Origin of the sequence: Ensifer sp. Root558 (assembly GCF_001427045.1) — a bacterium.
Classification (GTDB): domain Bacteria; phylum Pseudomonadota; class Alphaproteobacteria; order Rhizobiales; family Rhizobiaceae; genus Ensifer; species Ensifer adhaerens.
The window spans coordinates 1-56234 of the sequence record NZ_LMGC01000039.1; the positions used below are offsets into that span (position 1 = coordinate 1).

The window sequence follows — 56234 nt, forward strand, 5'->3', positions numbered from 1 at the left end:
GTTCCCATTCCGAACACGGCCGTGAAACGCCCCAGCGCCGATGGTACTTCGTCTTAAGACGCGGGAGAGTAGGTCGCTGCCAGGTCTGCAAAGCGCAAGATAAAATCCGGAAATCTTCTCGACACAAAACTCGGCCAAGCCGAAACGCAAGGGCCGCCACCAAGCGGCCTTTTTGCGTAGGTAAAATCGAAACACACAACGGGATTTTGCTTCGCAAAACCCGGACCGGAAAAAGCATAAACCGCCAAGCGGTTTACGCTACCGCGCCAAATCCCACAGGGATTTGCGCTGGACGCGGGGTGGAGCAGCCCGGTAGCTCGTCAGGCTCATAACCTGAAGGCCGCAGGTTCAAATCCTGCCCCCGCAACCAAATCAAAAAAAGCCCGCATGGAGGTAGCTCGTCAGGCTCATAACCTGAAGGCCGCAGGTTCAAATCCTGCCCCCGCAACCAAATCAAAAAAAGCCCGCATGGAGAAATCCAAGCGGGCTTTTTGACGTTTGAACGGCGCACACAGGGGCGACCCTCATCGGGTTGAGAGGGGCGGCGGCGGTGGCGGCGTCGTCGAGCCCGTACCCAGAGAGCGCTGGACCATGACGCTATCGGCCCAGCGCCCGTAACGATAGGCGACACCCGCGACATGCCATCACAATCTCCATGATCGCAGCCACGCCTGTTTCGTGGTCAACCCGTCCCTCAACGCACTCTCGCCCGACGCCTGCCGTCGTCGGCCCACGTGGCCTTCCACGGGACCGAGCCATCTGACTTCCGCCGCAATCTTCGCGCGGAAAGACGGAACCGAGTGATCCTTTTAGTTGCTACATTTCTTTATTTGCTTTTTCAAATAGCGGCCCCTCGTCATGCTGGCGCCTGGGGCTTGAACCCGAATTCAGCACGACAGAGTTTGATGAAGCACATCACCATTCCCACCGACGGTTTCCTGGACGGCAACCGGTTTCGCGTCGTCACCCTGCGGCTGGCACTGATCTACGCGGCGGCCGAATTCCTGATCAGCAGTCCCATCTGGCTCACGATCGGGAACAATCCGCTGAAACCCCTTCTCGGCAAGCTGGCGCTCGAAGCAGTCTTTGTCCTCGTCGCCATCCTCCTCGCGGGGCTTCTCAGCCGGATGCGGCGGCAGAGCTATGGCCGGCAAATCGCGGCGTGTCTGTTGCTGTCGCTGGTCAGCTCTCTCGGCATGTCGCTGCTGGACGCCTATCTCTGCAGCCTGATCATGCTGCCCGTGGTCGTGCCGTTCAACATCATGGATTACGCCTATGCGGTCTGCTATCGCATGTCGATCTTCTTCGGCTGGTCGTTTCTCTTCGTCGCGTTGCTCAATCACATGGACGTGCGCGACCGCGACCTGAAGCTGATCGCGTCGCGCGAAGAGGCGCTCGCGGCGCAAATGCGGGCGCTGCAGTACCAGATCAACCCGCATTTCCTTTTCAACACGCTTAATTCCATTACCGGCCTTGTCGAGGAGGGGGCCTCCGAGCGGGCCGAAAGGATGATCATGTCGCTTTCGGGCTTCCTGCGCTCGACGCTGCAGCTCGACCCCCTGCGTGAACTCAGGCTTGCCGACGAGATGGCGCTGCAGAAGGAATATCTCGAGATCGAAAAGGAGCGGTTTTCGGACCGGATGCGCGTTCGGATCGACATTCCCGGCGAACTCGAGGATGCGAAAGTTCCAAGTCTCATCCTGCAGCCTTTGGTCGAGAACGCGGTCAAGCACGGCGTCGGTCGTTCCAGCAGCACAGTCGAAATCCTGATCCGCGCGGCAAGGCGCAGGGACAGGCTCAATCTGATCGTCGAAAACGATGTTGCCGCAGCGACTGCGGCGGGGATGACGCACGGGCTCGGCATCGGCCTTGCCAATGTGGCCCATCGTGTCCAGACCCATTTCCCGGAGGGAGCTTCGCTGACAGCAGGCCCGATCGAGCCGCGCAAATTCCGAGCCTCGCTCGATATGCCCTTGATACTTGTTTGAGGCAAAGGAAGAGGCTGGCGGACGGGCCGGCGATGTTATTGTCTGACGCCGCCCGACTGGGCGGCGTTATCGTTCATGCCGATGGTAGCATCCCCGTCAATCGTCGACGACGGACCACTTGTCGTCCGGATCGAAGCGGTCGATGAAGGGTACGATTGCTTCCGTGCTCGGCCCGAGGTCGCGCTCGTAGACGATGCCCTGCTGGTTGACGACGAAGGTCTTCACGCCCGTCTCCGCATAGGTGACCGGCCAGGCGATCAGCGCAAAGCCGCCGATCATGTTGCCGTTGATCACATAGTCGTAGCGACCGCCGGCAATGTTGTCGCCCTGCGAGGTCAGGATACGGAAGCGGTAGCCGAAGTATCCTTCGCCAGCCTTTGCCTTTTCCAGGGCCGCTTCGCTGATCGAGTCTCCGACGGGGCTTTCGCCATCCCCCTGGTCGGCCGGCCAATAGAGACCGTCGGTCTGGCCGGGCGTGCTGATCAGCTTCTGGGCATATTCGAGCACGCCGTCGGAGTCGCGATCCTCAGAGGCGTATTCCTTCTGGGCATCGACATAGGCCTCGACCGTGTCGATCGCCTGCAACTCGTTCTCGCCGACGCGACGATTGACGATCTCTTCGAGCCCGACATAGGTATCGAAGGCCCATTTGCCGTCATCGCCCTTGGTGAGCGGGAAGGGCAAGGGCCAGAGCCGGTCGCCGATCTGCAGGATCTTTCGACCCTCCAGATCGCGAACGACGACATTGCGCGCTGCCCCTTCGCGGATAAGAGCGAACGTATCCTTCACCCCTTCGCTGTCTTTCAGCTTCTCCGCATTAAGCCCCAAAAGTTTTGCCAGGCCGTCGAAATCATCCGCGGCCAGCCTGGCCTTGAATTCGCCGATGGCTTTGTCCGGATCGTCGAAGACCGGCGGGTCTTCTGCGGCGGCATAGGCATCCAGCCCACCCACCATCTGGTCCGCCGGCGGCTGATCGGCCGACGGTTGGTCTCCCGCAGGCTGATCGCCGGCAGCTTGATCGCCAGCAGGTTTATCGGCAGGCGGTTTGTCCTGCGAATAGGCGGAGCCGATCGGCGTCGCTACCAGAACCAGCGCCATCGCTGATCCCAGGAGAAGGGAATTGAAGAGCTTTGTCATGGTCGTTCTCCTGTGATCCGATCAACGTCTGCGGCCGCCGCCGCCGCGTCCGCCACCGCCACGGTGCATCGGCGGCCGGCCGCCACCACGGCTCATCTGTGGCCGCCCACCGCCGCGATGACCACCGCCAAGGCTTTGCCCGCCGCGGCGTGAGGAAGCGACCTCACGCCGTCCGGAATTGACATTGCCAAGGCCCGATGGCTTCTTCGGCCGGTTCTGCGCCTTTGCCGCCATCTTCTTCTTGCCACCGCTGCGGTTGACCTGCGACGGCTTGTTGCCCGGGCGATTGATGCTCGGCTTTCCGTCCCCAGCGCGGGCCTTGGCGATCGCCTGACCGCCACCGCCGCCGCCGGGCCGAGCTGCCGGTCTCTGCTGCGCTTTCAGCCCGTCGAGCGTGCTCTTGCGCACATCCCTGATCTGGCCGCCGCCACCTCCGCCGGGCCGTGCGTTCGGCCGGTCGCGATTGATCTCGGCGGCGCGGTTGCGCAGGTTGTTGTTGCCGTTCGCCTTGATGTTGTTCTTGATGCTGTTTCGGTCGAAATGCTGAAGCTGGTCACGATTGAAGTTGATCTTGCTGCGATCGACATTCTTCCAGTCGACGTCGTTCCACTTCACCTTGCCGTTGATGTTGTTGAAGCAGTTGTTGCAGTCGATGTCCATGTCGCCGCCGTTCCAGCGGCCACCCCAGACGCCCCAATCGTCCCAGTCGACGATCGCGGCGAAGGCCGCACCCGTGACCGCACCGGCGAAGAAGGCCGCACCCGGATACCAGTAGGCGGGATAGGGCTCGTCATAGTAGCCGATCGGCGCCGGTGCATAGTTCGGCTCGTAGAGCATCTCCGGCGGATACTGCGGCACATAGATGGTTTCCGGATTGGCCGCCTGGATGACGACGTTGTCGCCTTCCTGGACCACCTTTACCTTGTCGTCGGTCTTGATGATGTTCTTCGCGACCGCCTCGTCACGCAGTTGCTGGATGGCCATCAGCACGTCTTTCTGCTGATTGGCGATCGCATCGCCGAAAGACTGCGTCCACTCGAGATCCTCGCTCATCATCTTGACGATCTGGGGGTAGTTCAGCAGCGATATGATGCTGCCGTCCCAGTCGTCTTTCGGCTTCATGTCGGGTTTCTTCTCGCGAGCCTCAAGAAACCGTTCTGCCTCGACGATCTGCAAAGGATAGAGCGCGGCGGCGGAAATGAGCGCCACCAACTCGTCCGGGTAAAGCGCGATGCGCGCCACCAGCACCTCGAGCTCATCGTCGCTGAGCGGCTCGGGTGCTGTCTGTTGTTCCTGAGCAGCCGGTGCGGCTGCTGTCTGCTGTGCAAGAACCGCCGTGACGGGTGTTGTTATCAAAACCGCGATTGCGCTGCCGAGCGCGATGATCGTCTTTTTGATCATCTATCCAGCCTCCCTCGTGTATTGGGCAATGGCACGGGCGCTTGGACTGGCGCGCGGGACAGCCCCCTGTCGACGCTTCTTGTTCTGCAATTTCAAGCTGATCGCGCAGCAGTCTCTGACCACAGCCGTCATCAGTCAATGGAATCTCTAGAGGAGGCCGGCGGATCGGGAAGCCCGGCAGGCGTATTCTACTGTATGTTACTGCCTCACGGTTGCCGTGGGCGTGCCATCCACGTGACGGTAGAGCTTGCAAGGTGCCGGCGAGCATAGAGCTGCGGGTGTCGGCTGTTTCGCGTCAGGGGGAAGGGGCTAGCATGGACGAGGATCCTTCCCGATCGAATGTGGTCCGCAACGGAACGAACGGGTCGCCTTCCATCGAGGCGAAGATCACGGATATCGCCCGGATCGGCATCGTCGGGCTTCTGGCCTACTGGTCTCTGACGCTGATCGCACCCTTCGCGATCATTCTGATATGGGCGGCAATCCTCGCGGTGGCGCTCTTTCCAGCCTATGCCCGGCTGGGACGCCTGCTCGGCTCGCGGCGCCTTGCCTCATTCCTGATCACGCTGATATGCCTCGCCGTCATCGTCGCCCCACTGACTGCGATCGCGGTCAGCTTTGCCGAAGGGTTGCAGGCGCTGCTTGCCAGGCTTGCCGACGGTTCTCTGAGCGTACCGGTCCCGCCGGAATATATCCGCACGTGGCCTGTCGTCGGCGAGCGCATACATGCGGTCTGGAGCATGGCGTCGGGCAATATCGAAGCACTGCTGAGCAAGATCGAACCGGCGCTGATGCAAGCCGGGACCAAGGTTCTCGGCAAGGTCGCGAGCGTCGGCGCCGAGGTCTTAAGTTTTGTGGTCTCGGTGTTGATCGCAGGTTTTCTCTTCGGTTCGGCGGAGCGGCTGGCGGAAATGGCACAGCGCTTTGCCGGCAGGATCGGCGGCCAGCGGGGCATCGGTTTCCTCAAGCTGGCGACGGCGACGATCCGCAACGTGGCGCGCGGCGTCATCGGCGTGGCGCTGCTACAGGCATTTCTGTGCGGACTGGTGCTCAGCCTGTTCGATGTTCCGGCACCTGGCGCGATTGCCTTCGTCGTGCTGATCCTCTGCATCATCCAGATCGGCCCCGCGCTGGTGTTGCTGCCCGTCATGATCTGGGCCTGGTTCACCATGGATTTCGGTCCGGCGCTGTTGCTGACGATTCTGTTGATCCCGCTGTTCGTCATCGACAATGTGATGAAGCCGATCCTGGTGGCACGCGGGCTGTCGACGCCGACGCTGGTGATCCTGCTCGGGGTGCTTGGCGGCACGCTGTCCTATGGCCTGATCGGTCTTTTTCTCGGGCCGATCGTTCTGAGTGTCGCGCATGATCTGCTGATGGTCTGGGCGCGCTCTGATGCGGCGCCAGAGAAGGCGGCTGCACCCGCCGTCCGTGACGGCGAGCTTGAACCCGGCAATATCTGATCAGCGTATCGCGCTGGTGGTACCTGCCTGCTGATACTCCGCTTCGGGCACAGCAACGCCGGCGGCGCGCAGGCCGTCGAACAGTCGGTGCTGATCCTCGGGACGGTGAAACTGAAGGGCAATCGCTTGTCCGAGGTCACCGAGGAATGCCGGCGCGTTGGTCTCGAACCACTTTCGCTCCTCACGCGCCTGGTCCGTCTTGCCGAGCTTTCCGAGAATCGCAAGCAGCAGGACCCGGTCGGCCGGGTTGGCGCCCGGATTGGCGAGGCGCGCCCACCGTTCGGCGGCGACATAGTCGCCGGCGAAATAGGCGCAGCTTGCCAACCCCCTTTCGAAAACGCCAGTCTGGCCGAGGTTGCGTTCGGTGGCGTCCGACAGCAGCTTGCAGCCCGCATCCCATTGGCCCGACTGCGCGAGCCGGAGGCCGTATGCGCCGGCAAGTTCGGTGTCGTTGGGATTGATGGCAAGCGCGCGGGCGCCGACGGCCAGGGCAGCATCGACTTCGCCGCGAGCGAAGAGGACGAGCATCTGTGCTTCGAGGGCGCGAACGTCGAAGGGGGCAAGATCGACGGCGTGCGCCGCCGCTTCGCCAGCCTGTTCCAGCAGCCCTGCTGAGGCCGAGGGATCGAGGCCATTGCTCAGCGCATCTATATAGCTCATCGACAGAAGCGCCCAAGCGGTGGCGTAGGTCGGGAATTGCCGGGTCGCGCGCTGCAGGCACTCCTCGGCGGAGCGACGGGATTGCGGATCGATGTCGCCGCGATGGTCGTAGTAGGTGAGGGAGCAGGCATAGGCCTGCCAGCCCTCGGGAACCGAACGCCTGAGTTCGGCTGCGCTTGCCTGGAAGATGGCGCCATAGGGTTCTGCCACCGCGCTCGAGACCGCGGCCGCCGTCCTTGCCTGCTGATCGATGACGTCGCCGGACTGCAGTCGTTCGTCGTAGGTGTTCGCCCAGACGACCGCCCCGTCGGATCGCTGGATGAGCCTCACGACCAGCCGCAGCCGCTCTGCCTCGAGCCTTACCCGTCCCTCAAGCGCATAGGTTTGATCGGCCGGTGTCCGTAACGGATCGCTGACCGTGACCGGTACGATCTCCTTGAATTTGGCGAGGTTGCTCACGACTTCGTCCGTCAGCCCCTGCGCCATCATCGCCGATTGCCGCGTCCCCGAGATGTCCTCGAAAGGCGTGACGATCACCTTCGGAATATTTGGCCGACTGGCCGCCGTACTGTTGTCACCGGAAAGAAGCAGCAAGCCGGCCGACAGACCGGCGAGGCCACAGACAAGCGCCGCAGCGCCAAGCAGGATGCGGCGGAGATGACGCCAGCCGACCGGCGCGGCTTCGGACGGTGGCATTCCGCTTTCTCTAACGGGTGCTGGCTGCTTTTCGGCTCGTCTTTCGAAGGTCGGCACATAGGCGCCCTTCGGCATCCGGATCACGATCGGGTCGCTGCGTCCGGCGACGAGGTAATAGCGTTCGAGTGCCCGACGAATGCGGCCCGCCTCGATCCGAACGGCGGGATCCGTTTGCGGGTCGAAGGAGGAATCCCGGCCGAAAACCTCGGTGGCAATGGAATAGGCCTTGATGCGGTCGCCGCGCCCGGCCAGCGTTTCCTCGATGACATAGGCCAGGAATTTACGGTCGCGGTCTGGAGCATCGAATTCGGCGCTCAGGCGAATGCGCTCAAGCTGTGCCAGAACCTCCACGCTGCTGGGCGGAGATATGGTCTGTTCGACGCCGACGTCCTGCTGGTCCCCGATGGCCATCACGCGCCTCCATGGGCACAATGTGAGATTGTATCCGGCGGCAGTGTAGTCTCCCGTATCCTACGCACCGGTTCGGTCGGAGCGCAACATTTATTCGCGTCGGGCTTCACGTTCCTTGCCGAGGTTGCGCGGGCGCGCGCTGACGATGCCGAAGACGCGGGGCGCGGCCGGGCGTTTCGCTTGCCGATGTCATTGATCAGCGCCGAACGGGAAGCGGCAGCGGCATTCCCGTTCGCCGATACCGGTTTGCCTTCTGTCGACCGCAAATCGTGGCAAATGAAGTCGACAAGGCTTCTAGTTACGGACGCCGTTTCGAAGCGGGAGACGTGGCTTGTCGGTGGGCGTGCGGAACATGTCCGCTGGCGCCGGGCGTCCGACGTGGAAACCCTGGACATGGTCGATCCGAAAGCGCCGCATCAGGGCCAGTTGCTCGTCGGTTTCCACGCCCTCGATCAGGATCTTGTGGCCGCGGTTGCGCACGAGCCCGATGATGTCCTGCAGCATCGCGCGGCCCTTCGGCGTGGCGCAATCGTGCAGGAACGACCGGTCGATCTTCACCGTGTCGAAATCGATCAGGCGCAGCCAGGAGAGGCCGGCGAAGCCGGTTCCAAAATCGTCCAGCCAGATGCGGATGCCAAGGGTCTCCAGGTCGCTGATGCAGCGCAGGATGCCCGAGTGCATCTCCATCTCCAGCCCTTCGGTGATTTCGAAGGCGAGCCGGCTTCCGGCAACCCCGGTTTCTCCCAGGATCGCCGCGACCGAGGTCGCAAAGCCCGGCGTCTTCAGCTGGATCGGCGAGACATTGACGCTGACCAAGGGAACGTGATTGTCGACAAGCAGTTCGCGGCACACGGTCTTTATCGCCCAGCGGCCGAGATCGAGAATGGCGCCGGTCCGCTCGGCGACCGGGATGAAGAGGCTTGGCGGAACCGAGGTGCCGTCCAGCATCGTCAGGCGCATCAGCGCCTCGACGGCATCGACCTCGCCAGTCGTCACGTTCGTGATCGGCTGGTAGACGAGGGATACCAGGTTCTGGTCGACGGCGATCTTCAGGAGGGCCGCGATGTTCTCGCTCTCGTCGCTGCTCTGCGGATCGTTCGGATCGAACAGCTTCGAGCAGTTTCGCCCGCTCGCCTTGGCGGCGTAAAGCGCGCGGTCGGCCTCGTGGATGATTTTCTCGAGCTTGGCGCCGGTGTGATTGCGGGTGAAGGCGGCGCCGACGCTGACGGTGACGATGGACACGCCGTCGCGTCGCTGCTCGTGGATCAGCCCCATGCTTTCAACCGTGCGGCAGATGACCTCCGCAAGCTCGGCCGCCTGCTCGCGCGTATCCAGGCGAGCAAGGACGATGAACTCCTCGCCGCCGTAGCGGCCGATCGAGCCGTGATAGTTCCTGATCGCTTCGCCGAGCGCATTGGCCACGAGAATGAGGCAGCGGTCGCCCTCCTGGTGGCCGTAGCAGTCGTTGTATTTCTTGAAGAAATCGACATCGATCAGCATGGCGGTGAAGTTCTTGCCGAGCTTCTGCCAATCGTTCCAGTAGTCGCGCAGCTGCTGATCGATGGCGCGGCGGTTGTCGAGACCGGTCAGCGGATCGGTGTTGGACAGCCGCAGAAGCGCCATTCCCCGCTCGGAAGCTTCGTTCTGCTGGATCTTCGCCTCGAAGGCGTTGAGGAAAACCTTGTAGCGTTCGCGGTTGAGCTTCCAGTTCACATAGGAGGTGAAGACGAAGCAGGAGACGTAGAACGTTCCGAAGGCGATCAGGTAGGCCGGATCGTGCTCGGAGAAGAACGACAGCGCGATGAAAAACGTCACCAGCACGATGCTGGAGGCGACCACCGAGAGGCGGAACCGTAAGCTGAAAAAGAGATTGGCGCCCATCATGAAGATGGCGCCGAAGATCATGTAGTAGGACATGCTGCTCGTATCGGCCGTCATCATCGCCGGAACGAGCCAGCCTATGTAGCCGAAGACGAGGGCTGCGGCGCAGGTGCCGTCGAGCCATTTGGTCTGGGCCTTCAGCCGAAACAGGATCTCGAAGGTCAGAAGCGAGCCGATGCCGACAAAGAGGCGCGAGACGATCGTGTAGAAGGCGACGTCGGGGACGAGCAGGATGTCCGGGATGAAGAAGAGCAGGTAGACGACGACGGCAACCCACAGCCCCTGCCGGGTCGAGGCGCGCCGGCCAGCCTCGCCCTCCATACGATAGAGGGTCTGAAGCTCAGCCAGGTGCGGCCTGTGCGGCTGCTTGTGTAGGTCGATGTCAACTACGTCGGCCAACGTGTGCTTCATGCACTGATCCATCGCGCTGCGTCACGGTCAACGGAAATCTGTCGTCGCTTTTCCATCAATGGACGTTGTTTCGGACACTCCCTGCGTGTTCGCCGCGGCCCATATGCAACAAGGGCGGGAAACGCTGCGAGGCATGATAGGAGGTGTCCATTAAGTTTTGTTAAATTAATGGGTCAGGGCATCTGCGAATCGGTATCACCCAAAGGGGTGAGCTCCGAGTATTTACCTTATTATATACAAAAACTTGCATTCCGAGCCGTAATGCGCGCATCTTCGCGACTATTGTTAACAAAGCTTTAACGGATGGTCTCGCGTGCGCCAATTTCAGACTGTTTTCGACGGTCAGAGCCTCATTACTCCCAAGGCAATGGCTGATGAGTTCGTTTCGCCCCGCGGCGAACGACATGACGAACAGCTCTCGACCGCCAAGGCCGAGCTCGCATTGATTCTCAGGGTCGCTCAGGAACAATTCATTCAAGGAACGGATGCGTCGAAAATTATCGACCGGCTCGCGGCCTCCCTCCACCAGACCCGTGCCAAATACCACCCGAGCGTGTGGCAGGAGCTAATCCCGATTGCCCAGGATCACCCGGTTTCGGAGTACTTCCTGCAGGATCCGTTCACCCGGTGGTCGTTCGACAAGCCCAGGGGATATTCGGGTGACGCGCAGTTGCTCGACTTCATCTACGGCCATGCGAGCGTTGCCGGCGAAATCGAGCAGGCGTCGCCGGTCGGGCGCGCCCTTTACGACTACACGAAGGACGCTTCGTCCTCGGTGGCGGTGCGCGAACGCCGCGATATCCTCACGCGCCACGTCGACGAGATCGCGGCGAGCCGGGGTTCCGAGGCGGAGATCCTGACGATTGCCGCGGGTCATCTGCGGGAAGCCAACCGCTCCAAAGCGCTCGAGGAACGCCGCATCAAGCGTTGGGTGGCGCTCGATCAGGATCCTCTCAGTGTCGGATCGATCAGCCGCGATTTCTACGGCACGGCGATCGAAGCGGTCGACGGTTCCGTTCGCAGCCTGCTCGGCCGCGACCAGAAGCTCGGCACGTTCGACTTCATCTATGCGGCCGGTCTCTACGACTATCTCGCCGACAAGGTGGCCATCAAGCTGACGCATCGCTGCCTGCAGATGCTGAAGCCGAACGGCGTCTTCCTTTTTGCCAACTTCGCCCAGGACATCGGTGTCGACGGTTACATGGAGACCTTCATGAACTGGGCCTTGCTGCTGCGTTCCGAAGTGGACATGTGGAACATCATCCACAAGAGTGCCGGGAAGTCTGCGATCGACGCGCGCGTCTTCTTCGGTGCCAACCGCAACATCGTCTACGGCGTCATCCAGAAGCATTCCTGAGATTGCTTCGACGAACTGCCTCGGCTTCAAGCCGAGGCGGGCCGGCAACAGGAGACCGCAGGGTGCCGAAGGGCCGCTGCGGTTTCGTATTTCTCACGCTCAGTCTTGCGTGCGCAGAAAGCGGCTCAACAGGCGGTGTAGCAGCACACCTTCCTCCTTCGGCTTGAAGCCGGGATCGACCGCGACCCTGCTGAAGATGCCGTCGATGATCGCGGCGATCCAGCGGGCAGCGCCCTCCGCGTCGAGGGTCCTGTCGATCTGGTTTCGGCTGGCGGCGTTGCGCAGGAGTGCCACGAGCGCCGACTGGAGTTCCGCGTCGTTCGTCGCCGCTAGCGTCCCGATGCGCTCGTCACGCATCGCTTCGGCGGCGATTTCGAGCGCGAGGCTCGAATAGGCAGGATCGCCCGCGAGTTCGAGAACGCTATCCATAAAGCCCAGCAAGGCGGCGAACAGATCCTCCTCTTCGCCCAGCTTTCGGAAAATCTCCGCCGTTTCTTGACGTTCCTCTTCCACGATCGCCGCGATGATGGTGTGCTTGGTCGGAAAATAATGGAAAAGATTTCCCGGGCTCATGCCTGCCTCGGCGCAGATCTCGGCCGTCGACGTGCCGTGAAAACCCTTGCGCGAAAAGCAGGCGATTGCCGCATCGAGAATCAGCCGACGCCTGGCCGCATGTTTTTCGGGGTCGATCTTGCGCATCGCCGGTTCTCCTTGCATGCCGTTCAATTATTAGATCAAGCACTCTGATTTCGGTGGGCAGACGATCGGTGTCAAGGCCGCCGGCCGTTTGCATGATCTCCGCCATCTTCCCGCAATGCTCGTGTGTGATCTGCCTTACAATTGTCGCGTTTGATGAATTCTATTGTTAGATTGAATGATCTAATAAATTATCGACGCCCTTTGCCCGACCCGGGATCCGGTATCGCAGGCGCATCACGCCGCCGGCCCCGCCAATGGAAAGCCAATGAAATGAGACGTACAATTGAGTTGAACGTCGCTCTTGCAGCGTTGCTTATGATTGCGGCGGCTGCTGGTCCGGCGCGCGCCTCGGGGGAGGCCGCCGCCTCCGTTCCCGCCCCGTCTGCCACCCGCACGGTAACGACGCTCGTTGCCGACAGCCGCCCACAGCAATGGACACGCTCCTTTGCCGGCATCTTCGTTGCCCGCGAGGAGATTGCCGTCGGCACAACCTTGACTGACCAGCGTATCGCCAGTGTCGAGGTCGAGATCGGCGATCGGGTAGCCGCGGGGCAGGTGCTCGCCCGGCTGGAAACCGACATGCTGGAGAACCTTCTGCGCGAGGCCAAGGGCCGCGTCGCGCGCGCCAGTGCAGCGATGGCGCGGGAGGAAGAGACGGTCACGCAGGAACAGCGAAAACTCGCGCGCGCCCGCCAGTTGAGCCACCTTCAGGCCGCGACCATTCTCGAGGAACGCGTCTCCGCGCTCGCCCTTGCCGAACAGGCTGTCGAGGTCGCGCGGGCCGATTACGACCAGGCGGAAGCGCTTGAGGCCGAGGCGCGCCGAAGGCTCGATCGTGCCGTGATCGTGGCACCTGCCGACGGGATCGTTTCGGAACGGCTGGCGCGCGCCGGTGCGCTTGCGGGCTCGGACCCGCTGCTCAAGCTCATTCGCGGTGGCGAAATCGAGTTTGCGGCCGACGTGCCGGAAACCGAACTGCCGTTGCTCGCGGTTGGCCAGACCGTGAAGGTCAAGCTTTCGGGCCGAGCCGACTGGCTCCAGGGGCATGTGCGGGTAATCAACCCGAAGATCGACCGCGAGACCCGCCTTGGCACCGCGCAAGTCACGCTGTCCACCGGGCGTCCGCCTTTCGCGGGCACGTTCGGCCGGGCGGAGATCGTGGTGGGCGAGCGCAAGGCGATCATGGTCGACGATTCCGCCCTGCTTTTCGGTGCGCCGGATGGCGCCGTCTCGGTCTTCGTCGTCGATGGGGGCCAGGTCGTGCGCAAGTCGGTCAAGCCGGGCATGCGCCAGGGCGGCAAGGTGGAGATTACCTCGGGCCTTTCGACCGGCGAACGGGTCGTCCTTAAATCCGGGGCGTCGCTGCGCGAAGGCGAAGCGGTCGCAACGAAAGACGTCCAGCCGATGCAGACGGGCGACCAGCAATGACGAGCAACATCTCCGCCTGGGCGATCCGCAAGCCGGTTCCGACGATCGTTCTCTTCGTCGTGCTGACGCTGATGGGGATCGCCTCGTTTCTGAGGCTGCCGGTCAACGCCAATCCGAGCGTATCCTTCCCGATCGTCACGGTGACGATCACGCAACCGAGCGCGCAGCCGGGCGAAATGGAAACGCAGGTGACGCGCCGCGTCGAAGGGGTCGCCTCCGGCCTTGTCGGGGTCAGTCACATCCGCTCGACCATTACCGACGGCGTCTCCACGACCACGGTCGAATTCAAGATCGGCACGGATCCGGACCGGGCGGCAAACGACGTGCGCGAGGCCGTGGCGCAGATCCGCGCCGACCTGCCGCAATCCATTCAGGAGCCGATCGTCTCGCGCCTCGACGTCGACGGCAGCGCCATCGTCTACTACGCCGTGCGGGCGCCCCACATGTCGGAAGTGGAGCTGTCCTGGTTCGTCGATGACACGATCACCAGCGAATTGCTGACGCTGCCCGGCGTGCAGAAGGTGCAGCGTCTCGGCGGCGTCAGCCGCGAAGTGCGCGTTTCGCTCGATCCCGAACGCTTGCTGGCACTTGGCGTGACGGCCGATCAGGTGAACACGGCGCTCAGGGAAATCAACATCAACATCCCGAGCGGTCGTGGCGAAATCGGCGGACGCGAACAGTCGATCCGCACCGTCGGCAGTGCCGGTTCGGTGGACGAGCTCCGACAGCTTTCGATCCCGCTTGCAGGCGGCCGCTGGCTGCAGCTCTCCGACATCGCGACGATCGAGGACACATCGTCCGAGCCGCGCAGCTTTGCCCATTTCGATGGCGAACCGATCGTGAGCTTCTCGGTTTCGCGCAGCAAGGGAGCGAGCGACACGGTCGTTGCCGAGCGCGTCATCGAGCGGCTGAAGGAGATCCAGGCGCGCACCCCCGGCGTCGAGATGACCGAGCTGATCTCTCTCGTCGAGTATACGCAGGAGAGCTACGATGCGGCCGTCACGGCTTTGATCGAAGGCGCACTTTTAACCATCGTCGTCGTCTTCGCCTTCCTGCGAAACTGGCGGGCGACGCTGATCTCGGCGCTTGCCATGCCGCTCTCCATCCTGCCGACCTTCGCGGTGATGGACCTGCTCGGCTTCACGCTCAACGGCATCAGCCTTCTGGCCCTGACGCTGGTCATCGGCATTCTTGTCGACGATGCGATCGTCGAAATCGAGAATATCGAGCGGCATGTCGACATGGGCAAGCGGCCGTTTATCGCGGCAATCGATGCGGCCGATGCGATCGGCCTTGCGATCGTCGCAACGACGCTGACGATCGTCGCCGTCTTTGCGCCGGTGAGCTTCATCGGTGGTGCGGTCGGGCAATATTTCAAGCAGTTCGGCCTGACCGTCGCGATCGCCGTTCTGTTCTCGTTGCTGGTGGCACGCCTGCTGACGCCGCTGATGGCGGCCTATCTGTTGCGGCCGAAACCTGGTCACGGCCATGCCGTCAAGCCGTCGCGCATCAGCGACGCCTATCGCAGCATGCTCGGCTGGACCCTCGATCACCGCAAGACCGCGCTTTCGATGGTCGCGCTGATCTTCGTCGGCTCGATCGCGCTTTTGAGCATGCTGCCGACGGGTTTCATGCCGACGAGCGACAGCAACGTCTCGCAGCTCAAGATCACGCTGCCGCCCGGCACGAGGCTCCAGGAAACCGCGCGCATTTCCGACGATCTGGTGGCCAAGCTCAAGGAACGCAAGGAAGTCGAGAACGTTCTGGCGACGACCGACAGTCTCAACGAGGTATCGCTGCGCATCAAGCTCAAGCCGCGCAAGGAGCGTGAACTCGACCGCAAGTCCTTCGAACTGTCGTTGCGGCCCCTGCTGGCGGAGACCCCCGACATCCAGGCAACCTTCTCCTCGACCGAAGGCGCGAAGGACCTCTCCATCTACCTGACGGGCGATGACCCGGAAACGTTGATGGCTTCGGTGCGGCGTCTGGAAAACGAGATGCGTGCACTCCCCGGGCTGATCAGCGTTCGGTCGACCGAGCCGCTGCTTTCGCCCGAGCTTCTGGTCAAGCCGCGCTTCGACGAGGCGGCAAGGCTCGGCGTGTCGGTGACCTCGATCGGCACCGTCGCCCGTATCGCGACGATGGGCGACAGCGAGAGCAACTCCGCGCGGTTCAACCTCGGTAACCGCCAGGTGCCGATCCGGGTGATGCTCGACCGGTCGGCCCGCGGCGATTTCGACACCTTGCGCAATCTGCGGGTGGGCACGAATGCGGGTGCCCTGGTGCCGTTGACGTCCGTCGCCAACGTCTCCTTCGGTGCCGAGGAAAGCAGCGTCGAGCGTCTCGATCGCAAGCGTCTGATCGCCGTCGAGGCAAACCTCAACGGCATGACACTCGGCACGGCCTTCGAGGCGATTTCGGCATTGCCGGCCATGAAGGAACTGCCCACGGGCGTGACGCAGGCCAACTATGGCGACGCGGAATACATGTCGGAGATGTTCCGCAACTTCGCCCTGGCGCTGCTTGCCGGCATCCTGATGGTCGTGGCGGTTCTGATCCTGCTGTTCAAGGATTTCCTGCAGCCGGTGACCATCCTCGTTGCCCTGCCGTTGTCGATCGGCGGCGCGGCGCTGGCTTTGATCCTGTTCGGTGCGGCACTCGACCTTTCGTCGATGATCGGGATCCTGATGCTGATGGGGATCGTCTGCAAGAACTCGATCCTGCTGGTCGACTATGCGATCGAGTGCCGCAACGAAGGTGCCGACCGGCGCACGGCGCTGCTGACGGCGGGCGTCACCCGCGCGCGGCCGATCATCATGACGACGATCGCCATGGTGGCGGGCATGGTCCCGGCAGTCATCGGCGTCGGCGCCGGTGCCGCCTTCCGCGCGCCGATGGCGGTTGCGGTGATCGGCGGCCTGATCACGTCGACGATGCTGAGCCTTGTCTTCGTGCCGGTGATGTTCACCGTGATGGACGACATCAACACGAAGATGGGCCGCTGGCTGAAGCGCTTCTCCTCCGTGACGGACGAGGACCACGCGGCGGATGCGGCCCGGATCGGCAAGGAGGGCGCACCCGGCGCGGCCGGATAGCGTCCGCCCTGTTCCCGGCATGATCATTGTCGAAGCGCGCTGCATGGGTGTCCGTGCAGCGCGCTTCGCGCATTCGGGCCAAGGCGTATGTCTGCGTTCTAATCGAAATAGTTGACGAGGCGCGTCTCGCCGACGGCATGGACGCGGCAGTCGACATCGAAGATCGCCTGCAACCGCGACGGCACGATCATGTCTTGCGGCGGTCCCTCGAAGGCGAGGCGGCCGCCCTGCATGGCGACGATGCGGTCGGAATAGGCGGAGGCGAAGTTGATGTCGTGCAGCACGACGACCACCGTCTTGGCGAAATCGTCGGCCAGCCGGCGCAGGAGCTTCATCGTCTCGACCGCATGCTTGATGTCGAGATTGTTGAGCGGCTCGTCGAACAGCATGTAGTCGGTGTCCTGGCACAGCACCATGGCGATGAAGGCGCGTTGGCGCTGGCCGCCGGAGAGTTCGTCGAGAAAGCGGTTCTGGTAGGGTTCGAGCCCAAGATAGGCGATCGATCGGTCGATATGCTCCGCATCGGCCGCCGTCACCCGTCCCTTGGAATAGGGATAGCGGCCGAAGGCGACAAGGTCGCGCACGCTCAGGCGCGCGCTGATATGGTTGTCCTGGCGCATGATCGACAGCCGCCGGGCAAGCACGTCGCCGGCGGCGCGGCTGACGTCGAGGCCGTCGACCAGCACCTTGCCCGTATCCATCGGCATCAGCCGGCTGACGATCGACAAAAGCGTCGACTTGCCGGCGCCATTTGGGCCGATGATCGAGGTCAGGCCGCCTGCGGGTAGCGTCAGCGACACCCGGTCGACGACCGCGGTGCCGCCATAGGATTTCGTTACCTCTTGGATCTCGATCATCGCGCGGAGCCTCGGACGAGCAGGAAGATGAAGACTAGGCCACCGAAGAATTCGATGACGATGCTGAGCGCCGTGTTGAAGGAAAACAGCCGCTCGAGGATGACCTGGCCGCCGACGAGCGTCGCGACCGCGATAAAGACTGCGACCGGCAGGACGAAGCGGTGGGTGGCGGTGGGTGACAGCTGCCAGGCGAGACTTGCAACGAGCAGACCGAAGAAGGTGACCGGCCCGACGAGCGCGGTGGAGACCGAGACCAGCACGGCGATCAGCACCAGGAGAAGCGTCACCACGCGCTGATGGTCGACGCCAAGCCCGATCGCCGCCTCGCGCCCGAGCGAGAGCACGTCGAAGGTGGGCGACAGCCGCCACAGGACGAAGGTCACGGCGAGGGTGGCTGCGGCGGCAATACCGAGCAGGTTGGCATCGATACTGTTGAAGCTTGCAAACAACCTGTCCTGCAGGACGATGAAGTCGTTGGGGTCGAGAATGCGCTGCAGGAACGAGGAGAGGCTGCGGAACAGGCCCCCGAGAATGACGCCGACCAGCATCAGGAGATGCAGGCTACGGCTGCCGCCGGAAAAGAGGGCGCGGAACAGGAGCAGCGACAGGCCGACCATCACGGTCGTTTCGAGCGTGAACTGCATCTGCGGGTTCATGCTTGCCGCGCCGGCGGCGCCGAGGAAGAACACCATGACCGTCTGCAGCAGCGTGTACATGGCGTCGAAACCGATGATCGACGGCGTCAGGACGCGATTACCGGAAATCGTCTGGAACAGCACCGTCGAGACGGCGATCGCGTAGGCGACCAGCACCATGCCGAGAAGCTTTGTGCCGCGGAAAGAGAGGATGAAGCTCCAGCTTCCCTTCGCGCCGATGGTCATGAAGGCGATCATCGACAGCAGCGCCAGCGCAGCGGACGCAAGAAGGACGGTCGACGGAGAGATCCGCTTGGCATCAGCCTGCATGGGACCGCCTCGAAAGCAGGAGATAAAGGAAGACGAGGCTGCCGATCACGCCCATGACCGTGCCCACCGGCACCTCGTAGGGCGCAATCACCATTCGCCCAACGATGTCGCAGGCGAGAACCAGCCCAGCGCCGGAGATGGCGACCACCGGCAATGTGCGCCTGAGATTGTCGCCAAGGGTCAGGCTGACGATATTGGGAACGACGAGGCCTAGGAACGGGATCATACCGACGGTCGCAACCACCGTCGCCGTGACCATGGAGACGATGGCAAGTCCGAGGATGACCACCTTGTCGTAGTCGAGCCCGACATTGCGGGCGATCGCCTCGCCCATGCCAATGACGGTGAAGCGCGCGGCGGTCGCGTAGGCGACCAGCGTCAGCGCGAAACCGATCCACAGCAGCTCGTAGCGTCCGCGAAGGACGACCGAGAAATCGCCGGACATCCAGGCGCCCATCGACTGCATCAGGTCGTAGCGATAGGCGATGAAGGTGGTAACGGCGTTGACCACGCCGCCGAGCATGAGGCCGATCAGCGGCACCATCAGCGCCGAGCGCAGCGGAACGCGGCGCAGGATCTGCAGGAACAGGGCGGTTCCGGCAAGCGCGGTCAGGGTGGCGAAGGCCATCTTGCCTGCCACCGGCAGGCCCGGCGCGATCAGCATGGCCAGAAGCATTCCGAGGGCGGCGGACTCGGCGGTGCCGGCGGTCGACGGCTCGACGAAGCTGTTGCGCGCCAGCATCTGCATGATCGTGCCGGACACGGCGAGGCCGGCGCCTGCGAGCATCAGCGCCAGTGTGCGTGGCAGGCGGCTTTCGACGACCAGAAGCCAGCCGCGGCCGTCGTCGCTGGCCGCAAGACTGCCGACACCGGTAAAGACGCTGACGGCGGCAAGCAACAGGACGACCGGGATGGCGAACAGGACCGGCCTCATGGTTGCGTCACGCTCCAGCTGCTTTTCGTTCTGATCACCGCTCTCGTATCCGTGGCTGCATTTTTCCATCGACCGCCGCAACGAAACCCCTGAGGCTTGCGGCCGTGAGGAGGTGCTCGATCGAAGGCTCGCCTTAGTCATATATATGATCGGCTTCGTCAAGTTTTGTGAGGCGGGAATGACGCGGAATGCGCGCATTGCCCTCCCGGCAAAATCGCGCTAGGGAGGAGGAGAAAACATGAGGTAAATAGTCATGAATATATCTCCCTTCTCTAATGGTTTGCGCGGACTGCTCGTCGCGGCCGTGATGACGGTTGGCGGCGCATCGGTGGCGATGGCCGAAACACTGAAGATCGAACACAGCAGCGGCGTCACCGAGGTGGAGAAAAACCCGAAGACCGTGCTGGTCTATGATTTCGGCATGTTGGAAACGCTGGATATGCTCGGCGTCGCCGTCGCCGGCGTCCCCGGATCGGCCGTCCCGCCGTCGCTCGAAAAGTACAAGGCCGACACCTATGCGAAGATCGGCACGCTGTTTGAACCCGACTTCGAGGCGATCAATGCGGCGGAGCCCAACCTCGTCATCGTCGGCGGGCGGTCGCAGGCGAAATATGCTGAAGTCGCCAAACTGGCACCGACGATCGACCTGACCTCGGACGACAAGGATCTGATCGGCAGCGTCAAGAAGAATGCAGAGATCCTCGGCGAGATCTTCGGCAAAGAAGCCGAGATCAAGGCAAGCATCGCCAAGCTCGATTCCTCGATCGAGGCGCTGCGTGGCCTTGCTGCGGAACGTGGAACGGGTCTCATCCTGCTGACGACCGGCGGAAAGATCAGCGCCTATGGCAAGGGATCGCGCTTCGGCGCGTTGCATGACGTCTTCGGGATCAAGCCGGCCGATCCCGAGCTGCAGGTCGCGACCCACGGCCAGGCGGTTTCCTACGAATACATTCTCGAAACCAACCCCGACTGGATCTTCGTCGTCGATCGCGATGCAGCCATCGGCCAGCAGGCACAGCCGGCAGCGGCCCTGCTCGACAACGAACTCGTGCGGCAGACCAAGGCCTGGAAGGACGGACACGTCGTTTATCTCGACTCCGCCAAGCTTTACCTCACGGCATCGGGCCTGAAGTCGCAACAGGACATTGTCGATCAGCTGGCGCAGGCGCTGAGCAAGAAGTGATCGCAGCGGCGAGCCGCCTTGCGGTGTCGCCGCGTGGTGCCCGATTGCATCATTGAGTGACAGGCAGCGCGCCGCTTTCCAGGCGCGCTGATCATGGCTGCCTCTTTCGGCGTTGCCTGACGTCGCCGGGCGCGGTTTTCGTTGCTGGAGCGGATTTCGGAAAAAGGGGAGGCCAACACCAAATACCCTTAACTCTTACGGTATTTTTCCGGTGTTGGCTCCGTTTGGAAGAACGATAATATCTTGATTTAGAGATTTTCGCTTTTTTGCTAAATTTATTTTAGTTTTTACTTTTTTATATAATTTATGCCCGGATTTAGGTCCGGTTTGTATGTTGACTTGCTTTACGCTTACTCGGTGGAACGCTGACGCTACTCTCCGGAGGTCGAGGCTTCTCACGGCTGGAAGCGCTTGGTGGCGCTCAGCCGCTCCCTTTTGATCTTCCGGAACGAACGCTCAATTTGACACCAAATGGCGTGGCGCGGAAGATACCAATTCTAGTTAGTGGTTTGTAATTACTGACACTTTCTCGCCTAGCCATCGACCGCAAGCCATTGGCGCAGCGAGGAAATCCCCTGCTTTTTCAGGGGCATCTGCCGACCGATACCTCCGCGCTTTCCACGCTTTGCGCTTGGCTTCGGGCTATCGTCGACAGCAGCGGACGGGCCTCCTAGTACCAACTAAGTATTCCTGCGTATATCGGAGCGGAAGAGGGGGGGTAAGCGCGGCTGCACGAGGCCGCTTAACTAATCCATTTATCGCGCGCCGTCGGGTCCGTCTTGGCAGAAATGCATAGGACGCTCGCTCTGCTGGGGGTATCCTAGAGGCTTGTTTTTGAGAGCGTTCCGCGTCTTGGTAAACAGAACGTTAGCAATATAACCCAAAGATGGTTCGATTTATAACGATTTAAGTGCCCTTCCGGCGCTTCTCTAATCCTTTTGGGCTGTTTCGTTGCGGAGATCTTTACGTTACATTAGCTATCGCGAATTTTATCGCACAGGAATAATCGTGACGCATAAGTGGTTCCGAATAAATTTTTTGAAAGTGGGGCGTGCCCACGGCCAGACCGGGGCACCCATAAAAATAAATGGAAAAATCCTAGGAGGGCGTAATGTATCCTGGAAGCTCCAACGTGGGTGATTTTGAAGATAACAACAAGGCTTTGTCACAAAAGAAAAAAATCGTAATGCTCGCCAAGATCGACCTGTTCGCCGAATGCCTGATGCAGGCCGTCGGGTCCAGGTTTCAAGGGCACGATATCGTCAGCTTCTCCGATCCCGACAATCTGCTTGACGGTAGTCTCGTCGATGTCACGCTGATCATGCTGTACCGGATGCCTCCCAAGTCCTTTCCGGCTATCTTGCGGACCATTCACGAGTTCCACCCGCGGGCATCGATTGGCCTGGTGGTGGAGAATGCCGAGGAACTCGATCCGTCGATTGCCGGCTTCGTCGAAGAGCGCCTCATCCATGGCGTCCTGCCGTTGAACCTCAATCTGGATGTCTGCCTTGCGGCCATCGACTTACTGATGAAGGGCGGCGAACATTTCCCGGCGGCTCTGCTGCGGCGGCTTTCTCCCGAGCCTTTCGCGGCGAACAGCCTTTATGGCCGGCGCGGGGAGGCCCCGGGCCAGACGACCGTTTCGGGAACAGGACGGCGCAAGCGCGATGCTGGCCCCGATGGCCTGACGACACGCGAGGTCCAGATCCTCGATCTGATCTGCAAGGGCACGCAGAACAAGATCATCGCGGACCGGCTCGGGCTGTCGGAAAATACCGTCAAGGTTCACGTCCGCAACATCTATAAGAAGATGAACGTTCGCAACCGTACGGAAGCGGCGTCTCGATACTTCACCAACGATGCGGCGACGGAGCGCAACGGCGACGTCCTCCTGTCGCGTTGGAAGAACTAGGCGCGACGTATTCGGCCCCAGGTGCGTTCTCCTGGGGCTGATTCCCGAAATCAAATGCTACTTTGAGCCTGCCCCGGCGATTGGCCGGGCGGTCCCGCTGTGGCATGTCTCCTCGACAGTGAAAGCTCGAAAGATCACACCGAAAATTACCCTAGAATATACTGGTAAATATTTCGTTACTTTTGGCCTGGATTGGCTGAAATGTAATCACATATGATTATGTCAATAGTAATTTGTTGTAATTTTGGATTATTTACTGGAAATAAATTCCATACATATTGACTGGACGGTTCGTATTTGATAATTAGCTAATATTGAAATTGAGAATCTAAAAAATATTGATTGAAATTGAATAGTTTATTTTTTGTCGGGTTGTGCGTGTCGTTGTAATAAAGAGAATATTTTTATTATCTATTGCGCTCGCATCCCGTCTCCAAATCACCAACGAAAATGGTGAGTTTAATAATTGGAGGTGCGCATGCGAAAGGTCGTCACGGGACCGCTGTCCGTGGTCGGACAGCGGGAGTTTCTTAAGAAGATCGCAGGAATACCGAAGAGAATACTAGTAACGGGTGGAAGTGGTTTTCTCGGATCTCATATTTGCGAAAGACTTATTTCCCTGGGTCATACGGTCATCTGTCTTGACAACTTTTCGACCGGCCGGCGCGAAAATCTCTCTCATCTGGCGCAGGACCCCCATCTCCACATCATCGATCACGACGTTCGAAAGCCCTACCTGATCGATGCCGATGTCATCTTCAACTTTGCCTCCCCCGCGTCACCACCGGACTATCAGGCGGACCCGGTCGGGACATTGATGACGAACGTTCTCGGCGCGCTGCATGCGCTCGAAAACGCCAAGGCCACTGGCGCCACCGTCATCCAGTCCTCGACTTCGGAAGTCTATGGCGATCCGCTGACCAGTCCGCAGCGGGAAACCTATTTCGGCAACGTCAACACGATCGGGCCGCGAGCCTGCTATGACGAAGGCAAACGGTCGGCCGAGACGCTGTTCTTCGACTACCACCGGACTTACGGCGTGAAGATCAAGGTCGCGCGTATCTTCAACACCTACGGTCCGCGCATGCGGCCCGATGACGGGCGGGTGATATCGAACTTCGTCGTCCAAGCCCTGCAGGGCAAGGACCTGACGATCTACGGTGACGGGCACCAGACCCGGTCCTTCTGCTATGTCGACGACCTGATCGACGGTTTCCTCCGCCTTTCGGTCTCGGCCGACCCGTGCACCGGGCCGATCAACCTCGGCAATCCCGGAGAGTTCACGGTTCTCGAGCTCGCGCGAATGGTGCTTTCGATGACGGGCTCGCGCTCGCGCATCGTGCATCTGGCGGCGGCCACCGACGATCCCCGCCAGCGGCGACCCGATATCACCCAGGCGCGTGGCGAGCTCGCATGGGAGCCGAAGGTGATGCTGCGCGAAGGCCTTGAGCGCACGATCGCCCATTTCGACGAGCGCCTCAGTGCGGCCGGTCGCGCAGTGGCCGGAGAGGCGGTATGACATGTCTCGCGTCGCACTGGTCACCGGCGGAGCCGGCTTCATAGGCAGCCACACCTGCAAGCGTCTGGCTGAGCAGGGCATCGTTCCCGTCGTCTACGACAATCTCTCGACGGGGCATCGAGCCAACGTGAAATGGGGCCCCCTCGTGGAGGGGGCGATCGAGGACAAGGAACGGTTGGCGGCGGCTATCCGGACCCATTCGCCCGAATGCCTCATCCACTTTGCCGCATCCGCCTATGTCGGGGAATCGGTCGAGGATCCCGGAAAATACTACACCAACAATGTCGCCGGCAGCATCGCGCTTCTGGAAGCCTGCCGGGCGACCGGACTTGGACGCATCGTCTTTTCCAGCTCGTGCGCCACCTACGGCATCCCGCCGCAGCTGCCGATTACCGAGGACATGGTTCAGCTGCCGATCAATCCTTATGGCCGCACCAAGCTGATGATCGAACTGATGCTTGGCGACTATGCCCGTGCCTACGGCATCCGCTCGGTGGCGCTGCGCTACTTCAATGCGGCCGGCGCCGATCCGGAGGGGCAGCTGACCGAAAAACACGATCCGGAAACGCATCTCATTCCCCGTGCGCTGATGGCGGCGGCCGGGCGGATCGACAGGCTCGATGTCTTCGGCGACGACTATGCGACACCGGATGGCACCTGCATCCGCGACTACATCCACGTGACCGATCTTGCCGACGCGCATGTGGCGGCGGTGAACTATCTGCGCGACGGCGGCGAGGTGTTGCACGCCAATCTCGGTTCTGGCCATGGGACGTCGGTCCGGCAGGTGCTGTCGGCCATCGACCGGGTCACCGGTCGGCCGGTTCCGGTGCAGATGCTGCCGCGCCGGCCCGGCGACCCGCCGGTTCTCTATGCCGACACAAACTGGGCGCGCCAGAGGCTGGGTTTCCGTCCGCAGCTTTCGGACATCGACACGATCATCGCGACGGCCGCGCCGAGCTTCGGCCTGGAGGTGCGCTCATGAACTGGTCGCTGGAAACCGCGAAACCGGATGAGACGATCGCCTTCGGGCAGAGCCGGAAGGCCGCTTCGGCGCCCGCCGCCCTGTTTTCGGGCCGGCTGCGACTGCTCCATGTCCTCGGCATTGCCGCATGGTTTGGCGCCCTCCTGTATTTCTGGCAGTGGTGGCTTGATCCCGCCCACGTCGTCGACTGGCCGTCCTATGTGCTGATCACGGTGGTCGTCGGATGGATCACGCTGCTGCCGGTCTATTTCATCGTGATCTTTTCCGGCGCGAAGGTTATGGCGGCAAGCGCCGTCCGGGTGCCGCAGGGGCGGGTCGCGATGGTGGTGACCAAGGCGCCTTCGGAACCCTTTTCGGTGGTGCGCAAGACGCTGCTCGCCATGCTCGACCAGACCGGCTGCGAATTCGACGTGTGGCTCGCCGACGAAGATCCGTCACCGGACACGATTGCCTGGTGCGCGGCGCGCGGGGTGATGATCTCCACGCGAAAGGGCGTCGCAGACTACCATCGCTCTTCCTGGCCGCGCCGGACCCGGTGCAAGGAGGGAAACCTCGCCTATTTCTACGATCACTATGGCTACGAGCGCTACGATTTCGTCGCCCAGTTCGATGCCGATCATGTGCCGGAAACCACCTATCTCGTCGAGGTGCTGCGCCCGTTCAACGACCCGTCGGTCGGTTATGTCTCGGCGCCGAGCATCTGCGATGCCAACGCCGCCACCAGCTGGGCAGCGCGCGGGAGGCTCCACGCGGAGGCCAGCATGCACGGCTCGCTGCAGGCCGGCTACAACAACGGCTGGGCGCCGCTGTGCATCGGTTCGCACTATGCCGTTCGGACCAAGGCCCTGAAGCAGATCGGTGGGCTTGGGCCCGAACTTGCCGAAGACCATTCGACAACGCTGATCATGAATGCCCATGGCTGGCGCGGCGTGCATGCGCTGAACGCGATCGCCCATGGCGACGGACCGGCCAATTTCGCCGATCTCGTGGTTCAGGAGTTCCAATGGTCGCGAAGCCTCGTCACGATCCTGTTGAAATACTCGCCGGTCTACGTGCCGAAGCTGTCGCCGCGGCTGAAGTTCCAGTTCCTGTTCTCGCAGCTCTGGTATCCGCTGTTTTCGTCGTTCATGGCGCTGATGTTCCTGATGCCGATCGTGGCGCTCGTCTCCGGTCGGACCTTCGTCGCCGTCACCTATCCGGAATTTCTGCTGCATTTCGCGCCGCTCTCGTTGGTGCTGATCGCGCTTGCCTATTTCTGGCGCTCGACGGGCACGTTCCGGCCCTATGACGCACGCGTCCTGAGCTGGGAAGGCACGCTGTTCCTGTTTGCACGCTGGCCCTGGTCGCTGCTCGGTTGCCTTGCGGCGGTGCGCGATCATCTGACGGGCTCCTTCGTCGACTTCCGCATCACGCCGAAGGGTGGCGGTGCCGCCGCGCCTTTGCCGCTGCGGGTGCTGATGCCCTATCTGGTGCTCGCCTTGGCATCGGCTCTGGTCGCCTGGGGTATCTCCGATGCCGGCACGGCGCGCGGGTTTTATGTCTTCGCCGGCATCAACGCGCTCATCTATGCGGGGTTGGTGGCGGTGATCCTCATTTGCCACGCACGCGAAAACCGGTTGGCCCTGATCCCGCGGTCGACGATGACGGCGGCGACGGCCGGGTGCCTGGTGCTGGTCTCGGTGCTCTCGGCTCAATCGGCCGTGCGCCATGGGGCCGAGGCAACCCAGGCGCTGTCGCACGGCCTGCAGTTCGTGAGCTTCACCGAAACGAGATACACGGTCGCCGGTGCCGGCAGCGGCACCAATCTCAAAACCGTTCGCTTCCGCCTGAAATGGAGAGGGTTTTCACAGCCATCCGACGGGCAGGCGCGCGGCGAAATCAGTGCATCGAATATCAGCCAACAAAGTAACAGGGAAACGATAACGACCAGGAAGGTCGGTCGGTTTCATGTGCCGTCATGACGACGGCAAGCAGTCGAGTGTGTGTGGTCTCCAATGCGAGGAGAAATGCAATGAAAGGGTCGTTGAAAGTCATAGCTCTCCCGCTGCTGGTGCCTTTGGCAGCGGCCGCGGTCTATTTCGGCGCCGAGCCGGTCAAGGCGAAGATGGAAGTCAAGCCAAAGCCGCTCAGCGCCTATGAGGTCTACTCGCTCTACCGCAACAAGACCTGGGAATGGTCGACAGGCGGTGCCCGGTTCGAAGCCCACGGGCGCAAGCTCGTGGCGTTCGTCGACAAGGGCAAGGGCGATCGTTCCTTTGCCGAAGGCAACTGGTACGTCAGCGACCTCGGCATGATGTGCATGCAGGCCACCTGGACGACCTCGGCCAATGCCGGCAACGCCAGGAGCTGCTTCGGTCACGCCCGGATCGGCGACACGGTCTATCAACGCAAGGTGCCCAACGGGAAGTGGTACGTCTTCAGCCATGCCAAGCCCCGCGCCGGTGACGAGTACAAACGCTTCGTCGCACACGACAACATCACGGCCAAGGCACTCCGGCTGAAGGAACAGTTCCTGGCCAAGAAATAGACGTTCTGCTGCAGGAGGATGAAATGAAACGCAAATTGGCATTCGCGCTATGCACGGCTCTGGCTCTCCAGCTGGATCTCAGTGCAAGCTTGGTATCCGCGTTGGCGCAGGAGAAAGCCAATCCTGCGACCAGTGCAGAACAGACGATGAGCGATAAACGTCCGGTCATTCACCCGGGCGGAACGAAGTTCGGTGCCTATGATCCGCATGGCGATTTCGGCGCCCAGAGCGATGTCTCGACCGAGGCGCTGTTCCTGCCTTGGGAAGACGTGGACCTCGCCTCTCTGCAGGTCGCCGACGAGTACGCGCTCCAGCGCAATCGCAACCTGCTGATCACCATCGAGCCCTGGTCCTGGTCGCTGGACTGGAAACTGACGCCGACGCAGCTTCGCGACCGCATGCTCAGAGGTGAGTATGACGCCAACATGGAAGCAATCGCCAACACGATTGCCGGGCTGAAGAGCCCAGTCATCGTGCGCTGGGGCCAGGAAATGGAAGATACGTCCGGGCGTTTCTCCTGGGCCGGCTGGGATCCCCAGGACTGGATCAAGGCCTACCGGCACGCGATGGACATCGTGCGGGCGAAAGCGCCAAAAGCGCAGATCATGTGGTCGCCCAAGGGGCTGCCGAACCTGGTCGACTACTATCCGGGCGATGACTACGTCGATCTCGTCGGCCTCTCGGTCTTCGGGCTTGAACCGTTTGACAAGATCGAATACGGCGCGCCGAAGACCTTCACCGAGGCACTGAAACCCGGCTACGACCTGGTCGCCAAATACAACAAGCCGATATGGGTGGCCGAGCTCGGATGGGAAGGCAGCCAAGCCTATATGCAGCCCTGGATGAACGCCGCGACGCAAGCGGATTCGCAGTTCCCCAATCTCGCCGAGGTCGTCTACTTCAACGACCGCGACGTCATCGATTGGCCGCACGACCTTGGTCGGCCACACTGGCGGGTGGTCAACGACGCCACGAACTGAGGCATCTCGCCGATGCGTGCCCCTCTTGGGGCACGTTGGGGGGTACACTGGGCGCGGCTGGCTCGCAGGTGGCCCAGGTCTCCAAAGTAAAAAGCCCCTCGCTTGAGGCGAGAGGCTGATTTGACTGGGCGGTGGCGTCCGGCCGATGCCGGACCTGACTTACTCGGCCGCCTGCGGACCCAGTTCGCCGCGACGGATCTGGTCGGCTTCGATCGATTCGAACAGAGCGCGGAAGTTGCCCTCGCCGAAACCCTCGTCGCCCTTGCGCTGGATGAACTCGAAGAAGATAGGGCCGATTACGGTTTTCGAGAAGATCTGCAAGAGGATCTTTGTCATGCCACCGTTCACGACACCTTCGCCGTCGATGAGGATGCCGTGCTTCTTCATCCTGTCGATCGGCTCATCATGGCCGTGCACACGGTCGTGAGACATGTCGTAGTAGGTCTCCGGCGGCCCCGGCATGAACTTCAGGCCATTGTCCGACAGCTTGTCGGTGGCATCGTAGATGCCTTCGGTGCCGACGGCGATGTGCTGGATGCCTTCGCCCTTGTACTTGCGCAGATACTCCTCGATCTGGCTCGTATCGTCCTTGGACTCGTTCAAGGGGATACGGATCTTGCCGCAGGGCGAGGTGATCGCGCGGCTGACGAGGCCGGTGATGCGGCCGTCGATGTCGAAGAAGTGGATCTGCGTGAAGTTGAACAGTTCGCGGTAGAAGGCCCACCACTTGTCCATATTGCCGCGATAGACGTTGTGGGTCAGGTGGTCGAGATAATAGAAGCCGACGCCCTCGGGCTTCGGATTGCGCTCCCCGGTCCACTCGAATTCGGCCTCGTAGGCCGAGCCCTTGGCACCGTAAGTCTCGACGAAATAGAGCAGCGAGCCGCCGATGCCGACGATCGCCGGGACATCGAGACACTTGTCCCTGCCTTCGTAAGGGATGGCGCCCTTCGAGACTGCATGCTCGAAGGCGTGCTTGGCATCGACGACGCGCCAGGCCATCGACGGGGCGCAGGGGCCGTGTTCGTCGACGAAGCGCATGGCGTGCGAGCCAGGCTCGGCGTTCAGGATGTAATTGATGTCGCCCTGGCGCCAGACGGTGATGTTCTTGCTTCTGTGTTTGGCGACCGGGCTGTAGCCCATGCGAGTAAAGAGCTCGGCCAGCTTTTCCGGTTCCGGATGGGCGAATTCGACGAACTCGAAGCCGTCGGTGCCGGCGGGATTGTCAGCGGTAATCGTTGCCGGCGGGGCGTCATGCGGGAAGGGGCCCATCGGAAGTCTCCTCTTATTCTTCCAAACTTTGCTGGAGTATGACGCAATTCCCATGCATGATGCTTGTATTCTTGCGCGGTTTAGACAGAATGGCGCACGAAACATGCAAAATTGCGTATTAGGATGCACGAATGGAGCAGCTTGACGGGTTCGATCTCAAGATCCTCAGCGAATTGCAGCGTGACGGGCATCTGACCAACAACGAACTGTCGGAACGCATCGCGCTTTCGCCATCGCAATGTTCGCGCCGGCGCACCCGGCTTGAAGCGGAAGGCTACATCACCGGCTACCAGGCACAGATCGACCGGCAGAAGCTCGGCCTCGATCTGATGGTGGTGATCTCGGTCACGCTCGCCACCCACAATCGCGACAATGCCAAGCGCTTCGGCAAGCTCATTTCCGGCCTGCCGGAGGTGCTGGAGGCCTATGCGCTCACCGGCGAGATGGACTACCACATGCGGGTGGTGACGCCGGATCTTGCGGGGCTGTCGCGCTTCGTCAATGACGTGCTTCTGCCGCACGACAGCGTGCAGCATGTGAAGACGTCGATCGTGCTTGAAACCTTGAAGAGCTTCGAGGGCGTGCCGATCCCCGAGCGGATGAAGGGCTGAAGCCTCAGGCAGAGGGCGGAGGGTCGAACCTGCCGATAGCGCGTTCCACTGCTTCCAGCCCGACGGCGAGCGCCTGTATCCCGGCCGGCCCGATCAGCGTGTCGAGTTCCGCCTGATAGCGGACGGCAAGCTCCGTCAATTCGCCATAGGCCCGGATGCCGGTCTTCGTCAGTTCCAGATGTTCGATGCGGCGGTCGTTTTCGTCTTCGCGCCGCGTCAGCCAGCGGCGTTCTTCGAGCAAGGCGACGGCGCGGCTGACCTTGGTCTTGTGCATGGCCGAGTGCGCGCCGACTTCGGTGGCCGTCATCGGGCGGCTTGTGCTGCCGAGGGCGGCCAGAGTGCGCCATTCCGGGCGCGTGAGCTGGTAGCGCGCCTTGTACTGGGCGGCAAAGCGCAGCGCGACGAACTCCGCGGCGCGGTTCAGCCGATAGGGTAGGAAGGCATTGAGTTCGAAGCCATCGGCGGCCATCGGGCATCCTTGATAGTTACAAAATCGATAGTTACGATTGCAACTAATATGCCGAAGGCGACGCCTGCGTCCACCCTGGGAAAAGGCCGTCGCCGCGGTATTTGGAATTGCGCCGGACCTGTGAACAGGTCGCTTCGCGAAGCCGAAGCAGGGTGCCATGAGGAGGAGGATCGACGATGCTGGACAAGGCAGGAAAACAGGCCGGGACACTGGCTAAGGCCAACGAAGCGCTTGGCTACATGCCCGGCTTCGGCAATGATTTCGAGACCGAGAGCCTGCCGGGCGCCCTGCCGCAAGGGCAGAACAGCCCGCAGAAATCTGCCTATGGCCTCTATGCCGAGCAGCTTTCGGGCTCCCCCTTTACCGCGCCGCGCGGCACCAACGAGCGGTCCTGGCTTTATCGCATCCGCCCGAGCGTTCGCCACACCGGACGTTTCAACAAAATCGACTATCCGCACTGGAAGACGGCGCCGCATGTCGCCGAGCATTCCCTGGCGCTTGGCCAGTTGCGCTGGAATCCACTGCCGGAGCCGACGGAAAAGCTGAACTTCCTGCAGGGCATCCGCACGATGACGACGGCGGGCGATGCGCCGACGCATTCGGGCATGGCAGCGCATGCCTATGCCTTCAACGCCGACATGGTGGACGACTATTTCTTCAATGCCGACGGCGAGCTGCTGATCGTTCCGGAAATGGGCGCGATCCAGGTGTTCACCGAGCTCGGCAAGATGGACGTCGAACCCTCCGAGATCTGCATCGTGCCACGCGGCACCATGTTCAAGGTGACGCGACTTGGCGACGAGAAGGTTTGGCGCGGCTATGTCTGCGAAAACTACGGCGCCAAGTTCACGCTGCCGGATCGCGGTCCGATCGGCGCAAACTGCCTGGCTAATCCGCGCGATTTCAAGACGCCGGTCGCCGCCTTCGAGGAGAAGGAGACGCCCTGCCGCGTGCATGTGAAGTGGTGCGGCGGTTTCCACGTAACCGAGATCGGCCATTCGCCGCTCGACGTCATCGCCTGGCATGGCAACTACGCGCCCTACAAATACGACCTCAAGACCTATTCGCCCGTCGGCGCGATCCTCTTTGACCATCCGGATCCGTCGATCTTCACGGTGCTGACGGCGCCCTCGGGCGAAGAGGGCACGGCGAATATCGATTTCGTTATCTTCCCGCCGCGCTGGTTGGTGGCTGAACACACTTTCCGTCCGCCCTGGTACCACCGCAACATCATGAGCGAATTCATGGGGCTGATCTACGGTCGCTACGACGCAAAGGAAGAGGGCTTCGTGCCTGGCGGCATGAGCCTGCACAACATGATGCTGGCGCATGGGCCCGATGCGTCGGGCTACGACAAAGCGACGAATAGCGAGTTGAAACCGGTGAAGCTCGACCATACGATGGCCTTCATGTTCGAGACCCGCTTCCCGCAGCAACTGACCCGCTACGCCGCCGAACTGGAGACGTTGCAGGACAACTACATCGACTGCTGGACGGATCTCAAGAAGCGGTTCAACGGGACGCCGGAAGGCGATTGGTCTTGAGTTCACGCCTGGTTTTGCTCGGCAGCAAGGGCGGTCCGGCGATCCGGCCGGGCGGCCCGTGGCCGACGTCGTCTCTGCTTCAAATCGGCGGCCGGACGGTTGTCGTCGATTGCGGCCTTGGCGTCACGCGCGGACTGACCGATGCCGGTGTGGCGCTGAAGACGCTGGACCTGATCGTCATTACCCATCTGCATTCGGATCATGTGCTGGAACTCGGGCCGCTCATTCACACGGCCTGGACCGCGGGGTTGTCGCAGCCGGTACGCGTCTACGGGCCCACAGGCACTCGCGCCTATTGGCAGGGCTTCCTGCAATCGATGGCCTTCGACATCGAGATCCGTATCGTCGATGAGGGCCGGCCCGACCTGCGGATGCTGGTCGAGGTCATCGAGTTTTCGGAAGGCGAGATCTTCTCCGAGAACGGCCTGACGCTCTCGGCGCTGCGCGTCGACCATCCGCCGGTGACCGATTGCTTTGCGCTTCGGTTCGACGATGCGGAAGGCTCGGTCGTGTTCTCGTCCGATACGGCCTATTTCCCTCCGCTTGCTGATTTCGCCAAAGGAGCTGACATCCTCGTGCATGAGGCGATGCTCGCCGAAGGCGTCGACCGGCTGGTGGCGCGCACCGGCAATGGCGCGCGGCTGAAGGAGCATCTGCTGGCGAGCCATAGCTTCGCCGAACAGGCGGCGGCGATCGCGGCGGCTGCCGGCGTCGGCCGGCTGGTGCTGCATCACCTCATCCCCGCCGACGACCCCGAGATATCTGAGGCCCACTGGATTGCGGCGGCTCGCAAAAACTGGGCGGGCGCCTTGACGATCGCCACCGACGGCCTTGTTGTGAAGATTGCGGACGATTCGTCCGCGTAAAGGAATTCCGCGACGGCCGCGAAGCGGTCTTCGGTCTGGAACAATGAGAAGTTTGAGAGGGAGGACTGCATGAAACTGGCGACACTCAAGGACAGTACGCGCGACGGAAAGCTCGTGGTCGTCTCCCGCGATCTTACCCGCTGCTCGGAGGTCGGGCACATCGCCCGCACGCTGCAGGCAGCGCTCGACGACTGGGCGCATGCGGGCCCTCGGCTTGCGCGCGTCGCCGAAGGGATCGAGACCGGTTCGCAGCCGACGATCCGCTTCCATGAACATGATGCGCTGTCGCCGTTGCCGCGCGCTTACCAATGGGCCGACGGCTCGGCCTACGTCAATCACGTCGAGCTGGTGCGCAAGGCCCGCAATGCCGAGATGCCTTCAAGCTTCTGGACCGATCCCTTGATGTACCAGGGCGGCTCCGACAGCTTCATTGCGCCGCGCGATCCGATCCCGCTTGCCGACGAGACCTTTGGCGTCGACATGGAGGGCGAGGTCGCCGTCATCGTCGACGACGTGCCGATGGGTGCGACCATCGACGAGGCACGGGCGGCGATCCAGCTCGTCATGCTCGTCAACGACGTGTCGCTGCGCGGGTTGATCCCGGCCGAGCTTGCCAAGGGTTTTGGTTTCTTCCAGTCAAAGCCGTCGTCGGCCTTTTCGCCGGTTGCCGTTTCGCCGGATGAACTGGGCGACGCCTGGGACGGCGGCAAGCTGCACCTGCCGCTCCAAGTCGACCTCAACGGCAAACCCTTCGGCCGCGCCAATGCCGGCATCGACATGACCTTCGATTTTGCGCAGCTGGTCGCGCATGCGGCCAAGACCCGGCCGCTTTCCGCCGGCACGATCATCGGTTCGGGCACCGTTTCCAACAAGCTCGACGGCGGACCGGGCAAGCCCGTTGCGGAAGGCGGCGCCGGCTATTCCTGCATCGCTGAACTCCGGATGATCGAGACGATCGCCGGCGGTGCGCCGAAAACCCAGTTCCTGAGGGTCGGCGACGTCGTGCGCATCGAGATGAAGGACAAAACCGGTCATTCCATCTTCGGAGCTATCGAGCAGACCGTCGAAGCTTACAACACAGTCGCAAACGGCTGACTGACACGAACGGGCAAGGCATGAGCGAGACCGTCCTTTACGACTACTGGCGTTCGTCGGCGAGCTATCGGGTGCGCATCGCGCTCAACAACCTCGGTGAAAGCTATCGTTCTGTGCCGGTCGACCTGCTTGCCAAGGCACACAAGGCGCCGGAGCATCTGGTCCGCAACCCGCAAGGGCTCGTGCCTGTCCTTGAGATCGATGGCGAGCGCTTCACGCAATCGCTCGCCATCATCGAGTACCTCGCCGAGACCCGGGCAACCTCCGGCTTCCTGCCGGATGACGCCATCGGTCGTCAGCGGGTGCGCAGCCTGTCCTATGCGATCGCCATGGACATCCACCCCGTCTGCAATCTCAGCGTCGTGTCCCACGTCATGGCCAATGCCGAGGACAGCGAGGCGGCGCGGCGCAACTGGATGCGCAAGTTCATCGGCGAGGGGCTTGCCGCCTTCGAACGGTTGCTCGACCATTCCGCGACCGGGCGCTTCTGCCATGGCGACATGCCGACCATGGCGGATTTCTGCCTTGTGCCGCAGGTCTACAATGCCCGCCGATGGGACGTCGATATTTCGGCCTGTCCGCGGCTGGTCGCGATCGACCAGAACTGCGCGGAGATCGAGGCTTTCGCCCGCGCGCACCCGGACCGCACGCCGCGCTGATCGGCCAAGCGGCTTCTCGCTTGATCCCTTCTCCTTGCACCTTCGGGCGCGCCCGCATCCTGCGGGCCGCCTTCTCTGGCCGGTTCCGTCAAGCGAATGTCGCGAATGGATCGACGGCGGCGAAAAGGCCGCGCTAGTTTTTGTATGACTGGCCGTATAAGGGGGGCCGGAAAAACCTCTGGAGCGAGAGACATACCGATGAAAAGCTATGTGCTGAACGTCAGCTGCAAGACCACCCGTGGCATCGTCGCCGCGATCACCGGCTATCTCGCCGAAAAGGGCTGTTATATCTCCGACAGTTCGCAGTTCGACGACCTCGAAACCGGCCTGTTCTTCATGCGTCTCAGCTTCATCAGCCAGGAAGGCGCAAAACTCGACGAGTTGAAGGCAGGTTTCGAAGCGGTGGTGAAGCGCTTCGACATGAACGCCGAGATCCGCGACAGCGAGGAGCGCATGAAGGTGCTGCTCATGGTGTCGCGTTTCGGCCATTGCCTCAACGACCTGCTCTATCGCTGGAAGATCGGCGCACTGCCGATCGATATCGTCGGTGTCGTCTCCAACCACTTCGACTACCAGAAGGTGGTGGTCAACCACGATATCCCGTTCCACTGCATCAAGGTGACGAAGGAGAACAAGCCGAAGGCGGAAGCCCAGCTGCTGGAACTGGTCGACCAGACCGGCGCCGAACTGATCGTGCTTGCCCGCTACATGCAGGTCCTGTCCGACGCGCTCTGCAAGAAGATGTCGGGCCGCATCATCAACATCCATCACTCCTTCCTGCCGTCGTTCAAGGGCGCCAACCCCTACAAGCAGGCCTATGAGCGCGGCGTGAAGCTGATCGGCGCGACGGCGCACTACGTCACCGCCGACCTCGACGAAGGCCCGATCATCGAGCAGGACATCGCCCGCATCACCCACGCCCAGAGCGCCGAAGACTATGTCTCGATCGGCCGCGACGTGGAAAGCCAGGTGCTGGCGCGCGCCGTGCACGCCCATATCCACAACCGTTGCTTCATCAACGGCAACCGTGTCGTCGTCTTCCCGCCGAGCCCCGGCTCCTATGCTTCCGAGCGTATGGGGTGAGGCGTCAGGCAAATCGCATGCTGAAAACGAGAAACGCCGCCGGTTCGATCGGCGGCGTTTCTCGTAGGTTGGAGCGCGAGGCGACCGGAACGCGCTACGCTATTGCAACAGCTCAAGCCCGACCGCCGTCGCCTCGCCGCCGCCGATGCAGAGCGAGGCGATGCCGCGCTTGACGCCCTTGGCGCGCATGGCGTGAAGCAATGTCACGATGATGCGGGCGCCGGATGCGCCGATCGGGTGGCCGAGCGCGCAGGCGCCGCCGTTGATGTTGACGATCTCGTCCGACAGGCCGAGGTCGCGGATCGCCGCCATCGCCACCACGGCGAAGGCCTCGTTGATTTCGTAGAGGCCGACGCTGCCCTTCTCCCAGGCGAGCCTTGCCAGCAGCTTGTCGATTGCGCCAATCGGGGCCGTCGTGAACCAGGCCGGCTCCTGGGCGTGGCCCGCATGGCCCGCGACGATAGCAAGCGGGGTCAGCCCACGCTTTTCCGCTTCGCTGGCGCGCATCAGGATCAGCGCCGCTGCCCCGTCTGATATCGACGACGAATTGGCGGCCGTCACGCTGCCGCCGTCGCGGAAGGCGGGTTTCAGCTTCGGGATCTTTGACGGATCCGATTTGGTCGGCTGTTCGTCGCGGTCGAGATTGGCGGTCTGGCGCTTGCCGGCGCCAGCGACTGCCACGACTTCCTCGGCAAAGGAACCATCCTCAGCTGCGCGGGTTGCGCGCTCCAGAGATCGCAGCGCAAAGCCGTCCTGATCGGCGCGCGAGAACTGATAGTGCTCGGCCGTGTCCTCGGCATAGGTGCCCATCAGCCGGCCGGAATAGGCGTCTTCGAGGCCATCGAGGAACATGTGGTCCTTGACTTCGCCATGACCCAGGCGGAAGCCGCCGCGCGCTTTCGGCAGCAGATAGGGCGCGTTGGTCATCGACTCCATGCCGCCGACCGCAAGCACCGACGCGCTACCGGACAGCAGAGCATCGTGGCCAAGCATCAGCGCCTTCATGCCGGAGCCGCAGACCTTGGAGATGGTCGTCGACGGCGTTTCCTTGCCGAGGCCGGCGCCAAGGGCTGCCTGGCGCGCCGGGTTCTGGCCAATGCCGGCCGGCAGCACATTGCCCATCAACACCTCGTCGACAGCATCAAGGCCGGCACGATCGAGTGCGGCTTTGAGCGCTATGGCGCCGATTTCCGGCGCGGTCAAATCCTTGAGGCTGCCCTGAAAGGCGCCCATTGGCGTGCGGGCCGCCGAAACGATGACGATCGGGTCAGTTCTGCTCATGTCTTTCTCCCATACGGCAAAAGGCAATGGTTGGCGCGAGTGCGTCACCCGCGTGTGTCCTTCTCCCGGCGTGGCGGGGAGAAGGTGGCCGGCAGGCCGGATGAGGGGCACTTTTGCCCCAACCGCCCCTCGACGTCAGATATGCAGCGCGTGCCCCAGCGCCTTCAACGCGGACTCCTGGAAAGCTTCCGATTGCGTCGGATGCGCATGGATCGTGCCGGCGATGTCTTCGAGGCGCGCGCCCATTTCGATCGCCAGGCTGAAGCTTGCCGAGAGTTCCGAGACGCCGTGGCCGACGGCCTGGATGCCGAGCACCAGGTGGTTGTCGGCGCGAGCGACGATGCGAACGAAACCGTCTTCGGCAAGCGTCGTCATGGCGCGGCCATTCGCCTGGAAGGGGAACTGGCCGATCTTGATCTCGATGCCGCTCGCACGCGCCTCGTCGGGCGAGAGCCCTGCGGTGACGATCTCCGGATCGGTGAAGCAGACGGCCGGGATGCAGCGCTTGTCCCAGTTGCGCTTGTGACCGGCGACGATCTCCGCCACCATTTCCCCTTGCGCCATGGCGCGGTGCGCCAGCATCGGCTCGCCGGTGACGTCGCCGATCGCATAGATGCCGCGCATGGACGTCCGGCACTGGTCGTCGATGCGGATGAAGCGGCCAGTGCGGTCGAGGTCGATTTCCTCAAGGCCGACGCCCTCGGTCACGGGTTTGCGGCCGACGGTGACCAGCACCTTTTCGGCGGCGACATCGATTGCGCGACCGTTGTGTTCGGCTTGCAGGCTGCCGGTTTCGGCGGAGTAGCTCTTGGCGACCGTCTGGGTGAAGACCTCGATGCCGAGTTCGCCGAGACGCTTGGCGATCGGTTTCGTCAGATCGGCGTCATAGAGCGGCAGAATGCGCGGCTGCGCTTCGAGTACGGTCACGTGGCTGCCGAGCTTGGCGAAAGCGGTGCCAAGTTCGAGACCGATGTAACCGCCGCCGATGACGGCGATGCTCTTCGGCACGCTTTTCAGCGACAGGGCCTCGGTCGAGGAAATGATCGACCCGCCGAATGGCAGGTCGGGCAGCTCGACCGGCGCCGAGCCGGTGGCAATGACGATCGTCTCGGCGCGGATGCGCTGCAGTCCGATCTCGGTCTCGACATCGACGGTCTTGCCGTCGACGAAACGGGCGGTGCCGATCACCGCCTTGACACCCGACTTCTTCAGAAGGCCGATGACGCCGCCGTTCAGCCGTCCGACGATGTCGTCTTTCCAGGCGATGGTGCGGGCGAGGTCGATTGTCGGATTGGCGAGCGACAGACCGAGCGGGCTGCGGCCGGAAGCGGCCGAGCGCAGCTTATGAAACTCTTCCGCCGCGTGGATGAGGGCCTTGGAGGGAATACAGCCGACATTGAGGCAGGTGCCGCCGGCTTTCGCCTTTTCGACGATGACCGTGTCGATGCCGAGCTGGCCGGCGCGGATTGCGCAGATGTAGCCACCGGGGCCGGCGCCGATGACGAGCAGCTTGCAGGAAATTTCCTTCATGATCGCCTCAGGCCTCCACAAAAATAAGCGCCGGCGTTTCGAGCAGGGTCTTCAGCCGCTGCACGAAGACGGCCGCATCCCAGCCGTCGATGACGCGGTGATCGAAGCTCGAGGACAGGTTCATGATCTTGCGCGGCACGAACTGCGTGCCATCCCAGACCGGCCGGACGGCGAGCTTGTTGACGCCGATGATCGCCACTTCCGGATGGTTGATGACCGGCGTGGAGACGATGCCGCCGAGCGCGCCGAGCGAAGAGATGGTGATGGTCGATCCGGTGAGCTCGTCGCGGGTGGCCGTGCCGGTGCGGGCAGCATCCGCCAGGCGATTGAGCTCGTTGGCACAATCCCAGATGCCGCGGGCTTCGGCATGGCGCACGACCGGAACGGTGAGGCCGGCCGGGGTCTGCGTGGCGATGCCGATATGCACGCCGTGATGGCGGCTGATGATGCCGGCGCCGTCGTCGAAAGTGGCATTGACGGCGGGTTGATCGGCAATGGTGCGCACGAGCGCGCGCATCAGATAGGGCAGGATGGTCAGCTTCGGCTGGTCGGGTTTGCGGTCGCGGTTCATCGTCGTCCGCAGGTCCTCGAGCGCCGTCATGTCGACCTCTTCCACATAGGTGATGTGGGGAATGCGCGAGGTCGAAAGCGACATCTTCTCGGCGATGCGACGGCGAAGGCCGGTTACCTTGATCTCGTCGACGGCGGTCTTGCGCTGCAGGCCGGCCGGCGCAAGCGCCGGCTGAGCGCCGCGGGCGATGAACTGGTCGAGGTCATCATGGGTGATGCGGCCAGCCGGACCGGTGCCGGTCACCTGGCGCAGATCGACGCCGCTTTCCTTGGCGCGCAGGCGCACCGCCGGCGAGGCAAGGGCCTTCTCCAATCGTTCGCCAGCGGCATGTGCGCCGTTGGCGTGGACACCGTTCGTGGTCGGCGCCTTGACCTCGACCTTGGCGGGCTGGGCCGGCTTGGAGACCGGCGCGGGCGCCTCAGTCTTCACTGCGGGTTTTTCTTCCACCTTCGCGACAGGCTTCTCTTCCACGGGAGCAGCCGTTTCGCCTTCGCCTGATATTTCGATGCGCACGAGCGGCGCCTTCACCGCAACGGTGTCGCCTACCTCGGCGCCGAGCCAGAGCACGGTGCCGGTGACGGGCGAGGGGATTTCGACGGTCGCCTTGTCGGTCATCACGGCGGCGAGCACCATGTCCTCGCGCACGGGGTCACCGGGCTTCACATGCCATTCGACGAGTTCAGCCTCGGCCACGCCTTCGCCGACATCGGGCATCTTGATTACGAATTCGCCCATGTCAGGCCTCCATCACTTCGACGAGCGCGCGTCCGACGCGCGCGGGGCCGGGGAAATAGTCCCATTCCTGCGCGTGCGGGTAGGGCGTGTCCCAGCCGGCGACGCGCACGACGGGCGCTTCGAGATGGTAGAAGCAGTGCTCCTGCACGAGGGCGGCCACTTCGCCGCCGAAGCCCGACGTCAGCGTCGCTTCGTGCACGACGACGCAGCGCCCGGTCTTTTCCACCGACTTGACGATCGTATCGAGGTCGAGCGGTAGCAGACTGCGCAGGTCGATCACCTCGGCGTCGATGCCGGTTTCCTCGGCAGCCGCGAGCGCCACGTGCACCATGGTGCCATAGGCGACGACGGTGACGGCGGAGCCCTCTCGGCGGACTTCCGCCTTGCCGATCGGAACGGTGTAGTGGCCTTCCGGCACCTCGCCGAGATCGTGTTTCGACCAGGGAATGACTGGCCGGTCATGATGGCCGTCGAAGGGGCCGTTGTAGAGCCGCTTCGGTTCCAGGAACATCACCGGATCCGGATCCTCGATCGAGGCGATCAGCAGGCCCTTGGCGTCGTAGGGATTGGAGGGCACGACGACTTTCAGGCCGCAGACATGGGTGAAAAGCGCTTCGGGGCTCTGACTATGCGTCTGGCCACCGAAGATGCCGCCGCCGGTCGGCATGCGCAGGACGATCGGGCAGGTGAAATCACCGTTGGAGCGGTAACGAATACGGGCCGCTTCCTGGGTGATCTGGTCGTAGGCCGGATACATATAGTCGGCGAACTGGATCTCGACGCAGGGCTTCAGCCCGTAGGCGGCCATGCCGATCGCCGTGCCGACGATGCCGCTTTCGCTGATCGGCGCGTCGAAACAGCGGGTCTTGCCGTATTTCGCCTGGAGCCCCTGCGTGCAACGGAAGACGCCGCCGAAATAGCCGACGTCCTCGCCGAAGACGACGACATTGTCGTCGCGTTCCATGGAGACATCCATGGCGCTGCGCACGGCTTCGATCATTGTCATTCTGGCCATATCAGTATCCTGCCTTCTGCCGCTGGCGGCGAATGTGCGGCGGCATCTCGGCATAGACGCCCTCGAAGATATCGCGCACCGACGGCTTGCCGCCGGCATGCAGCGTGCCGTGGCCCTCGGCCTGTTTCTGGGCCTGGATCACTTCGTCGGTGATCTCGGCTTCCGCCTGCGCATGACGCTCTTCCGACCAGGCGCCGCGAAGGATGAGGTGCTTCTTCAATCTCAAGACTGGATCGCCGAGTGGCCAGGCTTCGGATTCCGTCTTCGGGCGATAGGCGCTCGGATCGTCGGAGGTCGAATGGGCGCCGACGCGGTAGGTGACGTATTCGATCAGTGTCGGACCGAGATTGCGACGGGCGCGCTCGGCCGCCCATTTGGCGACGGCGTAGACGGCGAGATAGTCGTTGCCGTCGACGCGCAGGGCCGGGATGCCGAAGCCGAGGCCGCGGGCGGCAAAGGTGCCGGAGCCGCCGCGGGCGATGCCCTGGAAGGTCGAGATCGCCCACTGATTGTTGACGATGTTGAGGATAACGGGCGCCTTGTAGGTGGAGGCAAAGACGAGCGCCGAGTGGAAGTCCGATTCCGCCGTCGAGCCGTCGCCGATCCAGGCGGCTGCGATCTTGGTGTCGCGCTTGATGGCCGACGCCATCGCCCAGCCGACCGCCTGCACATATTGGGTGGCGAGGTTGCCGGAGATGGTGAAGAAGCCATGCTCCTTGGAGGAATACATGATCGGCAGCTGCCGGCCGCGCAGAGGGTCGCTCTCGTTCGAGAAGATCTGGTTCATCATCTCGACCATGGGATAGCCGTCGGCGATCAGAAGACCGGCCTGTCGATAGGTCGGGAAGTTCATGTCGCCCTTCACCAACGCCTTGCGGAAGGCGCAACTGACGGCCTCTTCGCCCAGATGCTGCATGTAGAAGGAGGTCTTGCCCTGGCGCTGCGCCATGACCATGCGCGCATCGAAGGCGCGCAGCAGCATCATGTGCCTGAGGCCGGAGAGCAACTCGTCATCCGAAAGCAGCCCGGCCCAGGGACCGACCGCTTCGCCGTCGCGGTTCAAGACGCGGATGATCGAATAGGCGAGGTCGCGCATCTCTTCCGGCGCGACGTCCACCTCCGGGCGCGGCACGGAGCCGGCCTTCGGGATCTTGACGTTGGAGAAATCCGGCTGGCCGCCGGGCCGAACGGCGGGTTCGGGGACATGCAGGCTAAGTCGATCGAGATCGCTCATGCGGTTTCCGGCCTCCTCCGGAGTGCGCAGTGCACCAAATCAAGATCGGTTCGAGTCGAACCGCTCTTCATTTCTGTTCTCACGCATTTCCGGACGCAAAGGCGCTAAGACCCTCGCTGGAAATGCTCTGGGACGGGATAACGATGGGCCTGAGGTGTACGAGGACGTGCAATGTGACCGGCAAGGCTCCTCCGCCCAAGGTCTGCACAGACTCCTCCTAAAAGCCCCCGCTCTCCCGACGGGAATGCTCACAGACTGCCACGAGTTCCGGGGCTTATGAAGGTCTTTCCGTGTTGCGGGGCAGGGGCAGGCGAAGAAAGATAGAATCCTGCCGGGAGTGCGCCCACGCGTTGTGTCGTTCACCTTCTTGCCGGTCGTTGCCGGTAATTTTCTTTCGCGGCGATCCGTCGGCGGTAGCGCTCAGACCGGCGGGGCGATGGTGATCGGCGTTCCATCGAGGAAGCGCGAGAGCCGGAATGGCGTCGGATCGACGATCGGTTTCTCGCCGGTTACGAGGTCAGCGACGAGGTGTCCGGCGCCAGGCCCGATGCCAAAACCGTGGCCGGAAAAACCCGTCGCGACAATGAGGCCCGGAACGGTTTCGGCGGGTGAGATGACGGGGACGGCATCGGGCATCACATCGATCAGTCCTCCCCATATCTGTTGCACCTTGGTTTTGCGCAGGAATGGCAAGGCCCTGCCGGCGGCGTCGAGGGCCCGCAGGGCGCGCCGCGAATCCGGATTGGGATCGAGCACGCGGTGGCGTTCGAAGGCGCCGGGCCGGTCGAGCGGGACGGTGCCGATCTCGAACAATTCGTTCCAGCTCTGGGCGTTGATGCCCACCTGCACGGCATCGCCCTCCGCCTTTCGCGCCGGCTGGAAATCCCGGAAGAATGCGAAGCTGTCGGGCACGACCGCGTGCAGGTTGGCGGCACCGTCGGCAATCGTGTAACCGCCATCGAGGCGCTTGCGATAGGCATAGGTCGCGGTTGCGCCGGCCCCTTCCGGACCGCCGGAGACCGGCCCGGTTCTCAACACCGTATTCCGCACCTTCAGCTGCGGCAGCCGGATGCCGAGGCTTTTGAGAAAGAGCCTGGACCAGGCGCCGCCGGCGACGATGACGGTCGACGTCTCGATGCGGCCTCTCTCGGTGACGACGGCGGAGATCCGGCCCGCTGCCTTTTCGACCCCGCGCACGGCGCAGCCCGTCAGGATACGGGCACCGGCGCGGCGTGCACCGGCGACAATCGCGGGCACCGCCTTCTGCGGTTCTGCCCGGCCGTCGCTCGGCGTGAAGAGCCCGCCTTGGTAGCGGATGGCGGCGCCCGGCATCATCGCCTCTGTCGTGTCGGAGCTGAGTTGCACGCTGTCGACGCCGTAGGGTCGGGCCATGGCAAGCCATGCGTCGCGATTGGCGATGTCGCGCTCATTCTCGGAGATATAGAGGATGCCGCTGCGGCGAAAGCCGGTCTCGCCACTGATGCGCGTGTCGAGCGTGTCCCAGATCTTCAGCGCCTCGATCGCCAGCGGGATTTCGCGCTCGTCACGGCCCATCACCCGAACCCAGCCCCAGTTGCGGCTCGATTGCTCGGCGCCGGGCGTGCCCTTCTCGCAGAGCACGACGTTGATACCGCGTTCGGCAAGGAAGAGGGCGGTGCTGACGCCGATGATGCCGCCGCCGACGATGACGACGTCGGCCCTGGCGGGCAGGATGGTGTCTGTGGCGATCGGATCGAGCGTGGGGCCGGGCATGGGGAGGGCACTTTCGGGCAGGAGGTGTCGCGGTCATCGGTGCATGCCGCCGCCGCGAGATCAAGACCTGCAATCTGGCCGTCGTCGGCCGGCGCTCGGTTGCTGGCAATCTTTTATCGCCAACCCGTCCGGTTCGCCGCGAGACGGTCTTTCGGAATTTTGCGCGTGCTTCTATGCTCGCGCGCATGAGTGAGAGCCGCCCTGATCTTCGCCCCGTCCTGCGCATCGATTTTCCGCCCGCCGACCGGCTCGGCCGCGGCAAGATCCTCTTGCTCGAACTGATCCGCGAGACCGGCTCCATCTCCGCCGCCGGGCGGGCGATGGACATGTCGTACCGCCGCGCCTGGCTGCTGGTCGATGCCCTGAACCGGATGTTCAGCGAGCCTTCGGTAGAATCGCAGCGCGGCGGCAAGCAGGGTGGCGGAGCCTTGGTGACGCCGTTCGGCGAAGAGCTTATCCGGCGCTACCGCGAGATGGAGGAGAAGGCACGCTTTGCGATCGGCGAGGATCTGGCCTGGCTCGAATCCGTTCGGAGCAGCGATACACCAGCGTCCGATACGGCCGAGGCTGTTTCCCAAAAGGCCTAGTGCATGTCGCGCAAAAGTGTGCAGCGGTGCATAAAAACAAGAGCTTAGAGCCTGGCGCGCGAATGCGTTTTCATGCGACAGGCTTTAGTGATCGATCGCGACCGACTTGATGACGGCATAGACGGTTCTGCCGGGAACAAGCTGCAGCGCGTCGCAGGAAAAGCGGGTGATGCGGGCGGCAATCGTCGCATCGCCGCAAGTCACCCGGACATCGACGCTGCCATCCTCCTCCGATGTCAGCGTCAGAATGCGCCCTTCGAGCACATTGAGCGCACTGATTTCCACTGGCCTTGAGGTCGCCAGCATGACGTCGCGGGCGGCTATGTGCAGGCGAAGCCTGACGCCGGCCGTCGCGCTGACACCGGCGATGCGCAGCCGTTCCCGTCCGACCCGGACGGTCGTCAGTTCGTGCACCGGATCGGTTCCCTCGACTTCGCCCTCCAGCAGGACACCGGCTTCGCGCCTGCCGGTGGCAAGCGTTGCGGCGGGCGCGCTCAACACCTCGGCGGCCGCGCCCGATGCGGTGACCCGACCGTTTTCGAGCACGACCACGCGCCGGGCCAACCGGGCGACTTCGCCGACCGAGTGGCTGACATAGACGATCGGTATGCGGGCATCGTCGCGCAGCCGTTCGAGATAGGGCAGGATTTCGGCCTTGCGCGCCTCGTCGAGCGCGGCCAGCGGCTCATCCATCAAAAGCAGGCGCGGTGCCGCGAGCAAGGCTCGGCCGATGGCGACGCGCTGCTTTTCGCCGCCGGAAAGGGCCGAAGGGTTGCGTTCGAGCAGATGGCCGATGCCGAGCAGGTCGACGATGCGGGTAAACTCATTGCCGGTGCCGCTCTTGCCGGCGAACCAGCGGCCATAGGCGAGGTTGCGGCGTACGCTCAAATGCGGAAACAGCCGGGCCTCCTGGAAGACATAGCCGAAGCGCCGGCGATGCACCGGCGTGAAGATTCTCCTCTCGCTGTCGGCGATAACGTCGCCATCGAGCAGGACACGTCCGCTTTCGGGCTTCATAAGCCCGGCGATGATGTTGATGAGCGAGGTCTTGCCGGAGCCGGAGCGGCCGAACAGCGCGGTCACGCCTCCATCCGAGGTGAAGGCGGCGTCGAGCGCAAAATTGCCGAGTTGATGATGAGCTTCGACGGTAAGGCTCATTGGGCTGCCACCCGGCGCGCGGCAAATGTCGCCAGCAGTTCCGAGAGGATCAGCGCGGCCATGGAAATGATGACGGAAATGATTGTCAGCCGCATGGCGCCGGCATCGCCACCGGGCACCTGGGTGAAGGTGTAGATGGCGGCCGAAAGCGTCTGCGTCTCGCCGGGAATGTTGGAGACGAAGGTGATCGTGGCGCCGAACTCGCCCATCGCCTTGGCAAAGGCGATGATCATGCCGGCGATGATGCCGGGAATGATCAGCGGCAGCGTGACGGTGGCAAAGACCCAGAGGGGGCTCGCGCCGAGCGTGGTCGCCGCGTCCTCGAGCTTGCGGTCAACCGCCTCGATCGACAGGCGGATGCTGCGCACCATCAACGGGAAGGCCATGACGGCGCAGGCAAGGGCAGCGCCGGTCCAGCGGAAGGAAAAGACGAGGCCAAAATAATCGGCGAAGAAGGCGCCGAGCGGGCCGCGGCGGCCGAAAAGCAGGAGCAGCAGGAAGCCGGTGACGACAGGCGGCAGGATCAGCGGCAGATGAACGAGGCCGTTCAGCAGTGTCTTGCCCCAGAAGCGCCCGCGGGCAAGCAGCATGGCGACGACGAGTGCGAAGGGCAGGCTGCAGATCATTGCGACGGTTGCGACACGCAGGCTCAACAGGATCGCCGTCCATTCCGCATCGCTCACTGCAAGCCAGTCCAATGGATATCGCTCCCCAATACGAGGCTTGTGGGACGCGGCTGTCTGCCCCCTATTGCCTCTGACAAATGTTCGCGTCGCCCGCGTTTGGGCGCGGGCGACGCGAACATGACGTTAGATGCTTCGCCTGCCTCTGGACAGACGGCACTAGCGCCTATTTCAGCCGGCTACTTCAGGACTGTGAAGCCCTGCTTTTCAAAGAGTTCAGCAGCCTTTGCCGACTTGACGAAGTCGATGTAGGCCGCCGCATCAGGGCTCTTGCTCTCGGCCGTGATCGCGATCGGGTAGATGATCGGCGGATGGCTGTCTTCCGGGAAGGTGCCGACGACCTTGACGCCCGGGTCTGCCGCGGCATCGGTCTGGTAGACGATGCCGTACGGCGCTTCGCCGCGCGAAACGAGCAGGAGGGCGGCACGAACGCTTTCAGCGCCGGCGACCTTGGCCTCCACGGCCTTCCAGGCGTCGAGCTTTTCGAGCGCAGCCTTGCCGTACTTGCCGGCCGGAACGGAATCGACGGCACCCATGGCAAGGCGACCGTCACCGAGAATGGCTGCGAGATCGAAGCCCTGCTTGATTTCGACCGGGGCAGCGTCCTGCTTGCCGGAGACGAGCACGATGCGGTTGCCGAGCAGGTTTGCGCGGGTGTCGTCCTTGATCAGCTTCTTTTCGGCGAGGTAGTCCATCCAGGCGAGGTCGGCAGAGATGAAGACGTCGGCGGGCGCGCCCTGTTCCACCTGCTTGGCCAGCGCCGAGCTGGCCGCGTAGGAAACGGTCGTTTCCTTGCCACTTTCCTTCTGCCACTCGGCATTGATCGCATCGAGCGCGTTCTTCAGGCTCGCAGCCGCAAAGACCGTCACCTTTTCTTCCGCCTGTGCGGACGCCGGCAGAACACTTGCGCCGGCCCAGGCGAGGCCGAGCGCCAGCACCAGTCCCTTCAGCCAGTCTCTTCTCTTGATCATCGATTTCCCTCCAACGATGCGTGATATCTCTTAGGATACAACGATATCGCCTCCTGATTACCGTTGTATCTGTTGAAATACAATGCTCCTCAAAAGGGCTAGCGTAATACCCGTGTGGTTGTGGCCGCCCGGCAAAACCGGTGCAGCATTCCTGCGGCGGGCGCGATTGGGCTTGCGATGATGTCCGGGCGGCCTAAATTGCGGCCTCGATGCCCTGACATGGAGCGGACGTGCAATGGAAACGGCAGTGAAGCTTGAAGAAAGCTGGAAGGAAGCGTTGGCACCGGAATTCGCCAGCGCCTACATGGCTGACCTCAAGCAGTTCCTCGTGGCCCAGAAGAACGAGGGCCGGCAGATTTTCCCTCGCGGGCCTGAGTATTTTCGCGCGCTCGACCTGACGCCGCTCGACAAGGTGCGCGTGGTCATTCTCGGCCAGGATCCCTATCACGGTGACGGCCAGGCGCATGGGCTCTGCTTCAGCGTTCGCCCCGGTGTCCGGACGCCGCCCTCGCTCGTCAATATCTACAAGGAGCTGAATACAGATCTCGGCATTCCGCCGGCGCGACACGGCTTTCTCGAAAGCTGGGCGAAGCAAGGTGTGCTGCTCCTCAACAGCGTGCTGACGGTAGAGCGCGGCAACGCGGCATCACACCAGGGTCACGGTTGGGAAAAGTTCACGGATGCGATCATCCGTGCGGTCAACGAGGCCGAGCATCCCGTCGTCTTCATGCTCTGGGGCTCCTATGCGCAGAAGAAGGCGGCCTTCGTCGACCGCTCGCGCCATCTTGTCCTGAGAGCACCGCATCCGTCGCCGCTCTCGGCCCATTCCGGCTTTCTCGGCTGCCGGCATTTTTCCCAGGCCAATGCCTTCCTTGAAGGCAAAGGCTTCGATCCGATCGACTGGCGGCTGCCGGAAAATCCGGCTGCGGACATCAACTGAAGGCTTGGCGCGAATGACGGCTTTGTCGTCGCCCTGAGGTCTTGCCTTGGCGGCGGCGATCCGCCTAAGACGCCCGAACGAAATGGCGGAGGCGGGCATGCGCAAAATTCTGATCATCGGCATCGGTTCGGGCAATCCCGAACACATGACCGTGCAGGCGATCAACGCGCTGAACCGCGCCGACGTGCTCTTTATCCCGACCAAGGGAGCGAAGAAGACCGAGCTTGCCGAAGTGCGCCGCGACATCTGCGCCCGCTACGTCACGCGCAAGGACAGCCGCACCGTCGAGTTCGCGGTGCCCGTGCGGCGCACCGAAGGCGTCAGCTATGACGGCAGCGTCGATGACTGGCACGCCCAGATCGCTGGGATTTATGAAGCGCTTCTGTCGAAGGAGTTGGGCGAAGAGGGAACCGGCGCGTTTCTCGTCTGGGGCGACCCGATGCTCTATGACAGCACCATTCGCATCGTCGAGCGGGTCAAGGCACGCGGTGAGGTCGCCTTCGCCTACGACGTCATTCCCGGGATCACCAGTCTGCAGGCGCTTTGCGCCAGCCACCGCATTCCGCTGAACCTCGTCGGCAAGCCCGTGGAGATCACCACGGGGCGTCGGCTGCACGAAAGCTTTCCCGAGAAGAGCCAGACCTCGGTCGTCATGCTCGATGGCGAACAGGCGTTTCAGCGGGTCGAGGACCCGGAAGCGGAGATCTATTGGGGCGCCTATCTCGGCACGCCGGATGAGATCGTCATTTCCGGCCGCGTGGCTGAGGTGAAGGACCGGATCCTTGAAACGCGGGCGGCGGCGCGCGCGAAGATGGGATGGATCATGGACATCTATCTCCTGCGCAAGGGCGCCGACTTCGACGAGTGACGGGGAGGGCCGATCTGCGTCGTGTTTGATCTCACTCAAGGTTTGCGGCTGTGTTATAGCGTCTTAAGAGCTTCTTCAGGGAGGAGAGCCTCAAGTGATGGCGGATTTGATGACCAGCTGCGCCCTTCCATTGACCGGAGATGCCGGCACCGTCGCTTCGATGCGCCGCGGTGCCTGCCCGTCCTTGGCAGAGCCGATGCAGACCGGCGACGGCCTGCTCGTGAGGGTGAGGCCAACGGATCACAGCCTGACGCTGCCGAAGGTCATTGCCCTTGCCACGGCTGCCGAGCGCTTCGGCAATGGCATCATCGAGATTACCGCGCGCGGAAACCTGCAGCTTCGCGGCCTGAGCGCGGCTTCGGGGCCAATGCTGGCGCAGGCGATCGGCGATGCGGAGATCGCCATTGCCGAGGGGCTCGCGATCGAGGTGCCGCCCCTAGCCGGCATCGACCCGGACGAGATCGCCGATCCGCGGCCGATTGCCACTGAGCTTCGTGAAGCCTTGGGTGCGCGCCAGGTGCCGTTGAAGCTTGCACCCAAACTATCCGTCGTCATCGATAGCGGTGGCCGGTTTGGTCTCGGCGCTGTCGTCGCCGACATTCGCCTTCAGGCGGTTTCGACTGTCGCGGGGGTGGCCTGGGTGCTGTCGCTTGGCGGCACGGCAACGAAGGCATCGATCGTCGGGACGTTGGCCGGCAACGCGGTCGTGCCGGCCCTGGCCACCATTCTCGAGAAACTGGCGATCCTGGGCACGACGGTGCGCGGGCGCGATCTGGACCCGTCGGAAATCCGTGCGCTCTGTCGCTGTGAGACATCGTCCGAACGCCCGGCCGCTCCGCGTTCGGCCGCAATACCCGGCATTCATGCGCTGGGTAACGCCGACACCGTTCTTGGCCTCGGTCTGGCCTTTGCTCAGGTGGAGGCCGCCGCGCTGGCATCCTACCTGCATCAGGTCCAGGCGCTTGGCGCCAATGCGATCCGGCTTGCGCCCGGGCACGCCTTCTTCGTCCTCGGCCTTTGCCCCGAGACGGCGGCTGTGGCGCAGAGCCTGGCAGCGGCACACGGTTTTCGCATTGCCGAGCAGGATCCGCGCAACGCGATCGCCACCTGCGCCGGCAGCAGGGGTTGCGCCTCGGCGTGGATGGAAACCAAGGGCATGGCCGAGCGCCTCGTCGAGACGGCGCCGGAATTGCTCGACGGGTCGCTCGCCGTGCATCTCTCCGGCTGCGCCAAGGGCTGCGCCCGGCCGAAGCCGTCCGAACTGACGCTGGTCGGTGCGCCATCAGGATACGGGCTTGTCGTAAATGGGGCTGCCAATGGCTTGCCAAGCGCTTACACCGATGAGAATGGAATGGGATCCGCCCTTGCCCGGCTCGGCCGGCTGGTGCGGCAAAACAAAGACGCTGGCGAATCGGCGCAGTCCTGTCTTACACGGCTCGGAGCTGCGCGCGTCTCGGCAGCGTTCGAACAGGGATAGACATGCCTGAGTATGATTACATTCGCGATGGCAACGCCATCTACGAGCGTTCCTTCGCCATCATCCGCGCCGAGGCCGATCTGTCGCGCTTCTCCGAAGAGGAAGCGGATCTGGCGGTGCGCATGGTGCACGCCTGCGGTTCCGTCGAGGCGACCAGGCAGTTCGTGTTTTCTCCCGATTTCGTAAGCTCGGCCCGTGCGGCGCTGAAAGCCGGTGCGCCGATCCTCTGCGATGCCGAGATGGTTGCGCACGGTGTCACCCGCGCCCGTCTGCCGGCCGGCAACGAGGTGATCTGCACGCTGCGCGATCCTCGCACGCCCGGCCTTGCGGCCGAGATCGGCAACACCCGCTCCGCCGCAGCCCTGAAGCTCTGGAGCGAGCGGCTGGCCGGTTCGGTGGTCGCGATCGGCAACGCACCGACGGCGCTGTTCTTCCTCTTGGAAATGCTGCGCGACGGCGCGCCGAAGCCGGCGGCAATCCTCGGCATGCCCGTCGGTTTCGTCGGCGCGGCGGAATCGAAGGATGCGTTGGCCGAGAATTCCTATGGCGTTCCCTTCGCCATCGTGCGCGGCCGGCTCGGCGGCAGCGCCATGACGGCGGCAGCGCTCAACTCGCTCGCGAGGCCGGGCCTGTGAGCGGCGTCGGCGTGGGGCGCCTGATCGGTGTTGGGACCGGCCCCGGTGATCCGGAACTTTTGACGGTCAAGGCGGTGAAGGCGCTCGGGCAAGCCGATGTGCTTGCCTATTTCGCCAAGGCCGGGCGAAGCGGTAACGGCCGCGCGGTGGTCGAGGGTCTGCTGAAGCCCGATCTTGTCGAGCTGCCGCTATACTATCCGGTGACGACCGAAATCGACAAGGACGATGGCGCCTACAAGACCCAGATCACCGACTTCTACAATGCGTCGGCCGAAGCGGTAGCGGCGCATCTTGCCGCCGGACGCACGGTCGCCGTGCTCAGTGAAGGCGACCCGCTGTTCTATGGTTCCTACATGCACCTGCATGTGCGGCTCGCCAATCGTTTCCCGGTCGAGGTGATCCCCGGCATTACCGCCATGTCCGGCTGTTGGTCGCTTGCCGGCCTGCCGCTGGTGCAGGGCGACGACGTGCTCTCGGTGCTTCCGGGCACCATGGCCGAGGCCGAGCTCGGCCGCAGGCTTGCGGATACCGAAGCCGCCGTGATCATGAAGGTCGGGCGCAATTTGCCGAAGATCCGTCGGGCGCTCGCTGCCTCCGGCCGTCTCGACCAGGCCGTCTATGTCGAACGCGGCACGATGAAGAACGCGGCGATGACGGCTCTTGCGGAAAAGGCCGACGACGAGGCGCCCTATTTCTCGCTGGTGCTCGTTCCCGGCTGGAAGGACCGACCATGACCGGTACGCTCTATGTCGTCGGTACCGGACCGGGCAGCGCCAAGCAGATGACGCCGGAAACGGCGGAAGCCGTTGCGGCCGCTCAGGAGTTTTACGGCTACTTTCCCTATCTCGACCGGCTGAACCTCAGACCGGATCAGATCCGTGTCGCCTCGGACAACCGCGAGGAGCTCGATCGGGCACAGGTCGCGTTGACGCGGGCTGCGGCAGGCGTGAAGGTCTGCATGGTCTCCGGTGGCGATCCCGGTGTCTTTGCCATGGCGGCCGCCGTCTGCGAGGCGATCGACAAGGGACCGGCGGAATGGAAGTCGGTTGAACTGGTGATCACGCCCGGCGTGACCGCGATGCTCGCCGTTGCCGCCCGCATCGGCGCGCCGCTCGGTCATGATTTCTGTGCGATCTCGCTTTCCGACAATCTGAAGCCCTGGGAAGTCATCACCCGGCGCCTCAGGCTGGCGGCGGAAGCGGGCTTCGTCATTGCGCTCTACAATCCGATCAGCAAGGCGCGGCCCTGGCAGCTCGGTGAGGCCTTCGAGCTTCTGCGCAGCGTTCTGCCGGCAACGGTTCCGGTCATCTTCGGCCGTGCGGCCGGGCGGCCGGACGAACGGATCGCGGTGATGCCGCTCGGCGAGGCCGATGCCAACCGCGCCGACATGGCGACATGCGTCATCATCGGCTCGCCGGAGACGCGAATCGTCGAGCGCGACAGCCAACCCGATCTCGTCTACACGCCGCGCTTCTATGCAGGGGCGAGCCAGTGAGCGATGCGGTTGAGTGCCTCGTCGCAACTGCCGACCGTCGGCACGTCCGCGGGCTTGCGCCGCTCGACCATGATCACCTCGATGCCGAGCCGGCGCGCTGCGGCAATCTTGCCGTAGGTGGCGCTGCCGCCGCTGTTCTTGGCGACGATCACATCGATCTGCCGGCTCCTGAGCAACGCGGCTTCATCGGCTTCCGCAAAGGGACCGGTCGCCAGGATCGCCTCCTGGTCGGGCAGATTAAGCGGCGGCGTCACCGGATCGACGCTGCGGATGACGTAGCTGTGCTGCGGCGCGACCTCGAAGTGGAAAGCTTCCTGTCGACCTATCGCCAGGAAGACGCGGCGTCGCCGATCACCGAGCGCGCTGACGGCCTCGACAACGCTATCGACAGCAGTCCAGCGGTCGCCAGGCAGGGGCACCCATTCCGGTCGGCGGAGGGCGATAAGCGCAACGCCGGTTCTTTGCGCTGCTTCCGCGGCGTTGTGCGAAATGCGTGCGGCAAAAGGGTGCGTCGCATCGACCAGCAGCGCGATATTTTCGTCATGCAGGAAATGCGCCAGCCCATCGGCGCCGCCAAAGCCGCCGATGCGCGTCTTGACCGGCTGCGGCCGCGGGTCCGCGGTGCGGCCGGCCAGCGAGATGGCGGTGTCGTAGCGGACATCTTCGGCCAAGCGGCGCGCGAGTTCGCGTGCCTCGGTGGTGCCACCCAGAATCAGAATACGAGGTTTTTCCATGGCTGACGTGTCGAACAGCGAACCCGCCATCGTCTCCCCCTGGCTGACCGTCATCGGTATCGGTGAGGATGGTGTAGCGGGTCTCGGCGACGAGGCCAAGCGGCTGATCGCCGAAGCGCCGGTCGTCTACGGCGGCCATCGTCATCTGGAGCTCGCCGCCTCCCTCATCACCGGCGAAGCGCACAATTGGCTAAGCCCCCTCGAACGCTCGGTCGTCGAGATCGTCGCGCGTCGCGGCAGCCCGGTGGTGGTGCTTGCCTCGGGCGACCCGTTCTTCTTCGGCGTCGGCGTGACGCTGGCGCGCCGCATCGCCTCGGCCGAAATACGCACGCTTCCGGCGCCGTCGTCGATCAGTCTTGCCGCCTCGCGCCTCGGCTGGGCGCTGCAGGATGCGACGCTCGTCTCCGTCCATGGGCGGCCGCTGGATCTCGTCCGGCCGCATCTTCATCCGGGCGCCAAGGTGCTGACGCTGACCTCCGATGGCGCCGGCCCCAGGGACCTTGCCGAGCTCTTGGTTTCGAGCGGCTTCGGTCAGTCGCGGCTGACGGTTCTCGAGGCGCTTGGCGGCGCCGGCGAACGGGTGACGACGCAGATCGCCGCGCGCTTCATGCTCGGCCTCGTGCATCCTTTGAACGTCTGCGCCATTGAGGTGGCGGCCGACGAGGGCGCGCGCATCCTGCCGCTTGCCGCCGGCCGCGACGATGCGCTGTTCGAACATGACGGGCAGATCACCAAGCGCGAGGTCCGGGCGCTGACGCTGTCGGCACTCGCACCGCGCAAGGGCGAACTGCTATGGGACATCGGCGGCGGCTCCGGCTCGATCGGCATCGAATGGATGCTCGCCGATCCGACCATGCAGGCGATCACCATCGAGGTGGAGCCGGAGCGGGCAGCGCGCATCGGCCGCAACGCGACGATGTTCGGCGTGCCCGGGCTGACGGTTGTCGAAGGCGAGGCGCCGGCGGCGCTTGCCGGCCTGCCACAACCGGACGCGATCTTCATCGGCGGCGGCGGCAGCGAAGACGGCGTCATGGAAGCAGCGATCGAGGCGCTCAAGTCAGGCGGACGGCTGGTTGCCAACGCGGTGACGACGGACATGGAAGCGGTGCTGCTCGATCATCACGCGCGGCTCGGCGGTTCGCTGATCCGCATCGATATCGCGCGTGCAGGACCCATCGGTGGCATGACCGGCTGGAAGCCGGCCATGCCGGTCACCCAATGGTCGTGGACGAAGGGCTAAAGCAGTTCCAGCGAAAGTGTGACGCGGTTTTGCGTCCGGAACTGCGTAAGAAAAAGAAAGAGTAACCTATGACGGTACATTTCATCGGCGCCGGCCCGGGAGCCGCAGACCTGATCACGGTGCGTGGTCGCGACCTGATCGGGCGCTGCCCGGTCTGCGTTTACGCCGGCTCGATCGTCTCGCCGGAGCTGCTGCAATATTGCCCGCCGGGCGCCCGCATTGTCGATACGGCGCCGATGTCGCTCGACGAGATCGAGGCGGAGTATGTGAAGGCCGAAGCCGAAGGGCTCGACGTGGCGCGGCTTCATTCGGGCGACCTCTCGGTCTGGAGTGCTGTGGCCGAACAGATCCGCCGGCTCGAGAAGCATGGCATCGCCTATACGATGACGCCGGGCGTTCCTTCCTTTGCGGCGGCGGCTTCAGCGCTCGGTCGCGAACTGACCATTCCGGCCGTGGCCCAGAGCCTGGTGCTGACCCGCGTTTCGGGCCGCGCCTCGCCGATGCCGAACTCAGAAACGCTTTCCGCTTTCGGCGCTACTGGATCGACGCTGGCAATCCACCTTGCGATCCATGCGCTTCAGCAGGTGGTCGAGGAACTGACGCCGCTCTACGGTGCCGACTGCCCGGTCGCCATCGTCGTCAAGGCCTCCTGGCCGGACGAACGCGTGGTGCGCGGCACGCTCGGCGACATCGCCGCCAAGGTGGCGGAAGAGCCGATCGAGCGCACGGCGCTGATCTTCGTCGGTCCGGGGCTCGAAGCCTCTGATTTCCGTGAAAGCTCGCTCTACGATCCCGCCTATCAGCGGCGCTTCAGAGGGCGCGGCGAATAGGCCGCACTCCCTCGGGGGTCGGCCTAAGTTTCCCGCTGAGAGGGCTTTGAAACCTATTCTGCCGGTTCTTCGCGCGGCGGCCGCTGCTTGAGCGGGACGCCGCGCTTTTCCTCGACGCGGTCGCGGTAGAGCGCTGCCTGTCCAAGCAGCATCAGCGTCACCGGCGTGGTGGCGACGACGAAGACGATGATCAGGATTTCGTGGAATACCCAGCGGCTCTGCAGCACGGCAAAGCAGATGATAGAGGCGGTGCAGATCATCAGTACGCCGCCGCTGGTCGCCAGCGTCGGTGCGTGCAGGCGCTCGTAGAAGCTGGTGAACCGGAGCAGGCCGACGGAGCCGATCAGCGCCACTGCGGCGCCGAGGACGGTGAGCCCGCAGACGAGAACGGCTGCCCAGACGGGAAGGTC

48 protein-coding genes, 1 tRNA gene, 1 rRNA gene and 1 pseudogene (1 of these 51 running past the window's edge) are annotated in these 56234 nt (G+C 63.1%); 29 read left to right on the plus strand and 22 right to left on the minus strand.

From position 1 onward, the window contains the following. Positions 1-85, plus strand: a 5S ribosomal RNA gene (gene rrf, locus ASD63_RS32960); the annotation flags it as partial. Between the two features lie 208 nt (positions 86-293). Continuing rightward, positions 294-370: transfer RNA gene (locus ASD63_RS32965), tRNA-Met, on the plus strand. A gap of 154 nt (positions 371-524) precedes the next feature. Here the strand turns inward: ASD63_RS32965 and ASD63_RS36515 are convergent. Next, a pseudogene (locus ASD63_RS36515) lies at positions 525-632 on the minus strand (GNAT family N-acetyltransferase); the annotation flags it as partial. A gap of 273 nt (positions 633-905) precedes the next feature. Here ASD63_RS36515 and ASD63_RS32975 point away from each other — a divergent pair. Continuing rightward, positions 906-1988: a histidine kinase gene (locus tag ASD63_RS32975; RefSeq protein ID WP_060530573.1), complete on the plus strand. Its 1083-nt coding sequence runs from the start codon at positions 906-908 to the stop codon at positions 1986-1988. A gap of 96 nt (positions 1989-2084) precedes the next feature. Here ASD63_RS32975 and ASD63_RS32980 read toward each other — a convergent pair whose 3' ends face one another. Both ASD63_RS32980 and ASD63_RS32985 read right to left on the minus strand, forming a co-directional pair. After that, positions 2085-3125, minus strand: a complete 1041-nt coding sequence (locus tag ASD63_RS32980; protein WP_034787236.1) for a DUF2950 domain-containing protein — start codon at positions 3123-3125, stop codon at positions 2085-2087. A gap of 21 nt (positions 3126-3146) precedes the next feature. Further along, positions 3147-4526: a DUF3300 domain-containing protein gene (locus tag ASD63_RS32985; RefSeq protein WP_034787232.1), complete on the minus strand. Its 1380-nt coding sequence runs from the start codon at positions 4524-4526 to the stop codon at positions 3147-3149. A 314-nt stretch (positions 4527-4840) separates the two neighbouring features. Between ASD63_RS32985 and ASD63_RS32990 the strand changes: the two genes are divergently transcribed. Beyond that, positions 4841-5989: an AI-2E family transporter gene (locus ASD63_RS32990; RefSeq protein ID WP_034787228.1), complete on the plus strand. Its 1149-nt coding sequence runs from the start codon at positions 4841-4843 to the stop codon at positions 5987-5989. Here the strand turns inward: ASD63_RS32990 and ASD63_RS32995 are convergent, their stop codons facing one another. After that, positions 5990-7756, minus strand: a complete 1767-nt coding sequence (locus tag ASD63_RS32995) for a hypothetical protein (protein ID WP_051659093.1) — start codon at positions 7754-7756, stop codon at positions 5990-5992. 294 nt (positions 7757-8050) lie between these two features. Beyond that, the gene (locus ASD63_RS33000; RefSeq protein WP_034787225.1) at positions 8051-10048 is read right to left on the minus strand and encodes an EAL domain-containing protein; all 1998 of its coding nucleotides are present in this window, start codon (positions 10046-10048) and stop codon (positions 8051-8053) included. A 313-nt stretch (positions 10049-10361) separates the two neighbouring features. Here ASD63_RS33000 and ASD63_RS33005 point away from each other — a divergent pair, with 313 nt between their 5' ends. Beyond that, positions 10362-11405: a class I SAM-dependent methyltransferase gene (locus ASD63_RS33005; protein WP_034787222.1), complete on the plus strand. Its 1044-nt coding sequence runs from the start codon at positions 10362-10364 to the stop codon at positions 11403-11405. Positions 11406-11504: 99 nt separating this feature from the next. Here the strand turns inward: ASD63_RS33005 and ASD63_RS33010 are convergent, their stop codons facing one another. Further along, on the minus strand, positions 11505-12104 hold the full coding sequence (locus tag ASD63_RS33010) for a TetR/AcrR family transcriptional regulator (protein ID WP_034787219.1): 600 nt from the start codon (positions 12102-12104) through the stop codon (positions 11505-11507). A gap of 270 nt (positions 12105-12374) precedes the next feature. Between ASD63_RS33010 and ASD63_RS33015 the strand changes: the two genes are divergently transcribed. Continuing rightward, entirely contained in the window at positions 12375-13532 is a 1158-nt protein-coding gene (locus ASD63_RS33015) for an efflux RND transporter periplasmic adaptor subunit (protein ID WP_159415413.1), read from the plus strand. Then, a complete protein-coding gene (locus tag ASD63_RS33020; RefSeq protein WP_034787217.1) occupies positions 13529-16627 on the plus strand; it encodes an efflux RND transporter permease subunit in 3099 nt (1032 codons plus the stop codon). Before ASD63_RS33015 ends, ASD63_RS33020 begins: the two co-directional genes overlap by 4 nt. 98 nt (positions 16628-16725) lie before the next feature. Here the strand turns inward: ASD63_RS33020 and ASD63_RS33025 are convergent, their stop codons facing one another. The 3 genes from ASD63_RS33025 to ASD63_RS33035 are packed head-to-tail and all read right to left on the minus strand — an operon-like array spanning position 16726 to position 19383. Continuing rightward, a complete protein-coding gene (locus ASD63_RS33025) occupies positions 16726-17484 on the minus strand; it encodes an ATP-binding cassette domain-containing protein (RefSeq protein ID WP_034787216.1) in 759 nt (252 codons plus the stop codon). After that, positions 17481-18449, minus strand: a complete 969-nt coding sequence (locus ASD63_RS33030; RefSeq protein ID WP_034787214.1) for an iron chelate uptake ABC transporter family permease subunit — start codon at positions 18447-18449, stop codon at positions 17481-17483. The genes ASD63_RS33025 and ASD63_RS33030 overlap by 4 nt, the downstream gene beginning before the upstream one ends. Continuing rightward, the gene (locus tag ASD63_RS33035; RefSeq protein WP_034787313.1) at positions 18439-19383 is read right to left on the minus strand and encodes an ABC transporter permease; all 945 of its coding nucleotides are present in this window, start codon (positions 19381-19383) and stop codon (positions 18439-18441) included. The genes ASD63_RS33030 and ASD63_RS33035 overlap by 11 nt, the downstream gene beginning before the upstream one ends. Before the next feature lie 253 nt (positions 19384-19636). Between ASD63_RS33035 and ASD63_RS33040 the strand changes: the two genes are divergently transcribed. From ASD63_RS33040 to ASD63_RS33070, 7 genes are all read left to right on the plus strand, one after another. Beyond that, positions 19637-20566 carry a siderophore ABC transporter substrate-binding protein gene (locus tag ASD63_RS33040; protein WP_034787212.1) on the plus strand — a complete coding sequence of 310 codons (930 nt, stop codon included), beginning with the start codon at positions 19637-19639 and terminating at the stop codon, positions 20564-20566. A gap of 1111 nt (positions 20567-21677) precedes the next feature. After that, the gene (locus ASD63_RS33045) at positions 21678-22478 is read left to right on the plus strand and encodes a response regulator transcription factor (RefSeq protein WP_060530574.1); all 801 of its coding nucleotides are present in this window, start codon (positions 21678-21680) and stop codon (positions 22476-22478) included. Positions 22479-22956: 478 nt separating this feature from the next. Next, positions 22957-23997 carry a UDP-glucuronic acid decarboxylase family protein gene (locus ASD63_RS33050; protein WP_082566281.1) on the plus strand — a complete coding sequence of 347 codons (1041 nt, stop codon included), beginning with the start codon at positions 22957-22959 and terminating at the stop codon, positions 23995-23997. 1 nt (position 23998) lies between these two features. Continuing rightward, positions 23999-24982: a UDP-glucose 4-epimerase GalE gene (galE, locus tag ASD63_RS33055; RefSeq protein ID WP_034787210.1), complete on the plus strand. Its 984-nt coding sequence runs from the start codon at positions 23999-24001 to the stop codon at positions 24980-24982. Beyond that, complete coding sequence (locus ASD63_RS33060) at positions 24979-26943, plus strand: glycosyltransferase family 2 protein (protein WP_063979552.1); 1965 nt, start codon at positions 24979-24981, stop codon at positions 26941-26943. The genes galE and ASD63_RS33060 overlap by 4 nt, the downstream gene beginning before the upstream one ends. Before the next feature lie 50 nt (positions 26944-26993). Further along, positions 26994-27509, plus strand: a complete 516-nt coding sequence (locus ASD63_RS33065; protein WP_034787207.1) for a DUF995 domain-containing protein — start codon at positions 26994-26996, stop codon at positions 27507-27509. Between the two features lie 23 nt (positions 27510-27532). Further along, positions 27533-28489, plus strand: coding sequence for a glycosyl hydrolase (locus ASD63_RS33070; RefSeq protein ID WP_034787204.1), 957 nt, complete (start codon positions 27533-27535; stop codon positions 28487-28489). Positions 28490-28648: 159 nt separating this feature from the next. On the opposite strand, the gene hppD is transcribed toward ASD63_RS33070, so the two are convergent. Further along, positions 28649-29761, minus strand: a complete 1113-nt coding sequence (gene hppD, locus ASD63_RS33075; protein WP_034787202.1) for a 4-hydroxyphenylpyruvate dioxygenase — start codon at positions 29759-29761, stop codon at positions 28649-28651. Positions 29762-29892: 131 nt separating this feature from the next. On the opposite strand from hppD, the gene ASD63_RS33080 reads away from it, so the two are divergent. Then, positions 29893-30372, plus strand: a complete 480-nt coding sequence (locus ASD63_RS33080; RefSeq protein ID WP_034787199.1) for an Lrp/AsnC family transcriptional regulator — start codon at positions 29893-29895, stop codon at positions 30370-30372. A gap of 4 nt (positions 30373-30376) precedes the next feature. Here the strand turns inward: ASD63_RS33080 and ASD63_RS33085 are convergent, their stop codons facing one another. Further along, complete coding sequence (locus tag ASD63_RS33085; RefSeq protein ID WP_060530575.1) at positions 30377-30841, minus strand: MarR family transcriptional regulator; 465 nt, start codon at positions 30839-30841, stop codon at positions 30377-30379. A gap of 176 nt (positions 30842-31017) precedes the next feature. On the opposite strand from ASD63_RS33085, the gene hmgA reads away from it, so the two are divergent. From hmgA to purU, 5 genes are all read left to right on the plus strand, one after another. Then, positions 31018-32385: a homogentisate 1,2-dioxygenase gene (gene hmgA / locus ASD63_RS33090; RefSeq protein WP_060530576.1), complete on the plus strand. Its 1368-nt coding sequence runs from the start codon at positions 31018-31020 to the stop codon at positions 32383-32385. Then, positions 32382-33251, plus strand: coding sequence for an MBL fold metallo-hydrolase (locus ASD63_RS33095; RefSeq protein ID WP_060530577.1), 870 nt, complete (start codon positions 32382-32384; stop codon positions 33249-33251). Before hmgA ends, ASD63_RS33095 begins: the two co-directional genes overlap by 4 nt. Before the next feature lie 69 nt (positions 33252-33320). Continuing rightward, positions 33321-34346, plus strand: coding sequence for a fumarylacetoacetate hydrolase family protein (locus ASD63_RS33100; protein WP_034787188.1), 1026 nt, complete (start codon positions 33321-33323; stop codon positions 34344-34346). Between the two features lie 20 nt (positions 34347-34366). Further along, positions 34367-35005 (plus strand): maleylacetoacetate isomerase, encoded by a 639-nt coding sequence (gene maiA / locus ASD63_RS33105; RefSeq protein ID WP_060530578.1) that lies wholly within the window; start codon positions 34367-34369, stop codon positions 35003-35005. A 198-nt stretch (positions 35006-35203) separates the two neighbouring features. Next, positions 35204-36088 carry a formyltetrahydrofolate deformylase gene (purU, locus tag ASD63_RS33110; RefSeq protein WP_034787183.1) on the plus strand — a complete coding sequence of 295 codons (885 nt, stop codon included), beginning with the start codon at positions 35204-35206 and terminating at the stop codon, positions 36086-36088. A 99-nt stretch (positions 36089-36187) separates the two neighbouring features. On the opposite strand, the gene ASD63_RS33115 is transcribed toward purU, so the two are convergent. The 6 genes from ASD63_RS33115 to ASD63_RS33140 form a co-directional block, all read right to left on the minus strand. Beyond that, on the minus strand, positions 36188-37369 hold the full coding sequence (locus ASD63_RS33115; RefSeq protein ID WP_034787179.1) for an acetyl-CoA C-acyltransferase: 1182 nt from the start codon (positions 37367-37369) through the stop codon (positions 36188-36190). Positions 37370-37504: 135 nt separating this feature from the next. Then, the gene (gene lpdA, locus ASD63_RS33120) at positions 37505-38899 is read right to left on the minus strand and encodes a dihydrolipoyl dehydrogenase (RefSeq protein WP_060530579.1); all 1395 of its coding nucleotides are present in this window, start codon (positions 38897-38899) and stop codon (positions 37505-37507) included. 7 nt (positions 38900-38906) lie between these two features. Next, positions 38907-40205, minus strand: coding sequence for a dihydrolipoamide acetyltransferase family protein (locus tag ASD63_RS33125; protein WP_034787169.1), 1299 nt, complete (start codon positions 40203-40205; stop codon positions 38907-38909). A 1-nt stretch (position 40206) separates the two neighbouring features. Further along, positions 40207-41220, minus strand: coding sequence for an alpha-ketoacid dehydrogenase subunit beta (locus tag ASD63_RS33130; RefSeq protein WP_034787163.1), 1014 nt, complete (start codon positions 41218-41220; stop codon positions 40207-40209). A 1-nt stretch (position 41221) separates the two neighbouring features. Then, positions 41222-42454, minus strand: a complete 1233-nt coding sequence (locus ASD63_RS33135) for a 3-methyl-2-oxobutanoate dehydrogenase (2-methylpropanoyl-transferring) subunit alpha (protein ID WP_034787158.1) — start codon at positions 42452-42454, stop codon at positions 41222-41224. Positions 42455-42874: 420 nt separating this feature from the next. After that, positions 42875-44206: an FAD-binding oxidoreductase gene (locus ASD63_RS33140; protein WP_034787143.1), complete on the minus strand. Its 1332-nt coding sequence runs from the start codon at positions 44204-44206 to the stop codon at positions 42875-42877. Positions 44207-44391: 185 nt separating this feature from the next. Here ASD63_RS33140 and ASD63_RS33145 point away from each other — a divergent pair, with 185 nt between their 5' ends. After that, the gene (locus ASD63_RS33145) at positions 44392-44793 is read left to right on the plus strand and encodes a winged helix-turn-helix domain-containing protein (RefSeq protein ID WP_051659096.1); all 402 of its coding nucleotides are present in this window, start codon (positions 44392-44394) and stop codon (positions 44791-44793) included. Between the two features lie 84 nt (positions 44794-44877). Here ASD63_RS33145 and modC read toward each other — a convergent pair whose 3' ends face one another. The 3 genes from modC to modA form a co-directional block, all read right to left on the minus strand. Further along, a complete protein-coding gene (gene modC, locus ASD63_RS33150; protein WP_060530580.1) occupies positions 44878-45951 on the minus strand; it encodes a molybdenum ABC transporter ATP-binding protein in 1074 nt (357 codons plus the stop codon). After that, positions 45948-46649 carry a molybdate ABC transporter permease subunit gene (modB, locus tag ASD63_RS33155; RefSeq protein WP_034787131.1) on the minus strand — a complete coding sequence of 234 codons (702 nt, stop codon included), beginning with the start codon at positions 46647-46649 and terminating at the stop codon, positions 45948-45950. Before modB ends, modC begins: the two co-directional genes overlap by 4 nt. A gap of 164 nt (positions 46650-46813) precedes the next feature. Continuing rightward, positions 46814-47605: a molybdate ABC transporter substrate-binding protein gene (gene modA, locus ASD63_RS33160; RefSeq protein ID WP_034787129.1), complete on the minus strand. Its 792-nt coding sequence runs from the start codon at positions 47603-47605 to the stop codon at positions 46814-46816. Positions 47606-47840: 235 nt separating this feature from the next. Here modA and ung point away from each other — a divergent pair, with 235 nt between their 5' ends. The 6 genes from ung (at position 47841) to ASD63_RS33190 (ending at position 53020) form a co-directional block, all read left to right on the plus strand. Further along, positions 47841-48545: a uracil-DNA glycosylase gene (gene ung / locus ASD63_RS33165; RefSeq protein ID WP_034787127.1), complete on the plus strand. Its 705-nt coding sequence runs from the start codon at positions 47841-47843 to the stop codon at positions 48543-48545. 97 nt (positions 48546-48642) lie between these two features. Beyond that, a complete protein-coding gene (gene cobF, locus ASD63_RS33170) occupies positions 48643-49413 on the plus strand; it encodes a precorrin-6A synthase (deacetylating) (RefSeq protein WP_034787123.1) in 771 nt (256 codons plus the stop codon). 109 nt (positions 49414-49522) lie between these two features. Further along, positions 49523-50890, plus strand: a complete 1368-nt coding sequence (cobG, locus tag ASD63_RS33175) for a precorrin-3B synthase (RefSeq protein ID WP_034787295.1) — start codon at positions 49523-49525, stop codon at positions 50888-50890. A gap of 2 nt (positions 50891-50892) precedes the next feature. Next, positions 50893-51525, plus strand: coding sequence for a precorrin-8X methylmutase (locus tag ASD63_RS33180; protein ID WP_034787118.1), 633 nt, complete (start codon positions 50893-50895; stop codon positions 51523-51525). After that, the gene (locus tag ASD63_RS33185) at positions 51522-52259 is read left to right on the plus strand and encodes a precorrin-2 C(20)-methyltransferase (RefSeq protein ID WP_034787112.1); all 738 of its coding nucleotides are present in this window, start codon (positions 51522-51524) and stop codon (positions 52257-52259) included. Before ASD63_RS33180 ends, ASD63_RS33185 begins: the two co-directional genes overlap by 4 nt. Continuing rightward, a complete protein-coding gene (locus ASD63_RS33190; RefSeq protein ID WP_034787103.1) occupies positions 52256-53020 on the plus strand; it encodes a precorrin-3B C(17)-methyltransferase in 765 nt (254 codons plus the stop codon). The genes ASD63_RS33185 and ASD63_RS33190 overlap by 4 nt, the downstream gene beginning before the upstream one ends. On the opposite strand, the gene ASD63_RS33195 is transcribed toward ASD63_RS33190, so the two are convergent. Continuing rightward, complete coding sequence (locus ASD63_RS33195) at positions 52999-53784, minus strand: cobalt-precorrin-6A reductase (protein WP_082573069.1); 786 nt, start codon at positions 53782-53784, stop codon at positions 52999-53001. The two genes, ASD63_RS33190 and ASD63_RS33195, sit on opposite strands and share 22 nt — an antisense overlap. On the opposite strand from ASD63_RS33195, the gene ASD63_RS33200 reads away from it, so the two are divergent. Beyond that, positions 53753-54994 carry a bifunctional cobalt-precorrin-7 (C(5))-methyltransferase/cobalt-precorrin-6B (C(15))-methyltransferase gene (locus tag ASD63_RS33200; protein ID WP_034787097.1) on the plus strand — a complete coding sequence of 414 codons (1242 nt, stop codon included), beginning with the start codon at positions 53753-53755 and terminating at the stop codon, positions 54992-54994. The two genes, ASD63_RS33195 and ASD63_RS33200, sit on opposite strands and share 32 nt — an antisense overlap. Positions 54995-55062: 68 nt before the next feature. Next, positions 55063-55824 (plus strand): precorrin-4 C(11)-methyltransferase, encoded by a 762-nt coding sequence (gene cobM, locus ASD63_RS33205; RefSeq protein ID WP_034787095.1) that lies wholly within the window; start codon positions 55063-55065, stop codon positions 55822-55824. Positions 55825-55877: 53 nt separating this feature from the next. Here cobM and mnhG read toward each other — a convergent pair whose 3' ends face one another. After that, positions 55878-56234, minus strand: the 3' portion of a protein-coding gene (mnhG, locus tag ASD63_RS33210; RefSeq protein WP_034787092.1) for a monovalent cation/H(+) antiporter subunit G. It continues 15 nt past the right edge of the window; 357 of the gene's 372 nt are visible here — the last part of the coding sequence; its start codon lies off the right edge, out of view; it ends in the stop codon at positions 55878-55880.

Excerpts from the sequence above, each read along its gene's own strand:
- galE (WP_034787210.1), top strand. The coding sequence starts at position 23,999 with ATGTCTCGCGTCGCACTGGTCACCGGCGGAGCCGGCTTCATAGGCAGC.
- ASD63_RS33080 (WP_034787199.1), top strand. The coding sequence starts at position 29,893 with ATGGAGCAGCTTGACGGGTTCGATCTCAAGATCCTCAGCGAATTGCAG.
- ASD63_RS32990 (WP_034787228.1), top strand. The coding sequence starts at position 4,841 with ATGGACGAGGATCCTTCCCGATCGAATGTGGTCCGCAACGGAACGAAC.
- ASD63_RS33065 (WP_034787207.1), top strand. The coding sequence starts at position 26,994 with ATGAAAGGGTCGTTGAAAGTCATAGCTCTCCCGCTGCTGGTGCCTTTG.
- ASD63_RS33115 (WP_034787179.1), bottom strand. The coding sequence starts at position 37,369 with ATGAGCAGAACTGACCCGATCGTCATCGTTTCGGCGGCCCGCACGCCA.
- ASD63_RS32980 (WP_034787236.1), bottom strand. The coding sequence starts at position 3,125 with ATGACAAAGCTCTTCAATTCCCTTCTCCTGGGATCAGCGATGGCGCTG.
- ASD63_RS33135 (WP_034787158.1), bottom strand. The coding sequence starts at position 42,454 with ATGAGCGATCTCGATCGACTTAGCCTGCATGTCCCCGAACCCGCCGTT.
- maiA (WP_060530578.1), top strand. The coding sequence starts at position 34,367 with ATGAGCGAGACCGTCCTTTACGACTACTGGCGTTCGTCGGCGAGCTAT.
- hmgA (WP_060530576.1), top strand. The coding sequence starts at position 31,018 with ATGCTGGACAAGGCAGGAAAACAGGCCGGGACACTGGCTAAGGCCAAC.
- ASD63_RS32975 (WP_060530573.1), top strand. The coding sequence starts at position 906 with ATGAAGCACATCACCATTCCCACCGACGGTTTCCTGGACGGCAACCGG.
- purU (WP_034787183.1), top strand. The coding sequence starts at position 35,204 with ATGAAAAGCTATGTGCTGAACGTCAGCTGCAAGACCACCCGTGGCATC.
- cobF (WP_034787123.1), top strand. The coding sequence starts at position 48,643 with ATGCGCAAAATTCTGATCATCGGCATCGGTTCGGGCAATCCCGAACAC.
- ASD63_RS33025 (WP_034787216.1), bottom strand. The coding sequence starts at position 17,484 with ATGATCGAGATCCAAGAGGTAACGAAATCCTATGGCGGCACCGCGGTC.
- ASD63_RS33035 (WP_034787313.1), bottom strand. The coding sequence starts at position 19,383 with ATGAGGCCGGTCCTGTTCGCCATCCCGGTCGTCCTGTTGCTTGCCGCC.
- ASD63_RS33130 (WP_034787163.1), bottom strand. The coding sequence starts at position 41,220 with ATGGCCAGAATGACAATGATCGAAGCCGTGCGCAGCGCCATGGATGTC.
- modC (WP_060530580.1), bottom strand. The coding sequence starts at position 45,951 with ATGAGCCTTACCGTCGAAGCTCATCATCAACTCGGCAATTTTGCGCTC.
- cobG (WP_034787295.1), top strand. The coding sequence starts at position 49,523 with ATGACCAGCTGCGCCCTTCCATTGACCGGAGATGCCGGCACCGTCGCT.
- ASD63_RS33030 (WP_034787214.1), bottom strand. The coding sequence starts at position 18,449 with ATGCAGGCTGATGCCAAGCGGATCTCTCCGTCGACCGTCCTTCTTGCG.
- ASD63_RS33195 (WP_082573069.1), bottom strand. The coding sequence starts at position 53,784 with ATGGCGGGTTCGCTGTTCGACACGTCAGCCATGGAAAAACCTCGTATT.
- ASD63_RS33085 (WP_060530575.1), bottom strand. The coding sequence starts at position 30,841 with ATGGCCGCCGATGGCTTCGAACTCAATGCCTTCCTACCCTATCGGCTG.
- modA (WP_034787129.1), bottom strand. The coding sequence starts at position 47,605 with ATGATCAAGAGAAGAGACTGGCTGAAGGGACTGGTGCTGGCGCTCGGC.
- cobM (WP_034787095.1), top strand. The coding sequence starts at position 55,063 with ATGACGGTACATTTCATCGGCGCCGGCCCGGGAGCCGCAGACCTGATC.
- ASD63_RS33140 (WP_034787143.1), bottom strand. The coding sequence starts at position 44,206 with ATGCCCGGCCCCACGCTCGATCCGATCGCCACAGACACCATCCTGCCC.
- ASD63_RS33040 (WP_034787212.1), top strand. The coding sequence starts at position 19,637 with ATGAATATATCTCCCTTCTCTAATGGTTTGCGCGGACTGCTCGTCGCG.
- ASD63_RS33045 (WP_060530574.1), top strand. The coding sequence starts at position 21,678 with ATGTATCCTGGAAGCTCCAACGTGGGTGATTTTGAAGATAACAACAAG.
- ASD63_RS33020 (WP_034787217.1), top strand. The coding sequence starts at position 13,529 with ATGACGAGCAACATCTCCGCCTGGGCGATCCGCAAGCCGGTTCCGACG.
- ASD63_RS33180 (WP_034787118.1), top strand. The coding sequence starts at position 50,893 with ATGCCTGAGTATGATTACATTCGCGATGGCAACGCCATCTACGAGCGT.
- ASD63_RS33050 (WP_082566281.1), top strand. The coding sequence starts at position 22,957 with ATGCGAAAGGTCGTCACGGGACCGCTGTCCGTGGTCGGACAGCGGGAG.
- ASD63_RS33200 (WP_034787097.1), top strand. The coding sequence starts at position 53,753 with ATGGCTGACGTGTCGAACAGCGAACCCGCCATCGTCTCCCCCTGGCTG.
- ASD63_RS33125 (WP_034787169.1), bottom strand. The coding sequence starts at position 40,205 with ATGGGCGAATTCGTAATCAAGATGCCCGATGTCGGCGAAGGCGTGGCC.
- ASD63_RS33100 (WP_034787188.1), top strand. The coding sequence starts at position 33,321 with ATGAAACTGGCGACACTCAAGGACAGTACGCGCGACGGAAAGCTCGTG.
- lpdA (WP_060530579.1), bottom strand. The coding sequence starts at position 38,899 with ATGAAGGAAATTTCCTGCAAGCTGCTCGTCATCGGCGCCGGCCCCGGT.
- ASD63_RS33145 (WP_051659096.1), top strand. The coding sequence starts at position 44,392 with ATGAGTGAGAGCCGCCCTGATCTTCGCCCCGTCCTGCGCATCGATTTT.
- ASD63_RS33060 (WP_063979552.1), top strand. The coding sequence starts at position 24,979 with ATGAACTGGTCGCTGGAAACCGCGAAACCGGATGAGACGATCGCCTTC.
- ASD63_RS32985 (WP_034787232.1), bottom strand. The coding sequence starts at position 4,526 with ATGATCAAAAAGACGATCATCGCGCTCGGCAGCGCAATCGCGGTTTTG.
- hppD (WP_034787202.1), bottom strand. The coding sequence starts at position 29,761 with ATGGGCCCCTTCCCGCATGACGCCCCGCCGGCAACGATTACCGCTGAC.
- ASD63_RS33190 (WP_034787103.1), top strand. The coding sequence starts at position 52,256 with ATGACCGGTACGCTCTATGTCGTCGGTACCGGACCGGGCAGCGCCAAG.
- ASD63_RS33010 (WP_034787219.1), bottom strand. The coding sequence starts at position 12,104 with ATGCGCAAGATCGACCCCGAAAAACATGCGGCCAGGCGTCGGCTGATT.
- ASD63_RS33000 (WP_034787225.1), bottom strand. The coding sequence starts at position 10,048 with ATGAAGCACACGTTGGCCGACGTAGTTGACATCGACCTACACAAGCAG.
- ASD63_RS33015 (WP_159415413.1), top strand. The coding sequence starts at position 12,375 with ATGAGACGTACAATTGAGTTGAACGTCGCTCTTGCAGCGTTGCTTATG.
- ASD63_RS32995 (WP_051659093.1), bottom strand. The coding sequence starts at position 7,756 with ATGGCCATCGGGGACCAGCAGGACGTCGGCGTCGAACAGACCATATCT.
- ASD63_RS33070 (WP_034787204.1), top strand. The coding sequence starts at position 27,533 with ATGAAACGCAAATTGGCATTCGCGCTATGCACGGCTCTGGCTCTCCAG.
- ung (WP_034787127.1), top strand. The coding sequence starts at position 47,841 with ATGGAAACGGCAGTGAAGCTTGAAGAAAGCTGGAAGGAAGCGTTGGCA.